Origin of the sequence: Roseovarius sp. MMSF_3359, from assembly GCF_030733385.1 — a bacterium.
In the GTDB taxonomy this organism is placed as follows: domain Bacteria; phylum Pseudomonadota; class Alphaproteobacteria; order Rhodobacterales; family Rhodobacteraceae; genus Roseovarius.
In genome coordinates this window covers 1-55,982 of sequence record NZ_JASHJC010000011.1, presented here as the reverse complement: position 1 = coordinate 55,982, position 55,982 = coordinate 1, and the positions used below count along the sequence as shown (strand labels likewise).

Here is a 55,982-nt window from a genome sequence, read left to right as displayed (position 1 = left end):
TTGTCACGATTGATCACGCTGCTGCCGTCGAGGCGCTTCGCAATGGAGACGCCGATATCTCGTTCATGGGTGCCCTGCCCTTCGTGCTGGCGGAGGCCGAGATCGGTGCGGTACCGCTCTTGTCCGAGGTTTACCGTGACCAACCGAGCTACACAGGTCGCATCTTCGTGCGCCGGGACAGCGGGATCGAGACGCTAGCGGATTTGCGGAACAAGGACATCGCGTTCGCCGATCCCATTTCGGAATCGGGCTACCTGTATCCGCTCGCTGAATTTGTGGACGCAGGCTTGTTCGCTGCACCAAGAGACGCAGACGCGTTCTTTGGCCGCGTGTTTTTTGCAGGTGGCTATCAGCAGGCCATGCAGGCGATGACCGAGGGCCTCGTCGACGCCGCAGGCGCGAGCCAGTACGCCGATCTTCTTCTCAGCCCCCAACAACAAGCCCAGGTGACCTGGATCGCAGAAAGCGATGCGATCCCCAGCCATGTGGTTATCGCGCGGCCTGGACTTGATGCGGGGCTTCAGGCGCGATTTGTCGACGCGATGTTGCGGCTCAACGCGCCGGAAAACCGCGGCCTTCTCCGCTATCTTTATGGGCCTGACGGATATGTCAGGGCGGATACGGCCAACTATGAAGGGGTGCGCGCCATGGCGCGGCGATACGGGTTGCTGGGATGAAGTCAGCCATTCAAATTGACGATCTCAGCTACACGCACCCGGGTTCAGACTTTCGTGCCTTGGAGCATGTCTCTCTTGCCGCGCCTGCAGGCCAGAGTATTGCTTTGCTGGGTCCGTCCGGTGCGGGCAAGACCACATTGCTGACATTGCTCGATGGGCGACTTCGTGGCTGGCGCGGTCGCGCTTCAGTCCTGGGGGCATCCCTTGACCCCGATCATCCGCCCGCACGCGCCCGACGGTCCGACACCGGCTTTGTGTTCCAGGAATTTGCCTTGGTAGAGCGCTCTTCGGTGCTGCGCAACGTGCTGAATGGCCGTCTTGGCCGCATGTCTCCATTGCGCGCGGTCCTTTGGTGGCCCACCTCTCAAGACTTCGAACTTGCGCGGTCCGCCCTTGCGGATTGCGGTATCGCGGATCTGGCAGAGCGTCGAGTCGACAGTCTCAGCGGGGGGCAGCGGCAACGGGTTGCCATAGCGCGCTGTCTTGCTCAGGAACCTCGCCTAGTCCTTGCTGACGAACCGATCAGCAACCTCGACCCTGCACGCGCGACAGAGATCCTGACACTGCTGACCGGAGCGGCACACGCGCGGGGTGCGACCGTGATGTTCTCTTCGCACCAGCCAGATCTCGCCCGACGCTTTGCCGATCGTATTGTAGGCATGCGGGATGGGCGGATTGCTTTTGACGTGGCGGTTGAAGACTTGAGTGAAGCCGAGACTGCCGAGCTTTATCGCGAGGCTGGGATCCCTCCCGGTACCAGCCTCAGGGCGGTCAGCTGATGAGGTCGCGCGGGTTGGGCAGTTTTGCTGCCGGCGTCCTCATTGCTGGCGTGATCCTTTGGTCCTTTCTGACGACCGACGTCGAACTGTCGCGTCTCTTGTCAGCAGGCCCCCGGATTGCCGACTTCCTCGGCCGTATGGTGCCGCCTGATCCAACCGTCATGAATGAAATCGTAAAAGGCAGCGCAGAAACATTGCGCATCGCGATCCTTGGATCTTTGGGCGCAGTGTTTCTCTCCGTACCGCTCGGGATACTCGCATCCGAAACAATGGTGTCCCCGGCGGTCTTTCGTCCCGTCCGCACCTTGCTTGCCCTCATTCGCGCGGTCCCGCTGATCCTCGTCGCTATGCTCATGGTGGGCGCTGTTGGGCTTGGCCCTCTGCCTGGCATCATCGCGGTTGCCATTCACGCGACCGGCATGCTCGCAAAGTTCTATGCCGAAGCGATCGACAGCGTATCCCGCGCACCGATTGCCGCACTGGAAAGCGCCGGCGCGGGACCATTGGCACGGCTCAGGCACGCGATCTGGCCGCAGATGGCACCCGTCGTCGCGCGTGACACGATCTTCCGGTTCGAACTGAACCTGCGGGAGTCGCTGATCCTGGGCATCGTTGGTGCAGGTGGGATTGGGTTCTACATCCAGACCTATGTTCGGTCGTTTCAGTACGACAAGGCGGCAAGCGTGACCCTTGCCGTGATCGCGATGGTAGTCACCATCGAAGCGATCAACGTAGCGCTCAGACGGCGGTTTGCGTAGAACCACCAGGCGAAGACCACTCAAAGGTCGCCGTATCAGGCATAGATCTCGATGGGTGTACCGTCATTGACCATGGCGTAGATGTCTTCGATCTCCCGGTCCGTGACTGCTCACCCTCATTGATTTTTGAGGGCAGAGTGACACTTCTGCTTTGCTCATGGGTGATATTTTAGCTTTGCGGCTACAACACTTAATCGCATAAGGTTTATAATGTTAATTTTCACACTGAAGGCTTGTTGGGTAGCTAATAAGAAAGCCAACTTTTAGATTTATCGGTTTGCGTCAATCCATTTTGACATCATCATGCGATCCTTGGAGCATTCGAGCGGAATTTCTCGGCGCTTCACTCAGCAAAACCAACTTGCTTGGAAGACAGATAGTTTGAAAACTACCCATTAGTTTAGCAACCTTATGTCTATCGATCCAGCGCGACAGTGCATAAGTGATCTCATTGCGTTTCTTGAGGTAACTCGACGCCAGTACGACGCGAAATTTGTATGGCAAATATGATCTGTTTTTTCGCCACCGGAATCCGGTGGTAATCGTTCGATTGATTTGGAGACAAAGACAACTGTTGTTGCGCTGCTGACAAAAGAGTCGCTCACTTTCCGCTTTCTAATCAGCATAGAACATTTGAAGAACAAAAGAAGAAGGTGTGGCATGAAACGAAAAGAACTCACTGTATGATATTCACTGATGCCGCTCTCCAAAACAAGGGTTTGGCGGCATACAGCGATTTAGAATCTCTTATCTCGGGTCGAGATGCGAACCGGATTGCCGGTCGAATTCTTCTGTTGCCGCCAAATTTTTAGCGATATGGCCTGCACGCTTCGGCCTTTTTGCGGTTGTTTTGAGCCACCTCGAGTTTAATAGGCCCCGGAACCAGTGAATTTCCAAGCGGACAACAATGCCACTGCCGCGCCACAATTACATTAGGCACTAGCGGAAAATTTCATAACCATCTGATTTTAATAGAATTTATTAAATTCACATTCAGTAGCTGGTTGCAAAGTGCCACTCTCGGAAAGTCACACACGCGTGAGTGCTGCGTGAGGGGATAGTTTACCGTGGAGTTTTAGCACTGTTGCCAGTACTATCCGCTACTGAACCTTGCCTGTACTAGAGCCCAACTTTTCAACGACCTAGGCATTTAACTTTGTAACCGAGTAACGGGGTACGAGACATTTTATGAGCCTTACAAGTCAGCACACACCAACTGTTCGTTCGACCGTGGGATATTTCCACAAAGGCATGTTCTGGCTGATCATCGCAACCGTAGCGGCCGGCTTCTTTTATTGGAACGGCATCGAAGAACTTCTGAAAGCGTGGAAGTTGCCGGAATACAGCCACGGGCCTTTGATCCCATTGCTGTCGGGTCTTCTTTTCCTGCGTCAATTGAAAACCGTTCCGGTTAACGAAGGTCCCGTTACTGATCGGTGGCCTGGGGTGGTATTGCTCTTTATCGCGGTGGCGCTCGGCTTTGCCGGGAACATGATCGAAATTAACGATATCGTGGCCTATGCGCTTATCCTGTGGGTTGGCGCGATACTTTTGATCAGCTTCGGATGGAAGACGGGCAAACACTTCTGGCCGCCTGTTGTACACCTGATCTATATGCTGCCGCTCCCCGGGGCGTTGTACTATGGCGTCTCAACCTACCTTCAGGGGATATCGTCGGAGCTTGGCGTTTACTTCCTGCAGATCCTGCGCGTGCCAGTTTTCCTGGAAGGGAATATCATTGATCTGGGTGTCTACAAGTTGCAAGTGGCCGAGGCATGTTCGGGTCTGCGCTATCTTTTCCCCATCCTGAGCTTCTCATACATCTTCGCGGTCCTCTACAGGGGCCCGATGTGGCACAAAGCGATCCTTCTGATCTCGGCCGCGCCGATCACGATCTTCATGAACTCGGTTCGCATCGCCATGGCTGGCACCATCGTGAATATCTACGGATTGAGCTGGCTTGAGGGCTTTACCCATTTCTTCGAAGGCTGGGTGATTTTCGTCAGTTGCATCGTGATTCTGTTCATTCTGGCCTGGGTGATGGTCAAACTGCGCCGCGATAATCTGGGCCTTATCCATGCGCTGGATCTCGACACCGAAGGGTTGGGCACCCAAGCCAAACGGATTTTCCTGGTGCAGCCGTCGCGCGCGTTAATCACCGCGGCCGTTGTTGTCACGGCCCTGTCTGTCGCGTGGTATTCGGTGCCGAAACGCGATGCGGTGACCATTGACCGTGATCCGTTTGTTCTCTTCCCGACGCAGGTTGGCGACTGGTCAACAGGCCCCCAATTCTCGCTTGATCCGGAGATTGAGCGCGTATTGAGCGCGCATGACTACCTGCTACTGAATCTGAGAAAACCGTCAGAAGCCGGAGATGTCGAATTGTTCGTGGCCTGGTACGAAAATCAGAACCAAGGGGGTGTGCATACACCCGAGGTATGCTTGCCGGGCGCGGGTTGGGAAATTGCCAAGCTGGAGCAGATCGATTCAACGCTTCCGGCGGAATACGGCGCATCCTTCAAGCTGAACCGTGCGATTATCCAGAAAGGCGTCAATCGCCAGCTGGTGTACTACTGGTATGAACAGCAGGGCCAGCGCACGGCATCAATGTTCACCGCAAAACTGCAGCTAATGGTCGGTAAACTGACCAACGGCCGTAATGACAGCGCCATCGTGCGGCTGACAACAGCCATCGCACCAGGTGAGTCGATTGCCGATGCAGAGGCACGTCTTCAGGACAGTAAGGCGGGAGTACTGAGCAAACTTCCGAGATTCATTCCCGGCCTGTAATGTCGCCAATTAGGTGATCGGATAAATAGAGCCGCTGGATTTACCGGCGGCACTATTTAAGACGGCTATCAAAACCGTTTGAAATGACTCACATACTTGACCCAGCCGGGTCAAGCGAAGCAAGGTTGTTAGCCGTCAGACTATGTCAAACACATCCTCGGGTAGCTGTTGCGCGATCCGATGTTGTGCACAACGGTTATCTTAACGAAGTTGAAGTATTTTTCTGTTGATTATGAAGCTCTAGGAGATCCCCCGGTTTTGAGTTTTCCGTCAAGATTTCGAAGTAAGCTAAACAGCTCAATCAGAACGACGGTCACCCACGCAGCAATAATCGAGATGCTATTGACCAAACGCTCCAATCCACGGCTGTAGCTTCCAAGCGCTCCACCTGGCTTTCATCTTGTTTCAAGTTGCTTACTTCCCATAAATGTTCATCTCGTCTTCTTCTCTGCTAGGCACTTCCATTTCGAGGGTGATATGCGTGATACCACAATGAAGAACTAAAACTGCTTCAATGCGGTCCCTGATTGCTTCCGCATTGGACCAATCACTGCTGTTCACAACGACATGTGCATCCATCGCCGTTTTGTGTCTGCCCACCTGCCAGAAATGGACATGATGCGTATCGACCACTCCTTCGACAGCGAGGACGCGTTTAATGACCTCGCCGGGAACAAGGGCATCTGGATGGCCATTCGTAAATGTCCGAATTGCGTGGATTTGGCTCTTAATCGACATCCAAGTTATGCAAACAACGATAATGACCCCGATCATAGGGTCTAGAATAGGGGATTGATACAACATCAGAGAAATGCCCGTTCCAAAGACTGCGATGGGGATTGCGAGGCAAATCAGACTACTTGAAGACGGCCATCTTCTGGGGCTTTTATTCTCGAATGCGAACAGCGTGATTGCGAAATTTGCAGTTGCCGACAACCCTCCGAGGATCACAATTAGGAGTCCGTTTGGCTTAACGGTACGAAAAAACCGCTCGGTTCCTTCGTAGAACAAATACGCTCCGATAAAGGTCACCGCTATATAACCAATCAAGGTAGCGGCGGTCTCAATGCGCAAATAATTTTCCGCGAACCGTTCGTCTACCTGTGGCTGGCTAATTTTCATTGCAGCAGAGAAGGCGATCTTAGGAAGCACTATGGAAAGATTGTTCAGGGCATCAGCGAGAAGTGTGATGCTGCCTGCAGCGATACCACCAATCCCAAGTAACAGGCTCAAAACGATCCGTGCAGCAATCCCCACTCGAAAACGCGAAGCAGACTGTTGAGCCTTTTCGCTTGACCCATTTGGCCATTGATCTTGAGCACTTTCCATGGACCGAAGATAATTCCTACAACGATTGTAGGTTCAAGGGTTATTTTGCCCACCGAAGTGTTCGTCAGATGACGCGCAACCGGAATACTCGCGGACGCCCGCAAGAACTTGGCAGGTTTCCACATTACTGCATTTGCATTTCATTATTAATTGTCGCAAGATCTTTTTTCGATCAAGCAGCTGCGACAAACTCCGCTCTAACGCGTTCAATTGTTGTTGCGCAACGAAAATGGCTGACCAACAGGAATCTTGCGAGCTGCTGGACAGTTCAAGCAGTTCGCGGATCGCATCCAAGGAAAACCCAAACTGTCGACTGTGACGAATGAATTCAAGCCGACCAACGTCGTCAACATGGTACCGTCGTTGACCACCCCTCGTACGCCTGGCTGGTTTGAGCAAACCTACCTGTTCATAGTACCTTATCGTTTGAACATTACTTCCTGCGCTACGCGCTAGAGCTCCAATTGTCAGTATGGTTAGTGCCAAAGTTCTTTGTTGCAAGGACGGAATGGCTCAACTGACGCTTGGAATTCTTTCATACATCAGCTTCGCCCCACCTTTGGATATCTTATCGGGCAAAGTTGAGCGAAGCTAGCTGCTGCTGCATGTGCAGAATTCCAGCGCTGCTCAAACCCCTGATTCTGCCCGGCGGGTGTGGAAGTCGGACAGAATGATGCGGCATCCGTTTCATGCCCATGTGGTAAAGTTCCGTGTGGCTGATCCGAGGTGTCCCGAGGAAACCGGATGGAAGGATGTAGCGGTCGTGACCGTTTCGCGCGATCTTCTCGTCAGCATCGAAGCTGATACAGAAGAAGATGTACAGTTCATGTTTCTCTGTTATATTTTGGAACATAATGATGCTGGGATGACGGAGCCGTTCCTCACTGGCTCACCACCTGGTGGGATTACAGAGATTGGCCAAGATCGCTCTTTATAAACACTCTCGAAAGTTTGACTTGACCCTACAGCGACTGAAGCATTCAATGTGTTCAAGCAGATTTCGGGAGTATATCTATGCTGGGCCGACAAGTCGTGTGCGGTGCAAAATCTTTGGGGTTCGAAGGAAGGGACATAGGCCAAAGATTTGGCAAACGCCCTGCCAACGGCCGATTGAGTTGCACCAGTCAACGAAAAAATTTCATACCTTACCGCGAAGGTGTGCGGGTGCTATATCAACAGATGTTCGTACACATCGTCGAGGTATTAGGTGTAAAACTCGACAATTATACCGCGGCAACATATAATTTCCCCTTCAGGCAAGAAATATCCGGGACCAAAAATCACTTGTTAAATTCCGGTGTAGTGAGGACGCTTTTTCTATCAGTGGAACACATTCAGATGGACGACGATCCAGTTGCTCGGCTGATTGATCTTAAATGGAAAGATCAACCGATCGGGGCCAGTGTATGATTATCCACAGAATCGGCGCTTTGTTTCTGATATTTGGTTTGTTTTTGCAGCCGCCAAGCTTTGCTACCGCTGCCGAGTCCGACGCATACCAGTCATCTACTCTTACGGCTCGGCTCATCACAGTTGAAGAGGGTGTCCGAACCGACGCAAGAACAATTTCGGCAGGGCTGAGCATCACACTTGAGGAAGGCTGGAAAACCTATTGGCGTTCACCCGGTGAGGTCGGGTTGCCGCCAGAGGTCGATTTGAATGCTTCATCCAACCTTGCGGCAGCGGAGTTGCTATGGCCTGCTCCTACGCGTTTCCGCGCCTTTGGTATTGAGAATTTCGGATATGCGGGCGAGTTAACCTATCCAATTCGTTTGACAATAGACAACCCCGGAGAAGCGTTGGACCTGAAGGCCGAGGTCTCACTGCTTGTCTGTTCCAACGTCTGCATACCAGAGAACTTTGAGCTCACGTTGTCGCTGCCACCCGGGACCGGAGTCGATCAAACATCCGCCGCTGAGATTGCCCTCTGGGCCGAGCGTGTGCCGGTCGACGGCGACGCGTCCGATGTCTCGCTGCTATCGGCCGCTTTGGTAGAAGGGGAAGACGCGCTCGTCGTGCAGTTGAGCCGCCCGTCAGGATGGCAGACCCCCGACGTCTTCCCCGAACTTGGCGATGGCACCGCTTTTGGAGCACCCGACATTCGGCTCTCGCCTGACAAAAGCCTACTCTGGGCGCGGCTTCCGATACTCTACTTGTCGGACCCGCCGTCACCACTTGCGCTGACGCTGACGGATGGAGAGAGCGCGGTGACCTTTGATGCAGTGACGCTTGGCACGGTTCCAGCCGAACCCCCATTCACATTGGCACCGCCTAGCCGGGAGCTTTCTGCACTGATCTGGATTGCGCTTCTCGCGTTTGGCGGGGGAGTCATCCTGAATGCCATGCCCTGTGTGCTGCCGGTTCTGTCAATCAAACTCTCCTCGGCGCTGAAAATTGCAGACGGAACGCACCACCGAATCCGCTTTGGATTCCTGGCGACTGCCTTTGGAACGCTGGCGTTCATGTGGGTGCTCGCAGCACTTGTTCTGGGGCTTCAGAGCTTGGGTTATGCCATCGGCTGGGGGACGCAGTTCCAAAACCCGTTCTTTCTCGTCTTCCTGATTCTGGTGCTCGGGCTCTTCGCCGCGGCGCTCTTCGGGGTGTTCGAGATTCGGCTGCCTGCCGGACTGGCCACGCGTCTCGCCGGTCTCGGACGAGAGGGCTATGTCGGCGATTTTGCCACCGGCGCCTTTGCAGCGATCCTGGCCACGCCCTGTTCCGCGCCGCTTCTGGGCACGGCAATCGCATTCGCCCTGACCGGGTCCAGCCTCGATGTGATGGTCGTGTTTACCGCAATGGGGATCGGCCTTGCCCTGCCCTATCTCGTTGTCGCCGCGCGGCCGCGCCTAGTCGCGGCGTTGCCACGGCCGGGGCGATGGATGCTTGTCGTTAAGGCCGGGCTTGGCCTGCTCCTTTTGATGACGGCGGCATGGCTGTTCTGGGTTCTGTCGGGTGTGACCTCGCCGACGCTTGCCCGATGGGTGGCCGCAGCCCTGATCGTTGCTACCCTGAGCTTAGCGGTCGGTAAATGGGGCCGCGCGACACGCTGGGCACCGATACTTGCGGTTCCGATGGTAGGTGCCGCCCTCGCCCTGCCAGCAGTGATGACCGTCGATGCGCGTGTTGAGCCACGCGGTGAGGTCATCGAATGGGCGGCGTTTGAACGCGCCGAAATTGCCCGGTATGTAAGCCAGGGACACGTTGTCTTCGTCGACGTGACCGCTGACTGGTGTCTGACCTGCAAGGCGAATAAAACACTGGTCCTGGACCGCGCGCCAGTGGTCGATGCATTGGCCTTGCCCACGGTCGTGGCCATGCGGGCCGACTGGACACGTCCAGACGCCCGAATCCAAGCCTATCTGGAAGCAAACGGACGCTTCGGCATTCCCTTCAACATCGTCTATGGACCTGCGGCTCCTGAGGGGTTGCCACTGTCGGAAATCCTGACTCCCGGTGCGGTTATGGACGCGATCGAAGCCGCCCTTGGCGACCCGATCGGGCTCGCAGGCAACGCGGGTGGCTAATTCATCTCTGCCTCCAGCTGTGTCAGGGCCGCGGCGCGGCGCGGGTCATTTTCGGGAAGTGCGTTGACAACGGCCAATGCCTTTTCCCGCGCGGCGACCGCCGCCTCCACTTCGCCCAGAACCGCATAGGCCCGTATCAAACGGAACCACCCATCCAGATCGTTCGAATCTTCCTCAAGCCGCGCCGCCAGCCCGTCAACCATGGAGCGGATGAAGGCCTCGCGATCCTCTTCCGGCATATCCTCGGCGGCGGCAACATCGGCTGCACTCGGACCGCGCTCGCCGCCCGGGATAGGCGCGAATGCGGTCAGGCTGACCGGTGGCTCGCCTGTCTGGTCGCCGAGACGGTTCACAGAGGCGACAAATATCTCCATCCAGGGATAGAAACTGTCGGCCGTTTCGAGCATCTCAAGCAAGAGTGCGCGGGCGCTGGTAAGTTCGCCGCCCTGCTCCATGGCCTGCGCCTTGTAGAACGTGGCCGCCGGGTTTGCCGGATCGCGCGCCATGACCTGGTCGATTACGCGTTCGGCTTGTGGTGTCACGATGCCGTTCTCCGCTGCAATGAGCGCATCGGCGTAACGCGACAGAACCGAAGCGTCGGCATCGTCGCGCGCGATGACCCGCGCGAAGGCATCGACCGCTTCGGCGTAGCGCCGCATCCTCATGTAGGTTTGTCCAAGCAGCACCCAACCCTCAGTCGGACCGCCGCTTACATCTGATTCGAGTCTGTTCTTGAGCCGGGCGGTCAGATCGGCGATCTGGGTGGCTTGCTCCTGCTCGGCCTTCCGCTCGGCAAATGGCTGACTTTCGATCGAAGGCGCGCCGATCTGGAGATAGAGCATGCCGGCGGTCAGTGGCACCAGAAGTGCTGCCACCGCGATCACCCACCGTCCGGAATTGTGCGCGACAACCTGACCTTCGCTGCGTGACACCGAGAGAATCCGGCGCTTGACCTCGACCTCTGCGGCCGTCGCCTCGTCGTCGTTGATCAGTCCGCGATCCCGGTCTGCCTCGATTTCGCGAAGCTGATCCCTGAGGATCGCAATGGCCCCATCCCTGCGTGGAAGCGCTTCCGGGTCACGACGAAATCCGACAGCCAATGCGACCGCAGTGGCCAGCGCCAGAAAAACGAGAACGATCCAGATCATGGCTATTTATGCTCCTCTTCGGACTGCAGGAACGCATTGATCTCGTGCTCTTCCTCGGCGCTCAAGGACCCGGCTGACATCCGCACTGTCTTGGCCCGGTGCCGCCTGAAGACAACCACGACGATCCCGGCCCCAATGCCAAAAAACACGAACGGACCGAACCACAACAAATAGGTCGATCCTTTCAGCGGAGGTTGAAAGAGCACGAAATCGCCATAGCGCTCGACAAAGAAGGCGCGGACCTCCTCATCGCTGTCGCCTGCCACCAGCCGCTCACGGAGCAGAATGCGCATCGTGCGCGCCACACCGGCATTGGAACTGTCAATGTCCTGGTTCAGGCAAACAACGCAGCGCAACTGCTTCGAGAGATCGCGAGCGCGTTGCTCCAGTCCACGATCACTGAGGATCTCATCAGGTTCCAAGCCCCACGCGAGGCTCGCCGCAAACGTTATGAAAAGCACGAGAATCCACCGTTTCATAGCGGTTCCTTTGCAGCATCGAGAGCGGCGCGGACTTCGGCCTGGGCCTCTGGAGCGATGATCGGGCCGACATACCGGAAAACCACGACGCCATTGGCATCGACGACGAAAGTTTCCGGCACGCCTGATATTGCCCAATCAACCCCGACACGGCCATCGAGATCGGAGCCGATGCGTTCGTAGGGATTTCCGAGATCTGCCAGCCAATCTGCCGCGTCCTCGGGCTTGTCCTGGTAGTTGATCCCCATCAAGCGAATGCCGTCCTGTTCGACGAAACGGGTGAGGACGGCGTGCTCCGCCCGGCAGGGCACACACCACGAGGCAAAAACGTTGACAAGAACTGGCTCGCCGGTCTCACGAAGATTGTCCGCAGACAGACCCGGTGTTTCAATCCCGGCGACGGCGGGCAAATCAAATTCGGGAACCGGTTTGGCGATCCGCGCCGTGGGCACCGCGTTCGGATCGCGATCTGGATTGAGCCCCCAAAGAAAGAAGCCGCCCAATATCAGGGCGACCAGCGCCGGCAAGGCGACGACCATGCGTTTCATCACGTCACTCCGCCGGTTGCGGCGCGGGACCCCGGCGCGCGCGTTTTGGCACACCGACTCGCAGTCGGCGGTCGGACATTGAAAGAGCGCCGCCCAGGATCAACATAACTGCTCCGATCCAAATCCAGGTTACAAACGGTTCGTAGAGTATGCGTACCGTCCACTTGCCTGACGCCTTATCCGCGGCTGGTTCGCCGATCGTCACATAAAGATCGCCTGCCAGCGTCGTTCGGATTGCCGATTCCGTCGTCGTACTTCCTGCGACAGGATAGCTGCGCCGCTCGGGGCGCAGCCAGGTGAGTTCGGCACCGTTTTTCAAGACGCGCAGTTGACCCTGCTGCGCGATATAGTTCGGACCCTGGACGCGTTCGATACCCTCGAAGACAACCTCGAACCCGGCGATCTCGACTCTCGTTCCAGGCTCGGCGAAGATGATCCGTTCCTCTTTCCACGCCGTGGAGCCAACAAACCCCAAGATCAAGACCGCAATACCGATATGCGCCAAGGTCATACCATGCGCGGCCCGCGGCAGATTACGGGCACGCCGCAGCGATTCTGGAAGGGGCGCATCGAACATTTTTATCCGAAGTGCCCATTCCCGAAGGCTTGCCGCAAAGACCCAAGCCGCGATTGCCAGGGAGATGACGGCCAGAAGTGGTCCGTCGGTTTGCAAATACCAGACCACAAGACCCACTCCCAAGGCGATGGCCAGAACCCAGCGGAGTCTCTGCCAGACGCCCGGCAGGTCCGCCCGCTTCCAGGAAAGAAAGGGGCCGATGCCCATCATGATCACCAGCGGGAGCATGAACGGGATGAAGGTTGTGTTGAAATAGGGCGGGCCGACGGACACCTTTTCGTCTGCGAGCGCTTCGACAAAGAGCGGATAGAGTGTGCCGAAGAGCACGGTGGCTGTTGCCGTCGCGAGAAGCAGGTTGTTGATCAGCAGGCCGGCCTCGCGGCTGATAGGCCGAAAGAGACCGCCCGGCTCAAGCTGCGGAGCACGCCACGCGTAAAGTGTCAGCGATCCGACGATGGTCACCCCAAGCAGTCCGAGAATGTAGAGCCCGCGCTCGGGGTCAACAGCGAACGCATGGACAGAGGTCAGAAGCCCCGAGCGCACGATGAAGGTGCCAAGGAGGGACAGAGAGAAGGTCAAGATGGCCAACAAAATCGTCCAGCTTTTAAATGTATCGCGTTTCTCAGTCACAATTGCCGAATGCAATAGTGCGGTTCCGAGGAGCCAGGGCATGAATGAAACGTTCTCGACCGGGTCCCAGAACCACCAGCCGCCCCATCCAAGTTCATAATAGGCCCACCACGATCCAAGGGCGATCCCGGCTGTCAGGCTGATCCAGGCGGCAAGCGCCCACGGGCGCACCCAGCGAGCCCAGGCTGGGTCGACCCGGCCTTCGATCAGCGCTGCGACAGCGAAAGAAAAAACGATCGAGAACCCCACATAGCCGAAATAGAGTAGCGGCGGATGCATCGCCAAACCGATATCCTGTAGCAGCGGATTGAGGTCCTGCCCATCGAGCGGTGGCGGAAACACCCGTTCAAACGGGTTCGAGGTGAAGAGCATAAACGTCAGGAACCCGGCACTGATCCATGCCTGGACCGACAAGGTCCTGGCCTTCAAAGCAGCCGGAATGTTGCCCCCAAGAAGCGCAACACCGGCACCAAATACGACGAGGATCAGGGTCCAGAGCAGCAACGACCCTTCGTGGCTGCCCCAGCTGCCGGCAACCTTGAATATCATCGGTTTTAGGGAATGCGAGTTCTCCAAGACGTTGCGAACTGTGAAATCACTTACCACAAACGAGCGGACGAGGGATGCGAAGGCTATGCCCACCAGAATCATCTGCAGCAACGCCGTCGTGCGAGCGCTTTCCATCAAGAGCGCGCGCCCGGTACGCGCACCAAGGATCGGCAGAACACTTTGTACCAGAGCGACGGCGAGCGCTAGAACCAGGGCAAAGTGGCCGCTTTCCGGTATCATTTTTGATACAACCTTTTTCCTAATGCCGGAACCGTGACCAAGGGCAACGGATCGCAAGCAGACGTCCTTCTGAATGTCGCCATCTCAAAACGATCCTCTGCTCTCTAACTTACAACGACAAATGTAACAATTGAGCATGCTCGAACGTTCAGAATATCCTCACTTGAGTACCAACTTCGGCGAGGTCGAAGAGTTCGGCGATATGCTCGTTATAAAGCCCGATACAACCATTGGACGACCGCCTTCCGATTTTCCGTGTGTCCCCCGTACCGTGCACCCTGTAATATTGCCAGGATAGATAGAGTGCGTGCGTTCCTAGAGGATTGTCGGGTCCAGGCGGCCAATAGTCCGGCCATTCCGGGTTTCGCAATTTCATTGATGGTGTGGGTCGCCAACTGGGACCTTCTACTTTTCTTACGACCCTTGTATAGCCGCGACGAGTTAATTCTTCCGACGCCGGAATACTCGATGGGTATAGCTTGTAGACACTCTCATCCTCTGACCAATATTGGACTGCGCGGGAATCGATGTCACATAGTATCGCACCATGTTTCAAATCGACAAAATGGTCTTGCCAAGAAACTACGCTGAATGAGGAGATATTCCTGCGTACTGCCGACGGCTCTAGTTCTTGGGCCCTAAGGAACGCTGGCGCGGAAACAAACCCAATCGCTGCCGAACAAATAAATTGGCGTCTTGTCTTAGACGAATTATTCATTGGTCCGCTCGCCTTCTCTCCGAGATTACGGTCTTCTACATCCTATAGCTGCTAGAGGTTCAATATGCCAAATTATGACATTTTTGTGAACCAACCTTCTTACAGGAACCGACGCGTTGCAGCGCAATACTCATCGAATTTCCCACCATACTGCTCGCGCAGTCACGGCTCTTCGGCAAATGGGGCAATGGCCAAAGCGGTAATTCCAACTGCCATCACGGGCCATGCCCAGATGGACGAGAACAAAAGGCCAAAACCCAAAAGGATGGCCATATCGGCAACATATTATGGGTTGCGCGAATAGCGGTAGAATTCTGTGGTGATGAGTTTGCTTTTTCTGCCGCTGATGTCAGACAGTCCCTCAAAACTTCCAGGACACGGCATTCCGAAGCACTTCCGCCGCTACATTCAAGCACCATGCGCTGTAGTTCAGTACGCAGCGCCTCCAGCCGCGCGATACGTTGCTCAACATGCTTCAACTGGCGGCGCGCGATGACATCTGCTTCATGGCAAGGCCGGTTCGGTTCGTCGGAGAGATCCAGGAGTTTGCGAATGGCCTCCAGCGAAAAACCCAGCTGGCGCGCATGCCGGATAAATGACAGTCGGTCGAGTTTGGCATTTCCATAACGCCGCTGCCCACCCTCGGTCCTTCCCGGTTCAGGCATCAGCCCAATCTGCTCGCAATAGCGGTTGGTCTGTACTTTGGTGCCTGTCTTTTTCCCGAAGGTTCCAATTGTGAGCATTTGCTGTTCTCCCAAAAAGCACAGTCACTGTAGGTTTTCAAAAATTGACATGCAAGCACTGCTTAGTATTCACAAACACGTGACACCGCGCCGCAGGATAAAAAAGAGCATTGAACCTCTAGTAGCTTGAGGATGTATGTGCGCTTGCAATGAAGATTGATGGGCGGGTGGTTTGAATTGAAATTTACAACATTTCAAGTATTTCTATGGAGTCTGGCGGGCGTTGCAACGCTGGCCTTCGTTTTGTTGCTTCTTTGGGCAGATTATCGTGCCGATCAATCGCGCAATGATGCAACAGCGTTCCGGGCTGCCTTTGAATTGACCGACCATCAGGGCATGGTCCGCACTCAAAACGATTTCTCAGGCCGTTGGATGCTGGTGTTTTTCGGCTTCACGAATTGCCCCGACGTCTGTCCCACAACACTGTCCGAGGTTGCAGCTGTGATGGAAGGGCTAGGGAGCGATGCGTCGAAGGTGCAGCCACTCTTTATTTCAATTGATCCTGAACGAGACAAGCCACTGGAATTAGCAATGTATTTGCCGCTCTTTAACGCCGGCATAATTGGACTTACTGGCACGCCCGAGCAGATCGCGGAGACATCAGAAACCTTTCCAATCTTTTTCGAGCGAATTGAAGAAGCCGCCTCACCCGACGGTTACACGATGGGGCACACTTCACATCTCTTTCTGTTCGATCCTGACGCAGGTTTTGCCGATTCCTGGCCCTATGGTACACCCGCTGAAGAAATCCTTGCAGATCTGAGAGCGAGGATCTGACGATGATGGACCGCGTATCTGGAGAAACGGCCCTTGGCTTGGCGTGGATCATCGCGCTGGTCGCATCGCTCGCCGTTCTATTTGTCGGCGAGGTGCTTGGGCAGACACCCTGTGTGCTCTGCTGGTTCCAGCGCGTCTTCATGTTCCCGTTGGCAATCGTTCTGGGCTTCGGTCTCTGGTGGCAGGATCGCCAGGCAGGCCGTTACGGGATGGTATTGGCGCTTTGTGGTGCGGCTGTGGCGCTCTGGCACATGGGGCTTTATGTCGGACTGGTTCCTGAGCGCATCCAACCATGCACCGCAACCGTCCCGTCCTGCACGGATGACAATCAACTGATCCTCGGCATTCCGATTCCTCTGATGGCGCTGGTCGCCTTTACCCTCATTGGCATGCTGTCGGCTCGCTCACTCAAGGAGACACAAAAATGAACAGACGGAGCGTCATTTTATCCGGTCTAACTCTCGGCATTGTGGGGTTTGGTGGCGCGACATGGTACGCCACCCGCCTTGCCCCGCTCGCGGAAGCCGAACCTGTTGCCCCCGAACTGGCGGAGGCGTTGATGCGGCCCTACTCCCCTATCCTCGGGCCCAAGACCGCGCCTGTAACGATCGTCGAGTTTTTCGACCCGGCCTGCGAGGCCTGCCGCGCCTTTCACCCAATCGTCAAGGACATCATGGCGGAACACGGGGACGCGGTCCGCGTCGTGATCCGGTACACTCCGTTTCATGGTGAGGGGTCCGAAACGGCGATCCGCGTGTTGGAAGCGGCCCGAATGCAGGACCTTTTTTTGCCAGTTCTTGAGGCCATTCTGCAAGAGCAGCCACGCTGGGCATCTCACGGCGGCATTCGTCCCGAGCTCATCCTTGGAATAGCCGCAAACGCGGGGCTCGATGAAGAGGCCGCGCGCACCCAAATGATGGCACCGCAAACCGTTGGGGTTCTCAATCAGGACCGCAAGGATGTTGAAGCCATGGGGGTTCGCCAGACACCAACCTTCTTCGTGAATGGCAAACCTCTCGATCCGTTCGGGGAAGCAGAGCTGCGGCGCCTTGTTGCAACCGAAGTCGCCGCCGCGCAAACCTGAGCAGAAAGAGAAGATTTCCATGAATGTGGTAATGAAGAGTTTGATCGCGACCACGGTAATCATCGCGGGGTTTGCAGCGACTGCCAAGGCTGAGGAGCTAGCCGTGGTGGTTGAAGAAGCCTGGTCCCGAGCCTCTATCGGAACAAACCGGCCGGGTGCCGCCTATATGACGATCCGCAACACCGGCGACGAGACAAAAGTCTTGGCCGGTCTGCGGACCGACCTTGCTATGATGCCCGAAATCCACCTCACGTCGACGAACGAGCAGGGTGTGAGTTCCATGTCACCAGCGGGTGAGATAGAAATCTCGCCTGGCGACGCAGTCGCGCTGGAGCCCGGCGGCCTGCACGCGATGTTGATGCGCCTGTCGCGACCGATGGTGGAGGGAGAAGCATTCTCCCTGACGCTCGTTTTCGCGGATGGTGACGAAGTCATCGTTGAGGTTCCAATTCTTGGTATTGCCGCGCGAGGCCCGGAAGGTTGATGCAGCGTCGGAAACTCCTGGGTTATGCCGCATTGGGCGTGGCAGTACTTAGCGGGACACTCTTTGCCGGTTGGTGGCAAGTGGACGGGCCGGGTGCGCTGGAGCAAACCGGTCAACGCCCCCTGCCCCTCTCCGCGATGGATTTCCGGCTAACCGACCACGAGGACAATGCAGTTGGCCCCGAAACGCTTATTGGGCGTCCCAGCATGGTATTCTTTGGATTCACCTATTGCCCGGACGTATGTCCGACGACGCTCTCGGATATCTCAGGCTGGCTTGACGACATGGAAGACGACGCCAACGACCTCGACGTCGTGTTCATTACGGTGGATCCGGAGCGGGACACAGTAAATGCGATGGCTGAATATGTCGGCTATTTTCACCCAACCGTTCGTGGTTGGACAGGTGCGCCAGAGGAGATCGAGCGTGTGACCGAGGGGTTTCGCGCCACTTACGCGAAGGTGCCGACCGACGATGGTGACTACACGATGAACCATACAGCAAGCGTCTTTCTATTCGACGCCGAGGGGCGCTTTGTCAGTACAATAGACAATCACGAGGCAAGAGAATTCGCGGTGCCGAAAATCCGGCGCGCGATGCAGAACAATACTGAGGGGACAACATGAAGTTGAGGTATTGGGCCATGGGAGTGGCCTTGGCGGTCAGCATTTCGGGCTTGGTGGTCGCATTGTTAAATAATTTGGGGGTAGACCCAGTGCCAAATGCACTAGCGACAGTCGGCGATTGGGCACCAAACGCCCTCCAGAAGCCACCTGTCGTGGCACCGAATTTGCCGGCGATAGCCTCAAAAGGCCGTGACGTGTCGCCATTCGTTCCGCGCCCGTCGGTCCCCTTTCTGGCGTCAGCAAACGAGGCTTTGTCTGCAGCGCGCCCACCGTTGACCACCTGGTCGCGCGACATCGCATCTGGCGAAACCCTTGATGCACTTCTCAAGGAGGCAGGTCTTGACGGGCCGGATCGTGTAGAGGTGGCTCTCGCCATTGGTGCGGAATACGATTTGCGGCGCTTGCGTCCGGGTCATGAGCTGACGGTTGTTCTGACACCCGGCGGCGCGCTTCGCAGCGTGGCACTTGGCGTTAACGACGGTGTGATCATCGAGGCGCTCTTTGGGGATAGCACAACGACCCGAACGCTCAATCCCGATCCGAAGAATGTTATCCTGGCCGGTGGGGCCGTTATCGACAGCTCGCTCTTTGAGGCATTGGAAGAGGCAAGTATTCCGGCGCGTTTTGCTGTCGATCTGGCGCAGATGCTGGGAGGGACAGTTGACTTTCGACGGGAGTTGAAAGGCGGCGAAACTCTTCAGGTTCTATGGCGTGAAGCGCGCCTCGGCGACGAGCGGATTGGCCAGCCTGAGATTACCTTCGCGGCGCTCAATTTCGGAGATGCGCTCTACGAGGTGGTCTGGCCGGAAGATGGAACGGGCCGGGCAACCATTTATGTCAATGGCGAAGTGTTGCGTGTCTTTGCGCAACCCGTAGACGGAGCACGGCTCAGCTCGGTGTTCGGGCAGCGCCGCCATCCGGTTTACGGGAACGTCAGGATGCATACGGGCGTCGATTTCGCCGCTGCGAAAGGCACGCCGGTCCACGCGACAGCGCCTGGCCGGATTGCCTTTACTGGTTGGCGCAGTGGATACGGGCGTGTGGTCGAGGTCGCGCATGGCGCAGAGACAAAGACTCGCTATGCCCATCTCAGCGCAGTCCCCGAAGACATATCTCAGGGTAAACGAGTGATGGCTGGGGACGTTATCGGCAAGGTCGGTGCGACTGGTACCGCGACCGGGCCCAACCTGCATTACGAAGTGCTTGTCGACGGTCGTCCAACCGACCCGCTCTCCGATGACCGGCTTGCCGCCACGACGGCCGATGAGATACAGGACGTCTTGGCTGGCGCTCGGTTGAAGGAGGCCCGCATAAGACTCAAGACCCATCTCGCAGCCCGGTTTGCGGTCAATGAAAACGAAAGGCTTTGATCCATGAAATTCAATCTTATCACTATCTCTCTTGCGTTAACCGTATTCTCGTCCGCTTCAGCGCTCGCCGAGGCAACCCCAATCGACGTGAAGAAAACCAATGGGTGTGGATGCTGCCTCAGCTGGATGAACCATCTTGAGGAGAACGGATTCGCCCCGACCGGCGAGGACATTTTCGGCGGGTTGCTTGTTCGCCTGAAGCTCGACAGTGGCGTGCCTCAGCCCATGGTCTCCTGCCATACTGCCTTCGTGGACGGCTACGTGATTGAAGGGCATGTACCGGCTTCCGATATTCGTCGACTCCTTGAAGAACGGCCGGACGCGGTCGGTCTGGCAGTGCCGGGAATGCCCTATGGTTCGCCGGGTATGGGGCCGGAAGACGATCGCGAGGCCTATGATGTGTTTTTGATAAACGAAGATGGGTCGACAGAAGTTTTCACGAACTATCCCGGTTCCTGAACTGCATTACTCGGAGGCGTCGTCGAATGAATAGCGCGGCATTTTTTACGGACGAAGGCTTTGGCCCAACTGCCGAGAGAGTTTTAATTTGTGGGGATGTCATACAGCCTGTCGCTTTGAGGTGTTTCGCATTCACGGAGCCGATTTCTTTAGGTCTTGTTGAGGTACAAAGATGAATCACCAAGTGTCACCGCTGACGATTGGCCTGATTTCCGCCATCGGAGCTTTCTTGGTTGATCAAGGGACGAAAGCGATTGTGATCGCAAATGCGGGTTTGCTTCGTGACGGCCAGCCTATATTTCCCGGTTTCAACGTCGTTTTCTTTCGCAACGACGGGGTCACGTTTGGGCTCCTGAGTGGTGCGCCCTGGTGGGGCCTCGTAGTCTTAGCGCTTGTCATCTGCGTTTGGATGATTGGTCTGCTGTTGCGCACGCAGGATCGCATAGAAGGTTTGGCTTACGGGCTGGTTATCGGTGGAGCGCTCGGCAATGTGCTCGACCGCGTGCGCTATCATGCGGTTACGGACTTTCTCGACTTTTATGCCGGGTCGCTGCATTGGCCGGCCTTCAACCTCGCTGACGCACTGCTGGTTCTCGGAATTGTGATCCTCCTTTTCCTGTCGGCCACCAAGTCACGCCGCGCTGAGGCTGAGTGATCCGTGTCAGCGGTCGTGCCAACTTTCGTACGCTCGCCGCAGATCCAGTTGTTCCGATTGCCGCTGGTAGCAGGTGCCGGTGCTCTGTCGGTACTTGTCCTGCCGCCCTTCTCCCTGCTGATTTTCCTTCCTATCAGTTATGCGACCCTCCTGCTCTGCTTGCTCGGTCTTTCAACGCGGTTGGCGTTTCTCGTTGGCTGGACCTTTGGTCTCGGGCAATTTGGCTTCGGAATATCGTGGATCGCAGAGAGCTTTTTCGTTGACGCAGACCGCTTTGGCGCCCTGGCCATTCCTGCCGTCGCCAGCCTGTCTGCCTTTCTCGCTGTTTTTCCGGGCCTGGCCGCCGCGATATTTGTCCGTCTATCGGCACGACATGCGGCGACTGGCGTGGGCTTGGCACTGCTCTTTGCAACATGCTGGACGGGCGCAGAATGGCTACGCGGTCATGTCCTGGCTGGATTCCCGTGGAATCTCGCGGGTTATGCCTTTGTTGACTATGCAGCCCTGCGTCAGCCCGCCGCTTGGTTTGGCAGCTACGGGCTGAGTTTTCTGGCCGTCTTCGCCGCCGCATTACCGGGAGTCGCCCTCGCCGTCCGAGATCTGGTACGTTGGTCCGCGCTCGCGGTTTTCGTTGCGTTGACGGTGTCTACCTATGGTTTCGGGATCCTAAGGATGGCGTCGTCATCCGCTGAGGGCCCCGGGACCGAGCTCCGAATTGTGCAAGGCAACATTCCGCAGCAGGAGAAATGGGCCGCTGGTAGCCGTGATCGGGCACTGACACGTTATCTGGGCCTGTCCACACGCCCCGGCTCATTCGATGTCTTGCTTTGGCCGGAAACGGCATTTCCTGGCTATCTGGATGAGGATGACGAGGCCCGCATTCGCATTACCGAGCAATTGCCCGACGGAACTTTCCTGTTAACCGGTGTGCCTGATCGCGTGGCATTTGAGGGTGGCGCTTCCTACTTCAATACTGTGCAAGCCTACGACCGCTACGGCAACACCCTTGCAAGCTACACCAAGCATCGCCTGGTGCCGTTCGGGGAGTATGTCCCTTTCGGAGAGTGGCTCCCTCTAAAGCGGATGACGGAAGGTCTTGGGGATTTTACACGGGGGCCAGGTCCCCGCACAATCGCGCTGCCCGGAATTCCACTGGTCGCAATCGCGGTTTGCTACGAGATCATCTTCCCCGGCGATGTTGTTGACCGGCTCTTCCGGCCGGACTGGATCTTCAATGCGACCAACGATGCATGGTTCGGGAGGAGTATCGGTCCAGAACAGCACCTCGCTGCGGCGAGAATGCGCGCCGTCGAGGAAGGGCTTCCAGTGATCCGTGCCGCAAATACGGGTATCTCGGCTGTGATTGACGCAACTGGCGCGACTGTGGCGCGGCTCGATACCGGCGTGACCGGCATCATCGACGCAAGCCTTCCCCCGGCAATGGACAAAACCCCGTATGCGCGTTTCGGCGACTGGATGCTGCTTGTATTGGTCGGCAGCGGTTGGGCGCTCTTGAGGCTACCAGGTCGACAGAACCAACAAGTCGATGCTGCAAAAAAGAAGGAACAGGACACGTGATTGTATTCCTAGCCAGTTTTGGCGGCGCCATCTGGGGTGCTCTTTTGGCCAAAAGGCGTCGCGGAAACCGCATCGACATGGCTCAGTATGCCGTAAGCAGCGCTATCACATTTGGGTTGCTTGGCATGTTTTGTTCAATCGTCCTCGCCCGCGTTCTGGGTTAGGCGCGCGTGTGATTGGACACAATGATGAGGGTGTTATTCCGATTTCTGATGAAGGTTTTTCTGGTAGTCGCCACAATCGCCGGGTTGATGGTGGCGGCGGCAGGATACTTGTTGATCGCGTCGGTGCCAGACTACTCGGAAGACTTTACAGTCACAGGTACTAGCGCGACCGTTGAAATCCTCCGAGATGCATCGGGTGTTCCACATGTTTCGGGGACTTCTCGAGAGGACATCTTCTTCGCCTTGGGTTTCGTGCACGCCCAAGACCGGCTTGGCCAGTTGCTTCGGATGCGACGTGCGGCCGGCGCACGCGGGACACAAACGACGCAAGCAGTTTTACCCCGGGAAGTTGAAACAGCCTTGTCGGCCTATTCGGGCGGGATCAACGCCTGGATCAGCGTAATCGCTGAAGGCGGACGTGGAAGAGGGACACCGGAGTTGCTTTTCTTACGGTCCTCTATCGCTCCGTGGACGCCGTCAGACAGTCTGGCAATCGCCGAGGCCTTTCTAGCCAGCTTGCGTGAAAACCCGAGTGCATCCCTATCGCGGGAAGAGGTGAAAAGCCAGATCCCCACGGACAGGCCCGATACGCCTGAACTCTATGGTGCCGCCACCGAAACATTTCTACGGGCCTGGGGGCTTCCAGCAGAGCGCACGGCGTCAAGTCAGCCCATTGTTCTTGCCGAAATTGCAGGACCCCTAAGCCTACCGCCGCAATGGTATCTAGCTGATCTCCAACTCCCGAGCGGACCCGTGATTGGCGCAACTTTGCCAGGGCTGCCGATGATACTTGTCGGACGCTCGGACAGACTTATCTGGGGCGTTCAGAGTGTTGGCTTTGCATCCGCCACGATCCCAAACACCAATGAAATCAGGACTGCTGCGGATTTTCTGAGAGCGCTCCAGCGACTCATGAACGCCGATGATGCAGTTCAGGCGTCACGCTGGTTGGATGAGATTTCTGTGCCCGGTTTCGCATTCGTGATTGCCGATCATGAAACCCTGATCGAATGGCCGACGACGCCACGCCAGCCTGGGACGCCTGAGGACTTCCGGCGCATTCGGCGCGACAGGCTCGACGCGCGTCAGCCCGTATTCTCTCTCGATGGGGCGGTGGCCGTGCTGCTGGATTCGGTGAGCGAAGCGTCCCGTATTCTCCTTCCGATTATGGCGCGGGAATTCTGGTTCGACGATCCGGCAACGGGCGAGACGCCCCCGGATTTCCAGGCACTACGAGAAGATGTGCTGGCTCGTCTGGCGCTTTGGAACGGTGATATGGATCGGATGTCCCCCGAACCTTTGGTCTACTGGGCTTGGGTTCGCGCTTTGCAGCGCAGGATTCTCCAAGACGAGTTTCCCGCGATGGAGGCTGTTTGGAATACGCCCAATCCAGAATTTCTGTACGCCGTTTTGAGGAATCGCGACGGTGCCGCCGCTTGGTGCGACGTTCGGCTCTCCGAACAGCTCGAAACCTGTCAGCAAATGGTTGGAAGAGCGCTGAAGGACGCGCTGGACTGGATCACAGATCGATACGGTGATGATCCAAGCGTCTGGTATTGGGGGGCAGAGCACAAGCTTGTCATGGAGTGGTCTGCCATCTGTGATGCCGGCCTGTTGGGAAGTCTTGTCAGTCTCATCGCGCCCATCTCAGGCGGTCCGGACACCCAAAGGGTTTCGTTCTTTGATGCCGGTGCCGATAGGCTGTTTGACACCCGATACGGGTCCAACTTTCAAGCAGTGATGTCCTTGGCGGATGCGAACAGCTCGCGCTACATCATCCCCGCGGGACAGTCCGGGCATCCGCTGTCACGCTTTTATGACAATATGCTTCTGCTTTGGACACAGGGCGACTTTCTCAACATGTCAACAGATGTTGGAGTCGCCAGAGGAGCGGCTGCAGGTGTGGCACGCCTGTTTCCCTCTACATCGGTCGACACGCAGTGATTGAACGGGCCCTTGGCTTTGACCCCTTCGGGCCCGGACTCTCGCCGGTTGCGGTTCTACTGCTACTGGGTGGGCTGTTCCTGTACCTGCTGGGTCTGTCGCGGCCAGCCCGATTGCGGCCGCCCGTCACCACCTTACACGTGAGTTTATTTCTTGCCGGTCTTGGGAGCATCGCGTTGGCGAGCAACGCGCCATTGGCTCCCCTTGGTCATAGTCTTTTTTCCGCCCATCAGGTCGAACACCTGTTGCTCAGGCTTCTCGGGCCGCTTTTGGTCGCCTTGGCACATCCCTGGCACCTGATCCATTTGGCCCTGCCCCGCCGGTGGCGTCGCCGGGTCCGCTCATACGGCAGAAATCGCCTAATACGTCGGCTTGCTCATCCCAAGCTCGCTGCAGCAATGCTGATCGCCGTTATCTTTTTTTGGCAGATCCCTATCGCCTACGGGTTTGCTCAGAGAATCCCGGCTGTGGAAGCGCTCGCTCACGGCATGATGGTAGTAACCGGACTTTGGTATTTCGCGACGCTGCTGGATCCGCGCGATCCACCTGCGGGACACGCGCGCGCTGCACGGCTTATTTCCGGCTTCATCGTGATTGTCTCCAACATTCTCCTCGGTTGTTTGACAACCCTGAAAGAAACCGTCGTCTACGCTGAATATCATACCCTTGCGTGGGAGGGTTCGCTAAGTGCATTGGCCGACGAAACAATCGGCGGATACACAATCTGGGTGCCGTCTTCCATGATCATGATTTTGGCCATCATTCTTGTGCTAAATGAATGGCATCGGGCAGAAGAGCGGAGGTGGGCCACGAGATTTGCGCACCAGCGGTCCAATTCCGCTGCTTTGGAGTTTCCCGAAACCGCCGCCGAACTGCGTTTGAAGGTTGCGAACCCCAATCGGCAGATGGCCCGGTCACTTGCTTTGGGAGCACTTGCCATGTTTTGCCTTGTTATGGTTACGGCAATCAGCGTGCTCTCTTTGGCCCGCTGAACGCATTATTTTCAAGACGACTCTGAGGTCGCTGCAAAGAACGCGGCCAGCCTCGTGATATGCATTTGGGAAGGCTCAATATCCGGTTTACGTGTCTTCATTAAGATGGCGTTCAAACGCCTGAAGAGTAGCTTCGCTGACATGATGCTCGATGCCTTCTGCATCTCGCTAGGCTGTCTCCTTGTCGATCCCAAATCCGAGGAGGAACGCCACCACGATCCGGTGCCGCCGCTTGCAGGTCTCGGCGAGTGCCTGTCCAATCTCGGTAAGGAAAATGGCGCGATATGGCTCGCGAACCAGTCCTGCAGCCTCGAGGTATTTTTGTGACTGTGGGAGGTTTGACCTCAAGACGTTCAGCAATCTCGACGAAGCGCGCTTCTTTGAACGGAAGGTCGCGAATAACCGGTCGGTTGACCATTGAATTAACGACAGCGGATCAAACCATGGTTTGAATTTTTAATAGACCTTGCGCAGGGGATTTCAGAACATTAGCGCCTTCTTTCGATCCTCAAACTCGGCAACATCGATCTCGCCTTTTGCAAGTCGCTCTTCGAGCGTTCTCAGAGCGCTCTTGTCGTCGTTATCCATGCGATGGCCTTGCTGTGACAGCCATCTCACCGCGGCGATTACCAGCACGATAACAAACACCCAAAACAGGATCATGGTGCCTGCGCCCATGATACCCCATCCCCCTCCCCACATGTGATTGTAATACCCAGTGCCGATCCGTTCGGCGTCCGCAAGCGCGGGCCCGGCAACTAGGAGGGAGCAAAGACTTGCTGCAATCCGATAAATTCGCGTTCTCGTCATTCCGACACCTTTCGAAAGTCCCAATGTAGTATTTGCACGTCCCAATTTACTAGAAGAGCGTTTTCACAAACTTGATGCAGATCAACCGAATCCAGCGACTCACGAGGCCGTGATGAAAAGTAACTTTGCGATTTACCGTTTGTTCGTGAATCCCGAAATCATCTTCCCACCGAGCACCTTCGCTCAATTTGTCGTGAGTGCGGCTATGCCGGGATAAAGCCTTCTGTCACGCTAATCGGGAATTGAGGAGGAACAGCCATGCGCAATCGTCATCTAGCAATCGTGACGACTTTTCTTCTTTTTATCGCAACAACGGTAGCTGCGAGTCCTGAAGCTTGGCGGCAAGAATGGCCGAACACCGATTTCGGGAAAACAAACGTCGCTAATTGGACCGAAATCTTGTCAGGCGGTCCGCCAAGGGACGGTATTCCGGCGCTCAGCTCACCTAAATCTGTCCGCGCCAAGAACGAGACGAGAATTGAAGACCGCGAACCCGTAGTTACCGTGGAAATCGAAGGCCAAACTCCTCGAACGTACCCAATCCGCTATCTGACCTGGCACGAAATCGTCAACGACAAAGTCGGTGGCGTGCCTTATGCTGTCACCTATTGCCCGCTCTGCAATTCCGCCCCAACATTCGACCGCCGCGTCAAGGGGCGGGTCCTAACATTTGGCGTGACAGGCAAGCTGAAGGATTCCAATCTGATCATGTACGACAGAGAGACCGAAAGCTGGTGGCAGCAGGCAACGGGCGAAGGCATCGTCGGGTATTTCACTGGGGCAGAGCTGACGTCCATACCGAGCTGGATGGAGAGCTGGGCGGAGTTCAAGACACGTAACCCGAACGGCCTGGTCATGGCACAGCCGAACTTTTCGCGTACCTATGGTCGAAATCCCTATGTCAGTTATGACAGCTCCAGCCGGCCATTCCTCTGTAATGGAGAATTGCCACCCCACGGCATCCCGCCCTTGGCCCGTGTCGTACGCGTTGGCAATCGCGCCTGGCCGGTATCACGCCTGGCTTCTGCAGGGGAGATCAGAGAGTCTGGCATAACCTTATCCTGGGCCGCCGGGCAGGCTTCCGCATTGGACTCAGCACGTATTGGCCAGGGACGAGACGTCGGCACAATCCGTGTTCGTAGGAACGGACGAAACGTTCCCCACGACGTAATGTTCGCCTTTGCTTTTCATGCCTTTTTTCCGCGCGGTGAGTGGATGCTTAGGTGACGTACATCGTCATCGTCGCGCCCAAAGTTGCAACTCTCGCCAATCCTGTAGTCTGGCAGTGCAATATCATCGCCAACCTCTCGGCGTATAGATCGGCGAAATGACAAGACCAATTGCGGGCACGCAGTACCGGATGCAGGTCTTGTCACCGGGCTGCTCCGGTCTGAACGCCATAGCGATGGCTATTGCCAATCTCTGGACCCTTCTGCGCCAATTGGCCCAGTCACGACAGGTTCGGTAGAGCCTGACATTCAAGCAACATTAAAACGCTTACTGCTCAAAATCGACGGATGGAAAACCTGACCGCATGTAAGCTATGATGCGCCAGATCTCATCTTCTTGCAGCACGTTTTTGAATGCTGGCATGTCCGTGCCGAAACGCTCGCCTCCTTCCGAGATCGCCCAAAGCAGATATTCGTCTCCTGCCATCGGCATCCGTAGCAGCTGATTCAGCAACGCTGGCGATGGCACCAATCCGCGTCCGGCTTCACCGTCGCCAAAACCACGGGCTCCATGACATGCCGCGCAATTCTCACTGTAGAGACGAGCGCCGGCGGAGACGACTTTTGATGACGCTTGAAACGGGTTTCGAGCTCCGCGATAATCTGCGGTGACGCCTTCATTCATGTAGGTCCAGTGGCGCTGCATCCGCTGGCGCTGCTCTGGTCCCATAGCCCCCCACGACCAATTTTCGTGCATCATGCCACCTGAGCGCATGTGGTCGCGGTTCATTCCATCCGAGCCCCACCAATCCATCTGATTCATACTGCCCTGTTGCGCGTCTGCTGGTTGCGCCACTAAAACTATTGCGAGCACAATCGCTAAAGTAAATTGGTCAAGAATTCTGTGCATTTCGATCTCCGTCTTACTCTGAGTCACAGTAAGAGAATAGGCCAGCGCGTCCTTGAGGTGGATCAATTCAGCACCCGGATTTGCCTCTACACCTGCCTTGGAAATAGAATAGCAACTCTCTAAGCAAATATATTGATCGGCGTCCCGTCGCGCACCATGGCGTAGACTTCCTCGATCTCGCGATCGGTGACAGAAATGCAGCCGGCCGTCCAATCGCGAACGTTAGTGGGATCAATACCGCGACGTGGCCCACCGTGAATGAAGATGTCGCCGCCGGGAGACTTGCCCTGTGCCTCTGCGAAGGCCCTGTCTTTTTCATTGGGATACGATATCCCAATCGAAAGATGGAAAAGGCTTTCGGGGTTCCGCCGATCTATCAGATAGGACCCTTCTGGTGTCCGCCCGTCCCCTTCAAACTGCTTGTGGCCTGTCGGCGCGAACCCAAGTCCAATCGGATAGGTGCGCAGGGGTCCTGCCGTGCCGTCAAGGACCAGCAGGCGTTGCGACTTGTACAATCGCAGGCGCGTAACTTCAGGTCCGCTATAGGTTCGGAATTTGCTCGCACAGCCGGACAAGATCGCTGCCAGAAAGCCTGAGAGGAAGACACGACGTTTCATTGAAAATGCTCGATTTGTTTTTTTGTTCTTTGACCGAAAGAGTATCATGAAACGTCAGTTCAACAAAGATGTGTCTGACCCTGCGAGAACTAGTTCCGGTAGCCACGTAATAAGTTGCGGCCACCACGCAAGCAACCCTATCAAAAGCACTTCAATCGCGACGAGAGGTCCAGCGCCTCTGTAAATGTCCGCGAGATTGACACCGGGGGGCGCAGCCATCTTTGCGAAAAACAGTGCATATCCAAACGGCGGTGTCAGAAATGAAGTTTGAAGCGCAAGAGCAATCAAACCAGCGAGCCATATTTGCGCGAAATATTCGGAGCCCACATGGTTGGAGAAGTCCAACTGGCCGAAGACCGGGAGTAAAATCGGCAAGAAGACCAGGAGTATTTCAATCCAGTCGAAGACGAATCCCAGAATCAGAATAATCCCGAGCAACAGCGCGAGCGTGACCCAACGCCCTAAATCGAAACTGTCAATCCACTGAAACAGTATGTTCGGACCATCCAAAAGATTGAAGCCGAGAGAAAAGACCGTCGCGCCAACGACGATGAAAAACACCATAGATGTCATGGATGCTGTTTGGACGATTGCTTTGTTGAGAAGTTTGAGGTTCATGCGTCCACGAAAGAACGCGACCAACAATCCGCCGAAGACGCCGATACCCGCGGCCTCCGAAAGTGTCGCGACACCAGCCACGATGCTGAGTGGAATGGCGGCAATAACACCAATCGCCACAATCACGGATAGCAAGTCCCGCGTCGTCGGTTTTTCTTGGTCCGACAGTGGTATCTCTGTGCGGTTTCGAAGTGTGACCGCAAAATAAATCGAGAAGAAGAGAACAAGCATGAGCACTGGTACGACCAACGCTGTATACATAAGCGCAAACCGAAGCTGAAATACATTGGCAACAAAGAAAAGCAGGATCGCTGGGGGAAAGACCACACCAAGCGCGCCAGATGCGGCGACTGCCGATCCTGCCGCTGATGCGGGATATCCCGAGCGCAACATCGGCGCATACGCCACCAGCGCGACAGTAACGACGGATGCTCCGATAACTCCGGCGGCAGGTGCTAGGATCAGACCTATCAAGAGCGTGGCGATCGCGTACCGGCCTGGAACCGTCTTCAGGAGCTGCCCGAGGAATCGGAAAAGGGTTTCGGCGATGCCGCTGGCATTCAAAACCAAACCGAGAAAGATGAGAAGTGGAACACTTGTGAATTGCACACCTTCATTGGTCAGCACACCACGTACTCGAAGGTAGATCAGACCCAGGTGGCCGAAATCAGTCACGCCAATAATGACAGCCGTGATAAAGGCGAGAAACCCAGTGGCAGTCAGGACGAGGGCAACAGGAAAACCGCTAAACACACCGAGGCCCAATAGCCCCAGCATACCGACTGCCAGGATTTCATTTTCCATGGGGCAGGTCTTCTTGTGAACTCGGTGAAATGGTGTCCCGCTGCCCACGCAAGAGAGAAACGTTTCGCGAAACAACTACTAAACCAGCAAGTGCCAGAAGAGTTGGTCCAGCTACACCGGCGATACGTCTGGCCCAAATATCAGTTTCGGCATATCTTGTTGTCCGCATCAGCCCGTCCCACCCGTAGTAGGTTAGGATGGCAGCCAACGGCAGCAGTACAAAAAGGCAGCCGGCAAGTTCGATCCAGGCCAACCTGCGCGCTGGCCAGTTTCTTCGAAAGACATCGACGCGTACGTGCCCGTCTCGAAGATAGGTAAAGCCGAATGTCATGAAAATGAGGATAAAGAGCAAGGAAGTCGAAAGATCGGGAAGGATTGCTGATACCCCGAGCTGAAGCTTGCGATCAAGCATCTGCAAGCCAGTAAAAAACGCGATGGGGACCACTGTCAGCCAAGCGGTCAAAACACCTACGGAACGAACAATCGTTTCCAGCCAGTTAAATATGCGCATTTTGTCCCCTCTCTGCCCTCTCTGGAGGCTTCCTAAAGACTTTGGGCAAGCGTTCCCCGGGCCATGTTCTTCCCGACGGATTCTCCGTCTTTCGGATCATTCTTGTCGTGTTTTGAGCGGAGCAGTCGCAAAGCGTTGGCGACAACAAGAAGCGACACGCCAACGTCTGCAGCGATTGCCCCCCACATCGTTGCCATGCCAAAGGCGGTCAGGCCCACGAACACGGCCTTGGTTGCGAGAGAGATGCCGATGTTCTGGCGGATGACCGACATCGTCCTCCGCGAGTGACCGATCAGCCAAGGCACCTTGCCGATATCATCGGTCATCAGCGCGATGTCGGCCGTTTCGATGGCCGCATCAGAGCCAACGGCCCCCATGGCGATCCCGTAATGCGCGCGCGCCATAGCAGGCGCATCGTTGACCCCGTCACCAATCATTGCGACCATGTCATGCTCTACCACCAGTTCCTCGATGGCCGTCACCTTGTCTTCGGGCAAAAGCTCTGCGCGCACCTCATCAATGCCGACTTCGGCGGCTACGGCACGTGCTGTCCGCTCATTGTCGCCTGTTAGCATTATGATCGTTTTGACGCCTTGCGCGTGCAGTTGTGCAACAATCCCCTTGGCGTCAGATCGGATACGATCGCGTAGCTCGAGAAGACCCGTCACGCTGCTTTCATTGCCAACAGCGACCAGGGTACTCCCTGCCGACTCAATCCGATCTCGAAGGTCAGATGGAATGGTTTCGCCGAAGCCTTTTTCTTCGGCAAAACGATCAGATCCGAGCCAAACCTTTTTCCCGTCTATGCGTCCTTCCAGCCCGCGACCCGGCACAGTGCGAGTGTCCTCGGCAGCATTGATCACGATCCCGTCAAGTTCGGCCTTGCCAAGGATGGCGCGCGCGAGAGGATGCGACGACCGGGCTTCCAAAGCTCCAGCGAGGGCCATGAGGTCAGACTTCGACGCGTCTCCCAGAGGATAGAGCGCGGCCACTTCCGGTTCACCCATGGTGATTGTGCCTGTTTTATCCATCGCCAGCGCGGTCGTTCGACCGGGGGCTTCGACATATGCGCCGCCTTTGATCAGCACACCTGCCCGGGCCGAAGCCGTCAGGGCTGCAACAATGGACACAGGCGTCGAGATGACCAGCGCGCAGGGACAGGCGATGACCAGCAGAACCAGAGCGTTATAGAACCAGTAGCCCCAAGCGCCGCCAGCAAGAAGTGGAGGCAGGAGTGCAATAACCACCGCGAGGACCATCACGATCGGCGTATAAATACGGGCGAACTTCGCCACCCACTGTTCGACCTCGGCGCGTTTTGAATGTGCGTCGCCGACCATTCGGATGATTTTCGACAGCACAGTATCGGTCGCTGCTTTCGTCGCGCGGACCGTGAGCGTTCCCTCACCGTTGATCGTACCCGCATAAACATCGTCCCCGGCTTCCTTTGGTACAAGCGCACTTTCGCCTGTGATAGGTGCCTGATCGACGGCCCCTGCCCCGTCGGTCACCTGACCGTCGAGCGCAATGCGGTCGCCACCCCTGACGATGAAATGCGCCCCGACCGCAACCTCGGAGGCCGGGACATCCGCCTCCGATCCATCATCGTACAGGACACGTGCTGATGGTGGCGCGAGATCCAAGAGTGCCGAGACAGCATTTCGGGCGCGACCAACACTCCAGCTTTCCATATACAGCGATAGTGAAAAGAAAAACGCCACCGTTGCGGCCTCGAAGTATTCACCGAGCGCGATTGCTCCAGCCACGGCCACAACCATGAGAAGATTCATGTCGGGAGACAGGCGGCGTGCAGACGACCAGGCCTTCGGAGCAACCAGCCAGACCCCGAAGAGGATTGCGAATCCAAAGAGTGCGACCTCAGGAATGGGCATCGTCGCCTCGCCATGGCCCGCGAACAGGCCAAGGGCGCCGCCCATACCGGTCTCGATAATGTGCCATCCGAAACCGGCGGCCCAAAACCCGCCGCTGAGAAGCGTAAACCATTTTTGCTTGGCAAGATGCGCCGCTTGTTCGGCGCTGGCGTTGTCAGCGTTCCATGGACGGGCCGTCATTCCTGTGCTTGAGACCAATTTGACAACTTGAGCTTCGGAAATCTGCTCGGCGCTCTCCAGAATCGTCATGCGCCCGTTGATCACGTCGAAGGCCAGATGTTTCATGCCGCCAACTTTAGGGCCGAGCACCTTGGAGAGGATCGACACTTCTTCGGCACAGTCCAGGCCACTGACTTGAAAGCTACGTCCCGGCTCAGCCGACAGAGCCACGGGAGGTACATCTCCATCCGACGTTGCCGTCCCACAACAGGCCGCTCCGTCCGATTTATGCGCAGTATGGGCGTCATGACGCTCGGTATTGGTACTCACCGCCATTTAATCTCTCCAGAATCACTCGATGAAAGGACTGTAGGATCTACAGTGGCTTGAGGTTCAAGGGCGAAGTGAGCGATCGACGCTTTTTCTCGCACACGCGAAATTCGAGTCATTGCAACATCGCGTCAGGAATGCGATTGATATGGGCAGGAACTGAAATTGTGTGAAGTAGCAGGGGATTGTCGTGCGAATTGGAACAGCAAAACACTTGATCAGCGTATTGCTCTTGGGAGCATGCACCGCAACGACCACCCCAGACGGATCGGCAAACATCGGAAAAGTTCCTGATGCCGTGGTAGAATTGGCTGCGCCTGGTCAGGATCTCGCTTCGGCTCGCTTCCGACCGGAAGATGGCTGCTACTGGTACGAACACAGCGGACCCGTCGAAACCACGCTGCTTCCCTTGCGAACAACCGGCGGCAACCCGATTTGCGTGGCCCGAGAAAGCTGATCACCGCCGCAGTCAACTCGACTGCGTTTCACTGTCACCTTCTGCCACCTGATATGCGCGCAATTTCCACGAGGATCTAACCTTGCGCGACGGAACTCACTTCGGCAGAATAAAGATATGCCGTAGATCCGATCGTGACTTTTGGGTAGAGATCATTGATATGCGCCATGACCATGCGAACGCAACCTGAGCTGGCTCGGCCACCGATGGAACGTGGGTGGGGTGTTCCATGTATCCGTAAGTAGGTGTCGCGATTGCCGACAAACAGGTAGAGCGCCCGTGATCCAAGCGCATTTGTCGGCCCCGGTTCCACCCCGTCTGCGTATTGTGCATACTCCGGGTTCCGCTCGATCATCGAGGTGGTCGGTGTCCAATGCGGCCACTCCACCTTGCGCCGGATCGTGTACGTACCTGGCTCGTAGAGTCTGCCGCGCGCAATCGCCACGCCGTAGCGCATTGCCGTCCCCCCCTCTTCGATGTGATAGAGGTAACGCGCAACTGCATCCACGTGGATATCACCTGGTTTCAAGCCATCATTTGCCACCACTCGCTGCGGCAAAAAGCGAGGATGCAGACCCCAGGGATTAGATGTCGCTGGATCATAGCCCACCGGGGTAATTTGTGCGTCCCACGCGGCCTTCTCACCCGCTGTTGGCCAGGTTTTTGCCAGCACAGGGTTCGCCAATGGCGCAGAAAACATGGCTGCGGTTGTCGAGATGAAATGACGTCGTGTCAGCATTAATTGTACTCCGGCAATTGTTTTCGGGCACACTGGTCGCGTTCGCCAATGTATCCTGATGCCCTGTGTTTAAAACCTCAAGCAGCTATAGGTTCAAGTCTTGGCTTCACTTCTGCGAACAAGTTTTCTTGAACGAGGCGTCTCAGCGCATGCGCGATTGTTCAGAACGACTCAGACCCGGCACCGCCGATCTCTTGATTGCGTCTGTCCCATTATGTGGATCGGCATGTAACATTGACCACAATATTGGGGCAGTCTTCCCCAAGGTCCGCAAAGTTCCGCATTTCCGCCGTGAACCCTGAATTGCCCGGCTGTTTGCGTCAGATGTCTGCTGTGAGCCCGCTCTATGAAATATCGCCTTGCAGCCAGGGCCGGCTATCCCAAAGACAGCCTGAAAGACCGCGATACACGTGGCCCTGCGCTATGCGGACAGCGCTGAAACACGATGACTATTCTGCGTGGGGGCGGTCCGGCAAAGCTCTGGCCTCATCTGGCCGTTGGTCGTCTGCAGCCTGATCTGCGCTAAAACCGCCTGACATGAGCTCCTCCATAAACAGGCTGACGAACTGCGCGCGGCCATGGGTATCTGATTTCGAGTAGATGCTGGTGGCCTGGGCGCGAACCGTTCCGGTCGCTGTATTTCTGACCTGTGCAATGGTCTCATTATCCAGACCTTTGAGGATCATTATGGCGACATCGCGTTCTGCTTCTGTCAGTTTCCACTCTTCAAAGAAGCCATACGTTACGTCTAGCATCTTTCCACGCGCAATCTTCAATCCCGATTCCATTTCGTTCATGCGTTCCAGCACACGCCGCAACTCCAACATCAGGAAAAAGACACCCCCGATGAGGGCAACCGCCGCCAGAGTTTCGAGCCCAAGATGCAGGTCTTGAAGATGTCCTCCGCGGCTAAGGTCGACAATCACATCGCCGATAAAAAACAGCGCGCAGAGAGCCTGCAGCATAATGATGCCTGCAAGTGCAAAAGCACGCCGTTTCTTTGTGGTTGCCGCTGATCTATGGCGCTTCATTCCATCTTGGCTTCCTGAGGGATACGCTTTCGCCCATTTACCATGGCGCGCAGCAAATTGACACCCGAGTGCCAGCTGTCAAACGCTACGCCAGCGACATGAAGCGCAACCGACAGGATCAGCCAATTGAAAGCCAACTCATGGACCTCTTCCACCCAATCGACACCAAAGAACTGGATCGTCGTCATCATATAACCGGTCACCCCAAGCATGATCACGGTTAGCCAGAGGTTGTAGGCCATCAGTGCCCCCAACGGATTGTGCGACAGGTGAACCGATCGCTCTCCTTGCAGGATCGCCCGCGTATGGCGGATTGCCCCTAGCGGGCTTGGCGGGAAGGCTGAAAACCGAGCGTGTTTCGGGCCGATCACGGCCCAGAGCAGGCGAAGGGCGACTAGCCCCAACGCGACATAGCCGACCCATTCGTGTAGTTTGCTCTCGTCATCGATAACCGCCCCGTTCAGAAGAATTGTCAGAGCAAGAGACCAATGTATCAATCGAACAAGAGGGTCCCATACAGCCAGATCGCGGGCGCTTTCGCGCCCGCTTGAGTAATCCGAAGCTTTCATCATCATCGTGTTACTTCGTTTCAAGTTTGGTGATCTTGCCGGTCTCAGGACTCACATAGGCTTCTCCCATTTTGCCGTCCTTGATGAAGTAAACCTCAATCTCTCCATCTTCCATCTCCGCCTTGCGGACTTCGTACCCCATCTCGACCAGCTTGGCCTGTACATCCACCAATGTGGTGCCGAGTGTGGTGTCCATGGTGAGGTCGCCAGCAAGTGCAGGTGTGGTCATGGCGAACAGTGTGATCAGTGTAAGTGTGCGCATATCTTCCTCGATTCAGTTATGGCTAGAGCTTCAACTTTTGTTTTGGTCGCACCAAGGAATTGGGACGCCTCAACCGGTCGCGCCATTGGCGAACCGCTTAGACACACTCAAATAAGCTGGCGCTTAGAGCGGAAATCAGCCCATTCTCAAAATAAACCCCGAAACAAATACCTGCCTGTCTGAAAATTGACGCTCATCAAGGGCGATCACCTCGAAATCATCTATTCTGATTGCTGGTTGTCTTTCGCAATACATGGATGCATTGAACATGAAACAGCTTGTGAAAACTGGCTTAGTAATCTGTGTTGTAGTCTGGGCAGTTTCCTCTAACGCCCAGCAGTCAGATCCGCACCTTATCTACGAGCAAAGATGCGCAGGCTGCCACGCACCGCATGCCGGAGATTTTGTTACCGAGCAACTGATTGCGACAGAGAATGGCCTTGTCGGAAAAGCCTCTGATCGCCCCGTCATTGATTATCTTAAGGCAGGACACGGCAAGTTATCGGACCAGGAAATCGACGTGCTAGTAGAGCAGTTCGAGTTCATTCAAGGCACTGGACGCCTGTTTAAAGAAAAGTGCATTATTTGCCACGATAACGCTGCCGAATTCGCGCGCCTCAAGCTAATTTTGCGCGACGACATACTTACTGGGCGTTACACGGATAGAGACGTCGCCGAATTTCTCTTGAACCATGGACGGCTTGATGCATCGGAGGCCAAAAAGATGGTTGAGGTTCTTACGCGCCAACTTCAGGTACGGTAGTCGAGTATCAAAAATGTCGCTTGCGATGTGAGTCGGCTCTAACCCGTAGTTCGGATCTTTGACCTTATCCACTTAGAGGCTGGATATTCCCGCCCTGCGGTCACGGCAGCGCCTTACAGCTTAGGTTTGCTTCGAGCCCAACTTTCCGACTTTCTGCGATGTGTCGAAAGTCCGCTATGCGCAGCACGACTTGCCTTCTTGGATTGGTGGACAAGGCACTGTTGCGTATGAACAATACACGCAACAGTCACCTTCGAGCGGTTTCAAAACTGTCTGGCAGGACTTGCATTCATAGAACCACTGACAGGCGTCGGTAGGCATGGTTTCAGTCTCCACATGCCCGCATGATGGACAGGTCAGCGTGGATTCCAAAACTACTTTTGTTGCTTCTGTCGCCATAGCGCGTACCCCGTCAGTATGAGAAAACCTGCCAAGATCGGCAGCAAAACAGCATCGTTGTAGAGAACGCCAAGCAGGCCAGTCAGACCAAGTGCTGTTAGCACAATCGGCAACAACGGCGTGAAGCAGCAGAGGATCGCAAGAATTGTGCCGCCTAGACCAAGCGCCGGTAATTTGTCCTTCATCGGGTCGATCTCCACAAATCCCACATGAACCGTTGCGCTAAGGCTTCCCAATATGGCGATGACAGCGCAACCAAAAAGGCAATGGTGGCGAAGGATGCCCAGACTATCGCGGATCGCCTACGCCTTGCGCATGTTCCGGGCGATATCACCCGATACCACGCCCAGATGAGTGCGACGGCGACAGCAACAAGGATGAAACCGCGGTACGCAATGAATGGCCCAAGCACGGTGAGCCATGTGCCACCAAGGCCCATGATCGACAGTCCGATTGGCAACACACAGCATGAGGCTGACAACAGTGCGAGAAGTGCCGCGATTGGCATGACCAGCCGCGCAGCTATGCCGGGTTCGGTCGCCGTTTGTTGATTTGCATTCAGGTCCATTCTGCGGTTCTAATTCCTGTAGTGGCTACAGGAGCAAGCAAAATGTTCACGATTGGCAAGGCATCAGAAAAAAGCGGCGTGAACATCGAAACGATCCGCTATTATGAGCGCGAAGGCATTGTTTCTAAGCCGGGCCGCTCGCCGGGAGGGCGCAGGTTATACTCACCCGATGAAATTGCGAAGTTGAGGTTTGTGCGGCGTTGTCGAGACTTGGGTTTCCCGATCTCGATCATTCAGACGTTCTTGTCGCTGACGGAACAGGGTGGTCGAAGTTGCGGTGAAGTGAAGACCTTGGCCGAAAACCATCTGGATGACATCAGCGCCAAGATCGAAAACCTGACACGCCTCCGCGAAGCACTTCTGAGCTTGTCCGCAAATTGTGACGACGGGACTGCGGCCTGTCCGATGCTGAACTCTCTTATGAAAGGTGGTCTTGGCGAAGACAGATCAGAGCAAAGCAGACATTGAGTTGGCTCCAGTGAGCGGCAGCAAAGTCCGCATTGCGGCCATCCAATGAGGCTATGACCAATGTCAGCATAGAAGATCGTCGTCCAAATTTGTTTTCCAGTACTGTCTTCATTCATTTCGCTAGCTGCTAACTAGTGCTTTTTCATATTGCGCCGATTGGCCTGTTGACCGCAGGCCGCTGCGACGCACACGAAATTCGGCTGATGCAATACTCCTCTGCATTTCGGGGTGTTGGGGTGCATGGCATTCAGCGCGATCCTGGATAGTTCGGTTGATCCAGAACCACCCAAGCCGGCTTGGGTAACGTAGTATCTTCGGCAAGTATCAGCTACTAGATGTAGAAAATCCTTGCGCGAATCTGCCTCTTGAGACAATAGTCACGGAAAAGAGGCGATAAACGTCAGTTTCCGTGAACACGACACGGAGATGAGAGGGCAGATGAACAAGGTATTCGCGCAGGACGACCTGAATGCTGTGATCCGGCAGCATTCGGAATGGCTGGCAAGCCAGCTGCATACGCAGCGTGAAAGCCTATTTCCCCCCGATGCCGAAAAGACCATGCGCACATTCACCTCCGGTGAGGCAGCGGCGCTTCTGGGCGTAAACGATTCCTATCTGCGCAAACTGCATCTCGATGGCAAGGGCCCCTCCCCCGAACTGACGCCGGGCAACCGCCGCCATTATTCGGCGCAGGACATCCTGGCCCTGCGCGAGCTCCTGGAGAAAACCGCTCGCAAACCCGGCGATTACCTGCCGGGACGGCGTGAAGGCGACCACCTTCAGGTCATCGGCGTGATGAACTTCAAGGGCGGCTCCGGCAAAACCACGACCTCCGCCCATCTGGCGCAACGCCTGGCGCTCGGCGGCTACAGAGTCCTGGCCATCGACCTTGATCCGCAGGCCTCGCTTACCGCGCTTCACGGCGTCCAGCCCGAGTTTGATCTTGAGGATGGCGGCACGCTCTATGATGCAATTCGCTACGACGACCCCGATCCGATCCGCTCAGTCATCCGCAAGACCTATATCCCTAATCTCGACCTGATCCCCGGCAATCTCGAACTGATGGAGTTTGAACACGACACCCCCCGCGCTCTGGCGCAAGGCAATGCTGGGCTGTTCTTTTTTCGGGTGAAAGAGGCTCTAACACAGGTGGAAATGGACTATGACGTGGTGGTGATCGACTGCCCGCCGCAGCTCGGCTTCCTCACCATGTCGGCGCTTTCGGCCGCCACCGGCGTGCTGGTCACCATTCACCCCGAAATGCTCGACGTGATGTCGATGTCGCAATTCCTGCGCATGACGGCTGATCTGATGGACGTTATCGCCGAAAGCGGCGCCGACATGTCCCATGACTGGATGCGCTACGTCCTCACCCGATACGAGCCCGCCGACGCGCCGCAAAACCGCATCGTCGCCTTCCTGCGCACCATGTATGGCGACGCGGTGCTGAACGCGCCGATGCTCAAATCCACCGCTATCTCCGACGCCGGCCTGACCAAGCAGACGCTTTACGAGGTCGAACGCAGCGCCTTCACCCGCACCACCTATGACCGGGCCATCGAAAGCCTGAACGCCGTCAATGACGAAATCGCCGGATTGATTCAGCAGACCTGGGGGCGCCCATGACCAGCAGCAAGAAAAAACGCATGTCGATGCTCGACAGCCTCGCAGGTGCCGGGGCTCCCTCCCCTGCCCCGCCTTCCACGGTGACGACGCCGATGATGTCCTCGAACCGCGCGCTGCGTTCGGCCCGCGATGCGGTTGATGCCCACCACGTCTGGGAGTTGGACCCGGCCACAATCACTGATGACCGAATGGCCGACCGGCTGAATCCAGCGGACGTGCGCGATTTGCGCGATGCGATCGAGGCAAACGGCCAGACCGTGCCGATCCTGGTGCGCCGTCACCCAAGTGACGCCGACCAATACCTGTTGGTCTATGGACGGCGCCGACTCGAAGCAATCCGTGGCTCCGATAAGGTGGCAAAGGTCCGCGCGCTTGTCGCCAATCTCGACGAAGACGCGGCCCTCAGGGCGCAGATTTCCGAAAACATGGCGCGGCGCGATCTGTCCTATATCGAAAAGGCTCTGTTCGCGCAGGAACTGGTCAAATCGGGCTTCGGAACACAATCACAGGTTGCAGAGGTGCTGACCGTCACCAAATCCGCGATCTCCATGGCCCTTGCGGTCGTAGACATGGTTGGTACCGACCTGGCGCGCGCCATTGGCCCGGCCCATGGCATCGGCCGTCCGAAATGGGAGGCTCTAGGCAAGGCGATCGAGGAAACCAGCGCGGATCAGGGCAAACTCACCCGCCTCGCGAACGAGGCGCACGACAAAGCCGCCGTCGCGATGGTGGTCGAGGAAAGCGGACCGTTCGAAGATCCCTCCGTGCTGGCCTTCGAGGCCGTCGCCAAAGCCGTGGGGAAAAGTGCTCGAACCGAGGCAAAACCCCCCTCCCCTGCCCGCTCAAGCAGTTTCGCACTCAAGCTTGCAGGTCGTCGCGGCGGATCGGTCAAACGCACCGCCAAAGGCCTGTCCATCAGCCTTGAGAATGGCGCCTTTGCTGACTGGGTCGAGGCGGAGGCACAGGAGTTGATAGAAGAGCTTCACGGGCGCTGGCTACAGCGCTCGGAAGACTGAGGAAGAGCAGAAACTAAAAAAAGGAGGCACGATCAGGCCAAAGAAAAGGTCCCGCAAAGACACCGCTCCACGAGACCCTGACTTGTTTCTCACACTCTCAAGCTAGTGCCCGGAGCCTTTTTTCGCAAGTCCAAAGTGATTCGCGGGCCGTATTTTCTTTGTCTTCGTGATGCAAAAATGGACTACACCCCCGTAACGCCGTTCAGGCGAACAGTGGATGCTGCCATTCTGAAACATCAGGCGGCAGCTCAGCAGGACCTGCCGCCCACCGGCGCCAACAAGTGGGAGGCGCTGCGCGAGCTGGCTGCTGCCCGCGTGGCCTTTGGCCTCTCGGATCGGGATATGTCGGTGCTTCAGGCGCTTGTCAGTTTTCATCCCGGCACGATCCTCGGCGGCAATGAAGACAATCTGATTGTGCATCCGTCGAACAAGGCGATCTGTGAGCGTTTGAACGGCATGCCCTGCTCGACCATGCGCCGGCATCTCGGCAACCTGGTGCAGATCGGCTTTGTCGTGCGCCGCGACAGCCCCAACGGCAAACGCTATGCCCGGCGCTATGGCGACGACAAGATTGCCTTCGGCTTCGACCTCTCACCGCTCGTCCGGCGCTTTCAGGAGGTCTGTGAGGCCGCCGAGGCCGTCCGGGCCGCCGAGGAGCGCTACAAGCGCCTGCGCGCCACTGTGAGCCTGATGAGGCGTGATCTGGCCGGCCTAGCGGAATATGGCCGTGCGCAGCGCCCTGATCTGGGGGTATGGGACCGTTTTTCAGACATTGCGGTGCTCGTGGCCCGCGATCTTCGGCGCAAACTGGATATGGCCGAGCTAAAACGGATCGAGGGAGATCTCAGTCTCGCCCTGAACGAGGCCCGCGACCGCATTGATCCATCTGAAACAGAAGAAATGAGCACCAGTGATGATGATATCGAGCAGCACTATCAGAATTCAAATAAAGACTCTTATGATTTTGAACCTTGCTTAGAAAAAGCAAAGGACGCTGGCGATGCGTTGGTCCCTACCCCATCAGCTACAAAAGATACCGAAAGGGATGATGAGGAAGATTTGGAGCCGCCTGACATTGGCGATGATAAGTTACCGAACATCCCGCTCGGTCTTGTCCTTGCGGCGTGCCGGGAATTCCGAACCTATTGTGAAAGCCCCGTGCGCCACTGGCACGATTTGGTAAGAGTTGCCGATATTCTCCGCCCGATGATGGGTATTTCTCCGTCGGCTTGGGACGACGCCAAGCGCCACATGGGTCCTGAGGAAGCAGCGGTTGTCGTGGTGGCGATGCTCGAAAGGTTTGCGGAGATCCAGTCGCCCGGTGGTTATTTACGATCGCTTACGGACAAAGCTGCCGTTGGAGCGTTTTCCTGCGGACCGATGGTCATGGCACTGATGCGACGCGATGCGGCCTGAGATGTTCACAGTTGTGAACTGCTTTGGTGATGGCGCTTTCAAGTGGTGAATTGCTTGGTTCACAGCTGTGAACTCATGGCAGAAGTTCTAGGTCTGACCCAACCCGGAATACCATTCACCGTGATTGCCGCCATGGTTTTCCATGCCCGGCTTGGTCAGGCACCCTCTGGGCGCGATGAAACTGTCGATCCGGCGCCTCGGTTCTTCGCTCCAGTGAATGTTGAAGGCGCAGAGCTTGGGATAGAATTCCAGGTGGGAGTACGGCAGGTGATCATGGATCCACCAGGCCAGGGAACGCCAGTCGGCGCCTTTGGCATAGCGATCGGCGAACCAGGGAATGACGATGCAGGCGGCAGCGCCCTTGTGGCTGCTGCAATCGAGCATGTCCCAGATGTGATACCCCGCGTTATACTTGACGCTCGCCCCATGTCGGCGTTCGTTGCCGAAAGCCGTGACCTTGGCGGACCGATATCCGGACCGGATCGCAAGTCGTCCGAATGTATCCTGAAGGGGCTCCAACAGGTCATTGCACAGTCGTGTGCCTGTCTCAATCGTAAGATCCGGGTTCTCGGGGATGTTCGGAATGCCGTAGAAATTAGCGATCTCCGACATCAGGAAATCCCGCAGGTAGAAATTCGGACTCAGCCGAACGCGGCCAAGCTCCTCAAGACCTTTCATGGAACCGGGTTTGCGCATCGTCTTAGAGCCCCGCGGCCTTGGTCAGGTTCACCCGGAACCGGTCCCGGCGGCGCTGATAGCGGCGGGTCATCTCAGCAGAGGCGTGGCCGAGCTGCTTCTGGACATATCGCTCATCCACCTCGGCCGAACTGGCAAGCCCCGCGCGCAGGCTGTGGCCAGAGAACAGGGAGAGTCGGTCTTTCTCGGGGAGTTCAGACCGGATGCCGGATTTCAGGACAGTGGTCTTGATGAGGCGGGCGACATGTTTGTCCGACAGGCGGGCCTCCAAGGCCTTCTTTCCGTCGCGCGAGGTGCGCACAAAGACCGGCCCAAAATCGATTCTGGCAAAATGCAGCCACTCACTCAACGCATGCACTGGGCAGGTCTGGTCACTGGATCCACGGCCAATCTCGACCTCGCGCCAGCCGGTCTTGGCGTTGAGGGTGAGCAGGGCGCCGCCGTTTTTGCCCTCGATTATCTCAATCCAGCCGCCGCTATCGGGGGTGTCGTCCTTGCCGACGTCCAGGCTGACAATCTCTGACCGCCTGAGGCCGCCAGCAAAGCCCAGAAGCAGGATTGCCCGGTCGCGCAACCCGCGCAGATCGAAACCCAGGGTGGCGACCATGGCGAGGATGTCTTCGGGCAGGATCGCTTCCTTCTGCATCGGTGGCCGCGCGTGCTTGCGTTTGATGCCGGCCAGGACGGTGGCGATGTGGCGATCCTTGCGGTCTAGCGCGAACCCGCGCTGCGCGTAGTTCCAGGCAAGACCGGACAGCCGCCGGTCAATCGTCGAAACTGAGAGGGGTCGGGACGCCAACTGCGATCGGAACCCACTTGTCGGCGCGGCCAGGTCGGTCAGATAAAGACCGATCATTTCCGGCGACGGGGGCAGGGGATCGGTTCCCTTGCGCCGGCACCAGCGGGCGAAGTGCTTCCAATCGGCTGCATAAGCCTTGTTGGTGTTTTCGGCCGTCGAGGCCTTGGCATAATCACGCGCAGCGTCCACCAGCCGATCAAGGGTGCCGGAACCGGCCACATGAGAGGGGAGGGCGATCGAGGCCCCGCCTGCAGCGACTCTCTCGTCGCGTTCGTCACCGTTCGCCGCGTCGGAGGTCGCTGAGCTCGAGATCTCAGCCTCAGGCGCGTTGGAAACCTCAATTTTGGTGCCGTTATTTGTGAGACTACCCATGTTTCCGAGCCTATCCCATTTATGTCCGATAAGGCAAACTTATTGGACATGAGTGAGATCAGAAAGGCGGGGCGGTTTATACACTATATTGTGGCCAAAAGCGCCGCGAGAGACTAGTGTTGTGGTATGACATACCAGCCTGCAACCATCTCGAACGGTCTAACCAACCTACCGCACCTGCCGGATTGGGTCACTTCGGGCCGTGCGGAAACCCCTGAAACTGTGGCGTTTTTGTCAGGGGCGGCACTCAGCCACCTGCATCTTGTGGTGGCACGGCAAGACGTGCCCCAGAGCTTGTTCCGGGAGCGTCTGGCGTTGCGTGCCGCAGATGCTTGTGTGACGCGGTTAGGACGCCCGGAACGGGCAGGGGATCTGCGCGATACGGTTGCGTTCCTGCAGCCCGGCGATAATCCCGGCCCGGCAGGGGAGGTATATCTGTCCTGGCGGCGCGCGGTCGAACGGCCGATCTCGGTTGGGGCGCTTCACCGGGCATTGCCGAGCCTGGCACCCGAGCAGATCGCGGAATGGCTAGATGTTGGGCAGCGGTCGCCGGTGACCCGCTCAGCCGCAGTGTTAAAGACTGTTCTGGCTGAATGTCCCCGAGAGGAGGGTTCCGCGCTGATTCTGGCGGAAGCGGCGCTGGCGCAGGCCCTGGGCTGGAAACACATGGTGCCGCTCCTGGCGGCTGGTCTGAAACGCGGCGATCTGCGCAAGCGCGGCGATGACCTGCGGCAGGCCTGCCATCGGGCGGTGATTGTGTCGGCGGGCGAGGCCACACGAACGGCTGCCGACCTGGCGCGCCGGGCCTCTCAGCTGCACGCCGTGGCGCCGAAGCTGCGGGCCAAAGGGGCAGGGGAGGCGGTGGCGCTGTTCCTGAACCGTGATGCTGTTGCTCCTTCTGCGCTCACGTCGCTGGCCTCGGACCGGGCCGCCCGCCGGTTCTGCGATCGGCTGGTGGAACTGGGTGTCGCGCGTGAGTTGACGGGTCGGGATACGTTCCGGATCTATGGGGTGTAGCGTTGGCCAAGGATCATCCCGATATCGGCTTTGACCGCGAGCTGGAGGACCTGCCGCAAAACCTGCGCTGGCGCGAGTGGATGCGCCGGATCGAGGCGGTGCTTTTTGCCAGTGCATCGCCGGTGCCGGCAGGCGATCTGGCCAGGGTGGTGGGGCAGGGGGCTTCGGTGGATCTGCTGATCGAGGACCTGGCGGTTGAACTGTCTGAGCGCCCCTACGAGATTGCCCGCGTGACAGAGGGCTGGATGTTGCGGACGCGCACCGCCTATGCACCCGCCATCCGGGCGGCGGCGGATCTCGGGGAACAAGAGCTGGATCTGCGCGAGTTCGATGTCGCGGTGCTCGCGGCCATCGCCTATCACCAGCCGATCACCCGTGAAGGTTTGAAAGAGATCTTCGGCAAGGAGATCAGCCGTGACCTTATTGGCCGGCTGCATGCGCGCGATCTCATCACCACCGGCCCCCGCGCCCCCCGCCGTGGCGCGCCCTACACCTTCGTCACCACCGAACAGTTCCTGGTGGCGTTCGGGTTGGAGAGCCTGGGAGACTTGCCGGACCGTGAACAACTCGAAGATGCGGGGATAGCCACGACAGCCCAATCTTGACAAACTTTGCCATAAAGCCCACCTTAGCCCTATGGCTACGATGAATGTCTCCCTTCCCGATCCGATGAAATCCTGGGTCGAGGCGCAAACCAAAGACGGGCGCTACAGCAATGTCAGCGATTACGTTCGCGATCTGATCCGCAAGGAACAGGTGCGCCATCAGGCCGTCGGTGAAATCCAGACTCTTGTCGACGAAGGCTTGGAAAGTGGCGAACCCCGCGATTTCGAGATGGGCGCGTTCATCGAACGCAAGAAATCCGGAACGTCGTAAGGTGATCCGCCCGGTGAAGCTGCGTCCGCGCGCCGAAGCGGATCTCGATGGCATCTGGGACTACACGGTGGATACTTGGTCGGAGGCGCAGGCCGTTGACTACCTGTCCGGAATGGACGCAGCCCTGAAACTTCTGGCTGAATTCCCCGAGATGGCGCGGTTACGGCAGGAATTTACACCACCAGTACGGATTCATCCCTACCGAAAGCATCTGATCATCTACATTGCGGACGATGGTTTCATCGATGTCGTGAGAGTCGTTCATGCGCAAGCGAATTGGTCAGTCTTTTTGACAGAGTAAATGCGATACATCCAATTGCAGCAGATTCATCTGCAGCCGTGGCCGAGTAGTTCCTCGTCGCCTTTGGATTACAGAGTCTGCGCGACCTGCCGGACCGCGAGCAGCTGGAGGATGCGGGGATGTCAAATTCATAGCTTGCCAATACCGAGGCACCACGGAAGGTGGCTTTCATACAATGCTAAGAAATTTCGAATATTTCGACTATTGCGATTATTTCGAATAATCCCTATGTTGAAAACAAGCTAAGAAAACACTGGAGAGAAATCATGTCCGCCCTGAAAAACGAGGCGTTTTTTGATCGTTTGCCAGATGAGGTTGAGATCAAGAACGCGGAACAACTCAGAACAATTGTTGCCTCCCAGATCAAGGAGGGCGAACCAACGACGCTGTCACTCGCGCTCGAAAGTGGGGAGATGCAAACCGTTACCCTTGCCCCTGCGCTGACCGCATCTCTCCTGGAGGTGTTGCGTTTGGTGTCGAGCGGGCGAGGCTTCCGTATGATCCCGGTCGAAGCAGAATTGACGACGCAACAAGCCGCAGATCTGCTGAATGTTTCGCGACCGTTCCTTGTCAATCTTCTGGAGAACGGGGACGTTCCCTTCACGAAGACGGGCCGCCACAGGCGCGTACGTGCGGATGATCTGTTCGCTTACAAGGAAAGGCGAGATGCGCAACGGTCAGATGCTCTCGGTGATTTGGCGAGAGCGGACGCTGGGGACGATCTTATATGAGCCGATACGCGGACCGGTTCACGGCCCTTCTGGATGCCTGTGTCCTGGGCGGAGCACTACGACGCAACATACTCTTGAGTCTCGCCGAGGCCGGCTTGTTCCGGCCTCGGTGGAGCGCTCGTATTCTTGACGAAACCCAGAAGGCCATCTCAGAGATCACGAAGGGCGCCACAGATGGATACCGGCAGCGCGCGGCAATCGAAGCCGCGTTTCCCGAGTCTCTTGTCTCGGGTTATGAGGTGTTCGAAGGCAAGCTTGACCTGCCGGACCCGAACGACAATCACGTCCTGGCGGCTGCGATTTCAACATCGGCCTCTGTGATCGTGACAGATAACCTCGCGGATTTCCCGGCGGATGCCCTGGCTCCTCACGCCATCGACGCAATCTCAGCAGACGATTTCATTGCCGATACGATCGAACTTGACCCATCGGAGGCCATATTGGCGCTGCGACGAATGCGCGAGAGATTCGAAAATCCGGCGCTCGATGTTCCTGCTCTCATCCACAAGTCTGAAGCACAAGGCCTTCTGCAGGTCGCAACACTCATGGATGAATACAAATCGCTTTTGTGATATGGGCGGAAAGCCTGCGCGGCCCGCCGGACAGCGAGGGGCTGGAGGATGCGGGCATCGGTGGGTCAGGGGAAAACAACCCGATCTGGCGGTCTGCTGATGGGGCGGCTAATGAGCAAATGGAGGCGTCTCTATCCAACAAATGGTCGAGAACCCGCAGTCAGCTGAGCAAGGTGCTTGAGGTATAGGATTGACTTCTATAACTCAAAATTGCCTTATACGTGAGTTATAGAAAGGATTTCTATCGCTCATGCCGTGGAATTGGCAGATAAAAGATTGGCCGGATTTCCGGTATGATGCGTCGATGATCGCGTCGTTCGAGGAGAGTTTCTTGCTCTCCTCTGGTGAGATTCTTGGCGCAGTCCACCATGTCAACCCGTCCGAGCGCGATCAACTTCGCATCGATTTGCTGAGCGACGAGGCCATGAAAACCAGTGCCATCGAAGGCGAGATGCTGGACCGACTGAGTGTGCAGTCCTCGCTGCGTCGCCATCTTGGCCTGGAGCCCGACAACTATCCGGCAAAACCGCGAGAGCAGGGGGTCGCGGAAATGATGGTCGATGTCTATTCCACCTATGCCGAGCCGCTGACGCATGAGACCTTGTTCCGGTGGCACGCGATGCTGCTGTCTCGCGATCGGCGTTTGGAGACAATTGGTGCCTACAGGCGGCATGAAGATGCAATGCAGATTGTTTCCGGCCGCCACGACCGCCCGACAGTGCATTTCGAGGCGCCGCCGTCGGATCAGGTCCCGGTTGAGATGGACCGCTATGTTGAATGGTTCAACGGAACGGCGCCTGATGCTGCAAATGCGTTGCCGGCGCTGACCCGGGCTGGCCTCAGCCATCTTTATTTCGAAAGCATCCATCCATTTGAGGACGGGAACGGTCGGTTAGGGCGCGCCCTGGCCGAAAAATCCCTGGCGCAGAATATCGGGCAACCCAGTCTCATCGCGCTTGCCTTCACGATCGAGCGCGACCGCAAGGCGTATTATGACCAGTTGGAACGCCACCAGAAGACACTCGATGTCACGCCCTGGCTGGAGTGGTTCGCCGAGACCGTCCTGACAGCTCAGCGAGTGACCTTGGATCGCGTGGGGTTCTTCATTGCGAAGGCGCATTTCTATGACCGTTATCGCGCGCAATTCAATGACCGGCAGGCCAAGGCGATCGAGCGAATGTTCAGGGAGGGACCCGACGGGTTCGGAGGCGGGCTTAGCGCTGAAAACTATATTTCGATCACGAGTACGTCGCGGGCGACCGCAACCCGGGATCTTCAGGAACTCGTTGAAATGGGTGCCCTGTCTCGTACCGGGGAGCGCCGGTACACGCGTTATTGGTTGAACTTGGAACGCGCAGAGAGTTGATCGAACCCTTGAAGGCATTGGCGAGCGAGTTCTTTGAGAACGTCCTCTTTGCGGCGTTGTGGACACCGAACTTGGGTTGCGATCAAAGAGTCGGCTGAAACCGGCGGTTCTAGTGCTCCAACTGCAGTGCAGCGATCTACACGAAGGGCGGGAAGCGGTCATTCGCTGCGGTGCCAATCGAAGTCGAGCAGCATACCAAAGCTGACATTCATCCATGTACGGTAAAAAAGTAGAGCGCGGCTGCTACTGTGGACCGTTCACTGAGTAGCGTATTTCTTCATCTCTTCGAGGTAGAGGGTTTCGCTCTCATCCTTAAACCTGCTTTTTTCATCGACAAGCTGCGATAGTTTATCAAAGATACCACGATAAATGATTGCATGTGCCTGATTGCTCACGCTCTGATCATCTGGGGAGTCCATCTCCACATCGTTTTCCAAATACAGGTCCAAAAGCTTAAGCAATGCAGTTTTGTCAATCGCGTCGATGGGCTGCCACTCGCTGTCATGCTGAAGGAAAAAGTAGCCATTTCCGTTTTCAATTTTTAAGATTTTCATAACTCTGCCTTCTTTCGTCATAGGCTTCTGAACCCGCTTCCAGGCTTCCAAGCAATATATCAAGAGTATTTACCTGCTTGCCGTCGGGAGATGTCAGGCTTTTGCTGGTAGGATAGCCTGAGTATGTGCGCCAAACGACCTCACCCTCTTCAATGGCCTTCCGAGTAAACAGCAAATAGTCTGGCTTAATAGTCATGCCGACAGTGTTGTTATGCGTCACCACCACAACCGGCATCTTCTTTGCCATTTCTTTGATGAGCGCGTTCACGTCGTCTTTCAGGAACGAGTTGTCAAACGACGATTCAGGTTCATCGATCAACAGCATTTCGTGTTCCGCAGCACCCTCGATCTCGTCGAGTAGGAAGAACTCCGATCTTTCGCCACCGGACGCATCAAATCCATCCTTGTTCAGGATGCGATAGTCGATTTTAACGAAGTACTTTGAGAAATCAGGAGGTTTCACATCTCCGCCAATTGCTTTTAACTCCTGCAAGAACTTATAGGGCTCATCGTATGCCTTGAATGCATTCGCGAACGATGCCGGACGTCGCCTAAGCACGTTCCACATCTCTTGGGCACCCCTGAAGGGCCCGACTTCGGCCACGACGGAGAAGCCGCGCATACTCTTGCGGAGCGGTGTCTTCGGCGTCCCCGCCAGCTTTGATATGTCTTCAAATCTGCTGATCTTCCTCTTGTTCAAAGCAACATCATATAAGTCGACGTCGGATATCCTCGGGGCCGCCGACCGCAGTTCGAGCTTCGACTTAATGTTTTGGACAAGGTCGTTGACCCAAGCCCTTTTCAGTCTCAGCTCTTCTTGGCCAGCATATTGCTCCATAAGGTCGATATAGAGAGCGATAAGGTTATCACGAGCAACATGCTTGGCTATCGTCTCCTTGAACTCAACATTGCTGATAAGGTTCTTCGTCGAAGCGATCAGGTCTTGGAGGCCCTTAAGGTTCCGATCAGGAAATGGGTCTTCACTGTAAATTTTGGCTTTTGAGAAAGCGTCGTGTCTTTCCCGCTCACGGGCAAAGTCCAACAGCGAAGAGAGATACGCCTCGACCTGACGCTCATCCTCTTCTAGGTCGATGTTCATTACATCCTCAATGACCTGTTGTAGAGCAGTGAGATAGTCTTTCGAAAAGAGACCCTGCTTGCGGGTCAGGTACGAATTGAACTTCTTCTCATCTTCTTCTGTATCTCTGGCGACCAAAGCAAATTGTCGGATGTGGTACGCTTCCGGGAACTGTTTCTTCAGCGACTCTAGTGTATGTGACTTTCCGGATGACCTGTCTCCCAAGATCACATTCAGACCAGTTGAAAGCTGTTGGCCGTTCTCGAATACTTGAAACAATCGGTTGCCGTCTGCTCTTGAGAGCGCGACCTTAGATTTGTCGCGAAGGCACTCCTTTATCGCGCTAAAGGTCGGTTCGCTGCATTCCAAGTAGGTTTGCCGCGTGGGCAATGGATCAAGATCGTCCCGTACACGACAGTCACTAAAGTACACCGGGACCAACCTCTCGGCACTGTTCATGCAGTAAATGAACTTCTTTGCGCTGCTCACCTCCCCTGACGTCACATGTGGGACAAGATGGGCAAGCGTCGCCTCATCTATGGCTGGCTTTTTGTCATAGTGGGGAATCAAGATGTATTGGCTCAAATCGCCAAAAATGTCTTTGAACTCTTCAATGGAGACCGAGGCTCCTATTTCTGTACACCTAGCCGAGACGCGACTGCACGTTGCTTCAAATCCATCGAGGTCTTGCCCGTCGGCAAACACAAGGATTTGTGCCTTGCAAAGATCAACCTCAATGCCCGGAAAGACTGGTACAGAGATGGAATTCTTGATCGATACATACTGCTCCTTGTCGAACAGATTGTGATTGGTGATTGCAATGCAATCGAGGCCTGCACTCGCAATATATTCGTCCAGCCTTGCTTGGGAAAACTCGAATGCTGCATCGAGGATGCTCGGTTTGGTGTGAATATGAAAATCTATCTTGATCAAATGTGAGCACCCGTATTCGACGAAACACTGCCAAGAATTACCCGCGTCAGGCTGTAGTTGAAACCCCTGCTGGGAACTCGCGGGCAGCGAAAGCCCAGTTCATCGGCCTGCGCCGCAGCGTCGGATCCAACGCCTGCAGGCACACATTTGCCTCTCCGATGCAACTGGGTCATAGACCAGCAGGCTGATCATGGTTGAACCGTCCCCTTCAACTTGGCCAGCCTGTCGCGCAGGAAGGCCTCCGCGTCCCAATCATCGTTCAAGTCAGTTCGCCCTTTCGCATTTATTTTGTAATGCTGGCGCAGCTCTTTCGCTGTTTCCAAAGCTTCAAGGCCGAGGTGAGCGTAACCTTTCTGGCGAGCTTCGAAAGCCTCCTCGTAGTGTGGTGGGAAAGCATGTTCAGCGGCGATGTCGATGTAGCGATCAGTACTCCTAGCCATGTTCGGCAGGGCCAATACACGGTGCATCAAAGGTTCATTGAGGCTTCGCCATTCGATATCGTCTGGGTAATCTGGGGGCGCAGGAAGCTTCACTTGATCTGCATGATACTCTTGTCCGTCGTCTGTTCGCCCAGCCGGTTGTCCATAGGCGGTGCCATCATCAAGTACCACGTCGATACATTTATCTGCGTATTCTTCCAAAGTGCTGGTGAGCCGGATCGCTGCATAGGATCCGCTGCGCCGTCGTTCGATCCAAGACAACCATGTGTCTTTAGAGATCGTTATGAAGCTCCCGACTATGACACCTGCAAGTCCTATCCAAGCTTCCATCATCTGGCACCCTCCGAGTCATTTCGGCATAGCTCGAGAAGAATACTTCATTCGAGCAATTTCTGAAAAGGCCAGACCCGTCCGCCAGGTCAATGCTCTCTGCTAATAGAGCACTGTAGCGCAGCCCGTGTCTCCTATGGCGAGCCGCGTCGCAGCATCGAGTGACGTACTGGATGTTGGCTTCGGGACCAAGGGCCTTGAAACCCATCTTGTGAGAGCGTATCTCTGCAGAGAGCTGACGCCCCAGCCTCCCCCCTCCGACGGGAAAGTATTTAGCATGCAGGGTTTGAATTAGAGCTTTTTCTGTTCGAGCGCACATAAGGAGGGATTGTGCATTTTGCTCGCAATAGGAGAAACTCAAATGAACCTATCTGCACCGATCAATGAACTGAAACGCAAAGCAAAGCTGTTGCGCCGTTCCAAAGACATTCCCCTTAATCAAGCGTATTCGCTAATCGCCAAAGAAGAAGGCTATGCGAGCTGGGGTCCCTTGATCCGGGATCATGAAGCACAGCGGCCTACGCCCAATGTGCAATCTCGGACAGGATATCAGATCACATCTCTGCCCGTAGATGATGCCTACCGCAAAGAAGCGATTGAGTTGGCCAACAGCACGTTCGAAATGGTAGTGCGTCGAATTGAGCCTGATAACCCAGTTGAAACGCGGCGGCTCTGGGATGCGGCAGAGTACGTCGACAATCACCATCTGAGCTCTGATATGCTTCCAATTGATAGCGAGTACGCGCTTTCTTTAATCGAGGCGTTTCTGGTACATTACGTCATCGATCTCGCCGTTCAAGCAGATCGTAAAGCGGAAGCTTAAGTTAGACGAACCCTTTTGGTGGGGGCTATGTTCCCCCACCAATGACAGCTTTTGGAAAGCCGCCATGTGGCAACGGCTCATGCAATGAACGGCAGGTATGGGCCGTTTATGAGGAGTGCTAAGGCGGCATCCGGTGGGATGCTGCGTTTGCCCCAACGGCGGCAGAGAGCCCTTAAGTACTGGATGCTGCGCTTTGCACAGACGTCCGTATTGAAATTTGGTCACGCGGGTGCGAGGAGCGCCGTCGCGATCTTGTCGACATGGACGAAGTCCGTTCCGCAGCATCCGCCGAAGACATTCATGTTTGGGAAGCGCCTGCGAATATCTGCATACTGTGCGGCGAGTTCGTCCGGGTTGCCTTCCTCAAGGTGCCCGAGCTGGCAGAGCGTGCCGTGATCCAATGTTGATGCGTTCGCCCGCAATCCGCGAATGCGATCCGACCAGGAGCCGCGCGTCAGCGCTGGTCCGAAATCGACCGGGTGCGCGCAGTTGATCATGTAGTATGCAGGCGCGCCGCCGGTTCGGGCGTCCACGGTCTCAATCGCCTCCTGCAAGGTCTCACCACTTCGGAGGCAGCGGTTCTTTTCCAAGGTGAAAGAGATAACGGACGGTAGACCCGCCGACTGCGCCGCGCGAGCAATCCCGATTGCTTCGGCTGTCGTGTTGAGTGTCAAGGCTGTGACGATGTGTGCGCCTCCGGCCTTGAAGGTAGCGATTTGCTCGCTGTGGTAGCTTTCTGCGCCTTCGGCAGTCAGCGCCTGATCCAGTTTGTACGCATCGCCTTTTGGCCCGATGCACCCGCTGATCACCGTCTTTTCGTTAGGCATACCGGCGGCTCGGGCCGCGTCTCGATAAAGCTCGAAACAGGCGTGGTTCATCTCTGCCAAGCGGGCATCATCATAACCGAGTAGCCGCCCCCAGTCGCGGCTGGCGCGGTAGGTCAGGCTATCAAAGACGAAGCTTGCGCCATGCCGCACTGCAACCTCGGCAAAGGTTTGATAATACTCATGCAGGGCTACATTGGCTTTTCGATTGTGCAGCAAGTGGAAGGCCGCGAATTCTTCCAGCTCAAAGCCGCGTTTGTACATCAACCATGTTTCGGTGCCACCGTCTGTCAGAAACAGATCGGTTGTTTGATGCGGTAGGGTCGTGATCGCCATTGGCCTGTCCTCTCTCAAAATACGCATTGATGCAGGCAGGCTAGGTGGCACTGGCTATTTCGCACAAACGATCATACTTTGTAGTATGAGTTAGATTTGCTACGGTGTAATCAGACCATGTCCAGACGTTTGCCGTCCCTCAATCAACTTCGCGCGTTTGAGGCTGCTGCGCGACATCAGAGCATCAAGGATGGCGCTGATGAGTTGTGCGTCACACCCGCCGCCGTGGGTCATCAAATCCGCGCGCTAGAAAGCTTTCTTGAGGTGCCCCTTTTTCACCGCGGCGTGCGGCAGATCACACTGACCGAGCAGGGGCGGCAGTTGGCCGAAGATGTCGGAGATGCTTTGGATCGGATCGAGGCTGCCGTTGCCCCTGCCTTGAACAACAGCCTGTCAGGGACACTAAAAATCTCGGTGGCCCCTTTCTTTGGGAACCGATGGCTGTTGCCACGGCTGGAACAATTCAGCGCGCAGCATCCAGAGATCGACGTGCAGCCGGTCTTGTCGTTCGACTATGTCGATTTGGCGAAGGACGGATTTGACGCGGCGGTTCGGTACGGGGATGGGACGTGGGACGGCACAACGGCAGAGCTTGTTTTCCGCGACACGCTTCGGCCGGTTTGCGCACCACAACTGGTCGAAGGGTGCACCTTGCCGCTTGCACCCGATGACATCCTGAGCCTTCCGTTGGCCTCTGCGAAGAACTGGCCAGATGATTGGACTGCCTGGGCAGAGGCAACCGGAAGCGCATTGGCGCAGGACCTGGCCCCCCATCAGTATGAAAGCCGCGCGTTCATGTTTGATAGCGCTCTTTCCGGTCAGGCCGTCATCCTTGCCGATCCGCGCATGACCAGTGCGGACGAAAGGGCTGGTCGTCTGGTTTGCCTGACGGAGCGCAGCGTGCAACGCTCGCAAGGTATCCATATCGTGACGGCTACATCTGAAATGGGGCGCAAGGTGCGGGCATTTGCAGATTGGATGAGGGCTGAAGCACAAGTGGTTCAATGATAGCGGCCATTGGCGCACCTGCAGCGAAAGCTCACTCTTCCCGCGCTGTGTGAATCCGCCACCTCTGAGATTTTGCGGATGCAGCGAAAGTCCTGTGTGGATGGCTCCTGCATTGCAAGACAATTTTTGAGCTGATTTGAGCGCTTGTCAGATGCAGTCGTGTGTCCGGC

At 56.3% G+C, this 55,982-nt stretch carries 59 protein-coding genes and 2 pseudogenes (1 of these 61 running past the window's edge); 35 read left to right on the top strand and 26 right to left on the bottom strand.

Translation table 11 applies throughout. The features are described from left to right. From RBB29_RS15695 to xrtD, 4 genes are all read left to right on the top strand, one after another. Window positions 1–677: the 3' portion of a phosphate/phosphite/phosphonate ABC transporter substrate-binding protein gene (locus tag RBB29_RS15695; RefSeq protein ID WP_306114981.1), read on the top strand. Its footprint begins 199 nt before the window's first position; 677 of the gene's 876 nt are visible here — the last part of the coding sequence; its start codon lies beyond the left edge, outside the window; the stop codon is at window positions 675–677. Beyond that, window positions 674–1,456: a phosphonate ABC transporter ATP-binding protein gene (locus RBB29_RS15690; protein WP_306114980.1), complete on the top strand. Its 783-nt coding sequence runs from the start codon at window positions 674–676 to the stop codon at window positions 1,454–1,456. The genes RBB29_RS15695 and RBB29_RS15690 overlap by 4 nt, the downstream gene beginning before the upstream one ends. Continuing rightward, on the top strand, window positions 1,456–2,214 hold the full coding sequence (phnE, locus tag RBB29_RS15685; RefSeq protein WP_306114979.1) for a phosphonate ABC transporter, permease protein PhnE: 759 nt from the start codon (window positions 1,456–1,458) through the stop codon (window positions 2,212–2,214). Before RBB29_RS15690 ends, phnE begins: the two co-directional genes overlap by 1 nt. A gap of 1,188 nt (window positions 2,215–3,402) precedes the next feature. Next, window positions 3,403–5,004 (top strand): VPLPA-CTERM-specific exosortase XrtD, encoded by a 1,602-nt coding sequence (gene xrtD / locus RBB29_RS15680; protein ID WP_306121179.1) that lies wholly within the window; start codon window positions 3,403–3,405, stop codon window positions 5,002–5,004. A 414-nt stretch (window positions 5,005–5,418) separates the two neighbouring features. On the opposite strand, the gene RBB29_RS15675 is transcribed toward xrtD, so the two are convergent. Further along, window positions 5,419–6,333, bottom strand: coding sequence for a cation diffusion facilitator family transporter (locus RBB29_RS15675; RefSeq protein WP_306114977.1), 915 nt, complete (start codon window positions 6,331–6,333; stop codon window positions 5,419–5,421). Between the two features lie 33 nt (window positions 6,334–6,366). After that, window positions 6,367–6,819 (bottom strand): MerR family transcriptional regulator, encoded by a 453-nt coding sequence (locus RBB29_RS15670; RefSeq protein WP_306114976.1) that lies wholly within the window; start codon window positions 6,817–6,819, stop codon window positions 6,367–6,369. Window positions 6,820–6,940: 121 nt separating this feature from the next. Between RBB29_RS15670 and RBB29_RS15665 the strand changes: the two genes are divergently transcribed. Both RBB29_RS15665 and RBB29_RS15660 read left to right on the top strand, forming a co-directional pair. Continuing rightward, window positions 6,941–7,270 (top strand): multicopper oxidase domain-containing protein, encoded by a 330-nt coding sequence (locus RBB29_RS15665; protein WP_371931512.1) that lies wholly within the window; start codon window positions 6,941–6,943, stop codon window positions 7,268–7,270. 469 nt (window positions 7,271–7,739) lie between these two features. Beyond that, window positions 7,740–9,857 (top strand): protein-disulfide reductase DsbD, encoded by a 2,118-nt coding sequence (locus RBB29_RS15660; protein ID WP_306114975.1) that lies wholly within the window; start codon window positions 7,740–7,742, stop codon window positions 9,855–9,857. On the opposite strand, the gene ccmI is transcribed toward RBB29_RS15660, so the two are convergent. The 6 genes and pseudogenes from ccmI to RBB29_RS15630 form a co-directional block, all read right to left on the bottom strand. Then, entirely contained in the window at window positions 9,854–11,005 is a 1,152-nt protein-coding gene (gene ccmI, locus RBB29_RS15655; RefSeq protein WP_306114974.1) for a c-type cytochrome biogenesis protein CcmI, read from the bottom strand. The two genes, RBB29_RS15660 and ccmI, sit on opposite strands and share 4 nt — an antisense overlap. A 2-nt stretch (window positions 11,006–11,007) precedes the next feature. Further along, on the bottom strand, window positions 11,008–11,484 hold the full coding sequence (locus RBB29_RS15650; protein WP_306114973.1) for a cytochrome c-type biogenesis protein: 477 nt from the start codon (window positions 11,482–11,484) through the stop codon (window positions 11,008–11,010). Further along, window positions 11,481–12,032 carry a DsbE family thiol:disulfide interchange protein gene (locus tag RBB29_RS15645; RefSeq protein ID WP_306114972.1) on the bottom strand — a complete coding sequence of 184 codons (552 nt, stop codon included), beginning with the start codon at window positions 12,030–12,032 and terminating at the stop codon, window positions 11,481–11,483. Before RBB29_RS15645 ends, RBB29_RS15650 begins: the two co-directional genes overlap by 4 nt. 4 nt (window positions 12,033–12,036) lie before the next feature. Next, window positions 12,037–14,028 (bottom strand): heme lyase CcmF/NrfE family subunit, encoded by a 1,992-nt coding sequence (locus RBB29_RS15640; RefSeq protein WP_306114971.1) that lies wholly within the window; start codon window positions 14,026–14,028, stop codon window positions 12,037–12,039. 148 nt (window positions 14,029–14,176) lie between these two features. Beyond that, window positions 14,177–14,746, bottom strand: a complete 570-nt coding sequence (locus RBB29_RS15635) for a L,D-transpeptidase (RefSeq protein ID WP_306114970.1) — start codon at window positions 14,744–14,746, stop codon at window positions 14,177–14,179. Between the two features lie 335 nt (window positions 14,747–15,081). Continuing rightward, window positions 15,082–15,489 (bottom strand): annotated as a pseudogene (locus tag RBB29_RS15630) (helix-turn-helix domain-containing protein); the annotation flags it as partial. Between the two features lie 159 nt (window positions 15,490–15,648). Between RBB29_RS15630 and RBB29_RS15625 the strand changes: the two are divergent. The 12 genes from RBB29_RS15625 to RBB29_RS22300 all read left to right on the top strand — a co-directional run bounded on the left by RBB29_RS15625 (window position 15,649) and on the right by RBB29_RS22300 (window position 25,949). Then, entirely contained in the window at window positions 15,649–16,266 is a 618-nt protein-coding gene (locus tag RBB29_RS15625; protein ID WP_306114969.1) for an SCO family protein, read from the top strand. A gap of 5 nt (window positions 16,267–16,271) precedes the next feature. Next, window positions 16,272–16,694: a disulfide bond formation protein B gene (locus tag RBB29_RS15620; protein WP_306115094.1), complete on the top strand. Its 423-nt coding sequence runs from the start codon at window positions 16,272–16,274 to the stop codon at window positions 16,692–16,694. Continuing rightward, window positions 16,691–17,350 carry a thioredoxin domain-containing protein gene (locus RBB29_RS15615; protein WP_306114968.1) on the top strand — a complete coding sequence of 220 codons (660 nt, stop codon included), beginning with the start codon at window positions 16,691–16,693 and terminating at the stop codon, window positions 17,348–17,350. The genes RBB29_RS15620 and RBB29_RS15615 overlap by 4 nt, the downstream gene beginning before the upstream one ends. 31 nt (window positions 17,351–17,381) lie before the next feature. Further along, window positions 17,382–17,834, top strand: coding sequence for a copper chaperone PCu(A)C (locus tag RBB29_RS15610; RefSeq protein WP_306121178.1), 453 nt, complete (start codon window positions 17,382–17,384; stop codon window positions 17,832–17,834). Then, a complete protein-coding gene (locus RBB29_RS15605) occupies window positions 17,834–18,460 on the top strand; it encodes an SCO family protein (protein WP_306114966.1) in 627 nt (208 codons plus the stop codon). The genes RBB29_RS15610 and RBB29_RS15605 overlap by 1 nt, the downstream gene beginning before the upstream one ends. After that, window positions 18,457–19,830: a M23 family metallopeptidase gene (locus RBB29_RS15600; protein WP_306114965.1), complete on the top strand. Its 1,374-nt coding sequence runs from the start codon at window positions 18,457–18,459 to the stop codon at window positions 19,828–19,830. The genes RBB29_RS15605 and RBB29_RS15600 overlap by 4 nt, the downstream gene beginning before the upstream one ends. 3 nt (window positions 19,831–19,833) lie before the next feature. Then, window positions 19,834–20,289: a DUF411 domain-containing protein gene (locus RBB29_RS15595; protein WP_306114964.1), complete on the top strand. Its 456-nt coding sequence runs from the start codon at window positions 19,834–19,836 to the stop codon at window positions 20,287–20,289. Window positions 20,290–20,461: 172 nt separating this feature from the next. After that, window positions 20,462–20,944, top strand: a complete 483-nt coding sequence (gene lspA, locus RBB29_RS15590) for a signal peptidase II (RefSeq protein ID WP_306114963.1) — start codon at window positions 20,462–20,464, stop codon at window positions 20,942–20,944. A 3-nt stretch (window positions 20,945–20,947) separates the two neighbouring features. Continuing rightward, window positions 20,948–22,522, top strand: a complete 1,575-nt coding sequence (gene lnt, locus RBB29_RS15585) for an apolipoprotein N-acyltransferase (RefSeq protein ID WP_306114962.1) — start codon at window positions 20,948–20,950, stop codon at window positions 22,520–22,522. 212 nt (window positions 22,523–22,734) lie between these two features. After that, entirely contained in the window at window positions 22,735–24,630 is a 1,896-nt protein-coding gene (locus tag RBB29_RS15580; RefSeq protein WP_306114961.1) for a penicillin acylase family protein, read from the top strand. Continuing rightward, window positions 24,627–25,622, top strand: coding sequence for a cytochrome c oxidase assembly protein (locus RBB29_RS15575; protein WP_306114960.1), 996 nt, complete (start codon window positions 24,627–24,629; stop codon window positions 25,620–25,622). The genes RBB29_RS15580 and RBB29_RS15575 overlap by 4 nt, the downstream gene beginning before the upstream one ends. Before the next feature lie 141 nt (window positions 25,623–25,763). Continuing rightward, window positions 25,764–25,949, top strand: a complete 186-nt coding sequence (locus tag RBB29_RS22300; protein WP_371931511.1) for a hypothetical protein — start codon at window positions 25,764–25,766, stop codon at window positions 25,947–25,949. 153 nt (window positions 25,950–26,102) lie between these two features. Here RBB29_RS22300 and RBB29_RS15565 read toward each other — a convergent pair whose 3' ends face one another. Next, on the bottom strand, window positions 26,103–26,300 hold the full coding sequence (locus RBB29_RS15565; protein ID WP_306114959.1) for an SHOCT domain-containing protein: 198 nt from the start codon (window positions 26,298–26,300) through the stop codon (window positions 26,103–26,105). A gap of 390 nt (window positions 26,301–26,690) precedes the next feature. On the opposite strand from RBB29_RS15565, the gene RBB29_RS15560 reads away from it, so the two are divergent. Next, window positions 26,691–27,659, top strand: a complete 969-nt coding sequence (locus RBB29_RS15560) for a DUF3179 domain-containing protein (RefSeq protein ID WP_306114958.1) — start codon at window positions 26,691–26,693, stop codon at window positions 27,657–27,659. A 270-nt stretch (window positions 27,660–27,929) separates the two neighbouring features. Here RBB29_RS15560 and RBB29_RS15555 read toward each other — a convergent pair whose 3' ends face one another. The 5 genes from RBB29_RS15555 to RBB29_RS15535 are packed head-to-tail and all read right to left on the bottom strand — an operon-like array spanning window position 27,930 to window position 33,280. Next, on the bottom strand, window positions 27,930–28,577 hold the full coding sequence (locus tag RBB29_RS15555) for a cytochrome c (RefSeq protein WP_306114957.1): 648 nt from the start codon (window positions 28,575–28,577) through the stop codon (window positions 27,930–27,932). Between the two features lie 53 nt (window positions 28,578–28,630). Beyond that, a complete protein-coding gene (locus RBB29_RS15550) occupies window positions 28,631–29,128 on the bottom strand; it encodes a murein L,D-transpeptidase family protein (RefSeq protein ID WP_306114956.1) in 498 nt (165 codons plus the stop codon). A 54-nt stretch (window positions 29,129–29,182) separates the two neighbouring features. After that, entirely contained in the window at window positions 29,183–30,550 is a 1,368-nt protein-coding gene (locus RBB29_RS15545; RefSeq protein ID WP_306114955.1) for a TRAP transporter large permease subunit, read from the bottom strand. Continuing rightward, window positions 30,540–31,061: a TRAP transporter small permease subunit gene (locus RBB29_RS15540; RefSeq protein WP_306114954.1), complete on the bottom strand. Its 522-nt coding sequence runs from the start codon at window positions 31,059–31,061 to the stop codon at window positions 30,540–30,542. The genes RBB29_RS15545 and RBB29_RS15540 overlap by 11 nt, the downstream gene beginning before the upstream one ends. Before the next feature lie 32 nt (window positions 31,062–31,093). Continuing rightward, complete coding sequence (locus tag RBB29_RS15535) at window positions 31,094–33,280, bottom strand: cation-translocating P-type ATPase (protein ID WP_306115093.1); 2,187 nt, start codon at window positions 33,278–33,280, stop codon at window positions 31,094–31,096. Window positions 33,281–33,668: 388 nt separating this feature from the next. Between RBB29_RS15535 and RBB29_RS15530 the strand changes: the two genes are divergently transcribed. Then, the gene (locus tag RBB29_RS15530; protein WP_306115092.1) at window positions 33,669–33,899 is read left to right on the top strand and encodes a hypothetical protein; all 231 of its coding nucleotides are present in this window, start codon (window positions 33,669–33,671) and stop codon (window positions 33,897–33,899) included. A 76-nt stretch (window positions 33,900–33,975) separates the two neighbouring features. Here the strand turns inward: RBB29_RS15530 and RBB29_RS15525 are convergent, their stop codons facing one another. From RBB29_RS15525 to RBB29_RS15510, 4 genes are all read right to left on the bottom strand, one after another. Continuing rightward, the gene (locus RBB29_RS15525; protein ID WP_306114953.1) at window positions 33,976–34,638 is read right to left on the bottom strand and encodes a L,D-transpeptidase; all 663 of its coding nucleotides are present in this window, start codon (window positions 34,636–34,638) and stop codon (window positions 33,976–33,978) included. Between the two features lie 449 nt (window positions 34,639–35,087). Next, window positions 35,088–35,669 carry a helix-turn-helix transcriptional regulator gene (locus tag RBB29_RS15520; protein WP_306114952.1) on the bottom strand — a complete coding sequence of 194 codons (582 nt, stop codon included), beginning with the start codon at window positions 35,667–35,669 and terminating at the stop codon, window positions 35,088–35,090. Continuing rightward, entirely contained in the window at window positions 35,666–36,244 is a 579-nt protein-coding gene (locus tag RBB29_RS15515) for a cytochrome b/b6 domain-containing protein (protein WP_306114951.1), read from the bottom strand. The genes RBB29_RS15520 and RBB29_RS15515 overlap by 4 nt, the downstream gene beginning before the upstream one ends. Window positions 36,245–36,248: 4 nt before the next feature. Then, window positions 36,249–36,500: a PepSY domain-containing protein gene (locus RBB29_RS15510; protein ID WP_306114950.1), complete on the bottom strand. Its 252-nt coding sequence runs from the start codon at window positions 36,498–36,500 to the stop codon at window positions 36,249–36,251. Between the two features lie 268 nt (window positions 36,501–36,768). Between RBB29_RS15510 and RBB29_RS15505 the strand changes: the two genes are divergently transcribed. Next, on the top strand, window positions 36,769–37,263 hold the full coding sequence (locus tag RBB29_RS15505; RefSeq protein WP_306114949.1) for a hypothetical protein: 495 nt from the start codon (window positions 36,769–36,771) through the stop codon (window positions 37,261–37,263). Window positions 37,264–37,437: 174 nt separating this feature from the next. On the opposite strand, the gene RBB29_RS15500 is transcribed toward RBB29_RS15505, so the two are convergent. Further along, complete coding sequence (locus tag RBB29_RS15500; RefSeq protein WP_229884518.1) at window positions 37,438–37,662, bottom strand: GDCCVxC domain-containing (seleno)protein; 225 nt, start codon at window positions 37,660–37,662, stop codon at window positions 37,438–37,440. Next, window positions 37,638–37,847: a mercury resistance system transport protein MerF gene (merF, locus tag RBB29_RS15495; RefSeq protein ID WP_306114948.1), complete on the bottom strand. Its 210-nt coding sequence runs from the start codon at window positions 37,845–37,847 to the stop codon at window positions 37,638–37,640. The genes RBB29_RS15500 and merF overlap by 25 nt, the downstream gene beginning before the upstream one ends. Window positions 37,848–38,272: 425 nt before the next feature. On the opposite strand from merF, the gene RBB29_RS15490 reads away from it, so the two are divergent. From RBB29_RS15490 to repC, 4 genes are all read left to right on the top strand, one after another. Continuing rightward, on the top strand, window positions 38,273–38,698 hold the full coding sequence (locus tag RBB29_RS15490; protein ID WP_306114947.1) for a helix-turn-helix domain-containing protein: 426 nt from the start codon (window positions 38,273–38,275) through the stop codon (window positions 38,696–38,698). Between the two features lie 438 nt (window positions 38,699–39,136). Beyond that, entirely contained in the window at window positions 39,137–40,324 is a 1,188-nt protein-coding gene (gene repA / locus RBB29_RS15485) for a plasmid partitioning protein RepA (RefSeq protein WP_299851127.1), read from the top strand. Beyond that, the gene (gene repB / locus RBB29_RS15480; RefSeq protein WP_306114946.1) at window positions 40,321–41,340 is read left to right on the top strand and encodes a plasmid partitioning protein RepB; all 1,020 of its coding nucleotides are present in this window, start codon (window positions 40,321–40,323) and stop codon (window positions 41,338–41,340) included. The genes repA and repB overlap by 4 nt, the downstream gene beginning before the upstream one ends. A 177-nt stretch (window positions 41,341–41,517) precedes the next feature. Then, entirely contained in the window at window positions 41,518–42,756 is a 1,239-nt protein-coding gene (gene repC, locus RBB29_RS15475; RefSeq protein WP_306114945.1) for a plasmid replication protein RepC, read from the top strand. Window positions 42,757–42,843: 87 nt separating this feature from the next. Here repC and RBB29_RS15470 read toward each other — a convergent pair whose 3' ends face one another. Together RBB29_RS15470 and RBB29_RS15465 are read right to left on the bottom strand one after the other, a co-directional pair. Continuing rightward, window positions 42,844–43,452, bottom strand: coding sequence for a hypothetical protein (locus tag RBB29_RS15470; RefSeq protein ID WP_306121177.1), 609 nt, complete (start codon window positions 43,450–43,452; stop codon window positions 42,844–42,846). Between the two features lie 4 nt (window positions 43,453–43,456). Next, window positions 43,457–44,623, bottom strand: a complete 1,167-nt coding sequence (locus tag RBB29_RS15465) for a tyrosine-type recombinase/integrase (RefSeq protein ID WP_306114943.1) — start codon at window positions 44,621–44,623, stop codon at window positions 43,457–43,459. Between the two features lie 126 nt (window positions 44,624–44,749). Here RBB29_RS15465 and RBB29_RS15460 point away from each other — a divergent pair, with 126 nt between their 5' ends. The 8 genes and pseudogenes from RBB29_RS15460 to RBB29_RS15425 all read left to right on the top strand — a co-directional run bounded on the left by RBB29_RS15460 (window position 44,750) and on the right by RBB29_RS15425 (window position 49,486). After that, window positions 44,750–45,640, top strand: coding sequence for a DUF1403 family protein (locus tag RBB29_RS15460; protein WP_306114942.1), 891 nt, complete (start codon window positions 44,750–44,752; stop codon window positions 45,638–45,640). A 2-nt stretch (window positions 45,641–45,642) separates the two neighbouring features. Then, window positions 45,643–46,245 (top strand): SMC-Scp complex subunit ScpB, encoded by a 603-nt coding sequence (locus RBB29_RS15455; RefSeq protein WP_306114941.1) that lies wholly within the window; start codon window positions 45,643–45,645, stop codon window positions 46,243–46,245. Between the two features lie 40 nt (window positions 46,246–46,285). Beyond that, window positions 46,286–46,516, top strand: coding sequence for a type II toxin-antitoxin system ParD family antitoxin (locus tag RBB29_RS15450; protein ID WP_371931510.1), 231 nt, complete (start codon window positions 46,286–46,288; stop codon window positions 46,514–46,516). A gap of 1 nt (window position 46,517) precedes the next feature. Then, the gene (locus RBB29_RS15445; RefSeq protein ID WP_306114939.1) at window positions 46,518–46,817 is read left to right on the top strand and encodes a type II toxin-antitoxin system RelE/ParE family toxin; all 300 of its coding nucleotides are present in this window, start codon (window positions 46,518–46,520) and stop codon (window positions 46,815–46,817) included. Between the two features lie 50 nt (window positions 46,818–46,867). Continuing rightward, window positions 46,868–46,951, top strand: a pseudogene (locus tag RBB29_RS15440) (SMC-Scp complex subunit ScpB); the annotation flags it as partial. Window positions 46,952–47,083: 132 nt separating this feature from the next. After that, the gene (locus RBB29_RS15435) at window positions 47,084–47,548 is read left to right on the top strand and encodes a helix-turn-helix domain-containing protein (RefSeq protein WP_306114938.1); all 465 of its coding nucleotides are present in this window, start codon (window positions 47,084–47,086) and stop codon (window positions 47,546–47,548) included. Continuing rightward, window positions 47,545–48,120, top strand: coding sequence for a PIN domain-containing protein (locus RBB29_RS15430; protein WP_306114937.1), 576 nt, complete (start codon window positions 47,545–47,547; stop codon window positions 48,118–48,120). Before RBB29_RS15435 ends, RBB29_RS15430 begins: the two co-directional genes overlap by 4 nt. Before the next feature lie 250 nt (window positions 48,121–48,370). Then, entirely contained in the window at window positions 48,371–49,486 is a 1,116-nt protein-coding gene (locus RBB29_RS15425; protein WP_306114936.1) for a Fic family protein, read from the top strand. 257 nt (window positions 49,487–49,743) lie between these two features. Here the strand turns inward: RBB29_RS15425 and RBB29_RS15420 are convergent, their stop codons facing one another. The 3 genes from RBB29_RS15420 to RBB29_RS15410 all read right to left on the bottom strand — a co-directional run bounded on the left by RBB29_RS15420 (window position 49,744) and on the right by RBB29_RS15410 (window position 52,824). Beyond that, window positions 49,744–50,040 (bottom strand): hypothetical protein, encoded by a 297-nt coding sequence (locus RBB29_RS15420; RefSeq protein ID WP_306114935.1) that lies wholly within the window; start codon window positions 50,038–50,040, stop codon window positions 49,744–49,746. Beyond that, entirely contained in the window at window positions 50,021–52,051 is a 2,031-nt protein-coding gene (locus RBB29_RS15415; protein WP_306114934.1) for a PHP domain-containing protein, read from the bottom strand. Before RBB29_RS15415 ends, RBB29_RS15420 begins: the two co-directional genes overlap by 20 nt. Window positions 52,052–52,239: 188 nt before the next feature. After that, on the bottom strand, window positions 52,240–52,824 hold the full coding sequence (locus RBB29_RS15410) for a hypothetical protein (RefSeq protein ID WP_306114933.1): 585 nt from the start codon (window positions 52,822–52,824) through the stop codon (window positions 52,240–52,242). Between the two features lie 358 nt (window positions 52,825–53,182). On the opposite strand from RBB29_RS15410, the gene RBB29_RS15405 reads away from it, so the two are divergent. Continuing rightward, a complete protein-coding gene (locus RBB29_RS15405) occupies window positions 53,183–53,644 on the top strand; it encodes a hypothetical protein (RefSeq protein ID WP_306114932.1) in 462 nt (153 codons plus the stop codon). Window positions 53,645–53,865: 221 nt separating this feature from the next. On the opposite strand, the gene RBB29_RS15400 is transcribed toward RBB29_RS15405, so the two are convergent. After that, window positions 53,866–54,804: a homocysteine S-methyltransferase family protein gene (locus RBB29_RS15400; RefSeq protein WP_306114931.1), complete on the bottom strand. Its 939-nt coding sequence runs from the start codon at window positions 54,802–54,804 to the stop codon at window positions 53,866–53,868. Window positions 54,805–54,921: 117 nt separating this feature from the next. On the opposite strand from RBB29_RS15400, the gene RBB29_RS15395 reads away from it, so the two are divergent. Next, entirely contained in the window at window positions 54,922–55,812 is an 891-nt protein-coding gene (locus RBB29_RS15395) for a LysR substrate-binding domain-containing protein (RefSeq protein ID WP_306114930.1), read from the top strand. The last annotated feature ends 170 nt before the right edge of the window (window positions 55,813–55,982 follow it).

Coding starts and splice junctions, on each gene's coding strand:
- RBB29_RS15510 (WP_306114950.1), bottom strand. CDS start 36,500: ATGCGCACACTTACACTGATCACACTGTTCGCCATGACCACACCTGCA.
- RBB29_RS15600 (WP_306114965.1), top strand. CDS start 18,457: ATGAAGTTGAGGTATTGGGCCATGGGAGTGGCCTTGGCGGTCAGCATT.
- RBB29_RS15540 (WP_306114954.1), bottom strand. CDS start 31,061: ATGCGCATATTTAACTGGCTGGAAACGATTGTTCGTTCCGTAGGTGTT.
- RBB29_RS15645 (WP_306114972.1), bottom strand. CDS start 12,032: ATGAAACGCATGGTCGTCGCCTTGCCGGCGCTGGTCGCCCTGATATTG.
- RBB29_RS15400 (WP_306114931.1), bottom strand. CDS start 54,804: ATGGCGATCACGACCCTACCGCATCAAACAACCGATCTGTTTCTGACA.
- merF (WP_306114948.1), bottom strand. CDS start 37,847: ATGAAGGACAAATTACCGGCGCTTGGTCTAGGCGGCACAATTCTTGCG.
- RBB29_RS15525 (WP_306114953.1), bottom strand. CDS start 34,638: ATGCTGACACGACGTCATTTCATCTCGACAACCGCAGCCATGTTTTCT.
- RBB29_RS15500 (WP_229884518.1), bottom strand. CDS start 37,662: ATGGCGACAGAAGCAACAAAAGTAGTTTTGGAATCCACGCTGACCTGT.
- RBB29_RS15515 (WP_306114951.1), bottom strand. CDS start 36,244: ATGATGATGAAAGCTTCGGATTACTCAAGCGGGCGCGAAAGCGCCCGC.
- RBB29_RS15650 (WP_306114973.1), bottom strand. CDS start 11,484: ATGAAACGGTGGATTCTCGTGCTTTTCATAACGTTTGCGGCGAGCCTC.
- RBB29_RS15545 (WP_306114955.1), bottom strand. CDS start 30,550: ATGGAAAATGAAATCCTGGCAGTCGGTATGCTGGGGCTATTGGGCCTC.
- RBB29_RS15690 (WP_306114980.1), top strand. CDS start 674: ATGAAGTCAGCCATTCAAATTGACGATCTCAGCTACACGCACCCGGGT.
- RBB29_RS15580 (WP_306114961.1), top strand. CDS start 22,735: ATGAAGGTTTTTCTGGTAGTCGCCACAATCGCCGGGTTGATGGTGGCG.
- RBB29_RS15620 (WP_306115094.1), top strand. CDS start 16,272: ATGGACCGCGTATCTGGAGAAACGGCCCTTGGCTTGGCGTGGATCATC.
- RBB29_RS15520 (WP_306114952.1), bottom strand. CDS start 35,669: ATGAAGCGCCATAGATCAGCGGCAACCACAAAGAAACGGCGTGCTTTT.
- repC (WP_306114945.1), top strand. CDS start 41,518: ATGGACTACACCCCCGTAACGCCGTTCAGGCGAACAGTGGATGCTGCC.
- RBB29_RS15405 (WP_306114932.1), top strand. CDS start 53,183: ATGAACCTATCTGCACCGATCAATGAACTGAAACGCAAAGCAAAGCTG.
- RBB29_RS15550 (WP_306114956.1), bottom strand. CDS start 29,128: ATGAAACGTCGTGTCTTCCTCTCAGGCTTTCTGGCAGCGATCTTGTCC.
- RBB29_RS15610 (WP_306121178.1), top strand. CDS start 17,382: ATGAAGAGTTTGATCGCGACCACGGTAATCATCGCGGGGTTTGCAGCG.
- RBB29_RS15425 (WP_306114936.1), top strand. CDS start 48,371: ATGCCGTGGAATTGGCAGATAAAAGATTGGCCGGATTTCCGGTATGAT.
- RBB29_RS15640 (WP_306114971.1), bottom strand. CDS start 14,028: ATGATACCGGAAAGCGGCCACTTTGCCCTGGTTCTAGCGCTCGCCGTC.
- RBB29_RS15595 (WP_306114964.1), top strand. CDS start 19,834: ATGAAATTCAATCTTATCACTATCTCTCTTGCGTTAACCGTATTCTCG.
- RBB29_RS15435 (WP_306114938.1), top strand. CDS start 47,084: ATGTCCGCCCTGAAAAACGAGGCGTTTTTTGATCGTTTGCCAGATGAG.
- repA (WP_299851127.1), top strand. CDS start 39,137: ATGAACAAGGTATTCGCGCAGGACGACCTGAATGCTGTGATCCGGCAG.
- RBB29_RS15565 (WP_306114959.1), bottom strand. CDS start 26,300: ATGGGCGCAGGCACCATGATCCTGTTTTGGGTGTTTGTTATCGTGCTG.
- RBB29_RS15420 (WP_306114935.1), bottom strand. CDS start 50,040: ATGAAAATCTTAAAAATTGAAAACGGAAATGGCTACTTTTTCCTTCAG.
- RBB29_RS15625 (WP_306114969.1), top strand. CDS start 15,649: ATGGGCGGGTGGTTTGAATTGAAATTTACAACATTTCAAGTATTTCTA.
- lspA (WP_306114963.1), top strand. CDS start 20,462: ATGAATCACCAAGTGTCACCGCTGACGATTGGCCTGATTTCCGCCATC.
- RBB29_RS15410 (WP_306114933.1), bottom strand. CDS start 52,824: ATGATGGAAGCTTGGATAGGACTTGCAGGTGTCATAGTCGGGAGCTTC.
- RBB29_RS15615 (WP_306114968.1), top strand. CDS start 16,691: ATGAACAGACGGAGCGTCATTTTATCCGGTCTAACTCTCGGCATTGTG.
- RBB29_RS15635 (WP_306114970.1), bottom strand. CDS start 14,746: ATGAATAATTCGTCTAAGACAAGACGCCAATTTATTTGTTCGGCAGCG.
- RBB29_RS15490 (WP_306114947.1), top strand. CDS start 38,273: ATGTTCACGATTGGCAAGGCATCAGAAAAAAGCGGCGTGAACATCGAA.
- RBB29_RS15605 (WP_306114966.1), top strand. CDS start 17,834: ATGCAGCGTCGGAAACTCCTGGGTTATGCCGCATTGGGCGTGGCAGTA.
- RBB29_RS15450 (WP_371931510.1), top strand. CDS start 46,286: ATGAATGTCTCCCTTCCCGATCCGATGAAATCCTGGGTCGAGGCGCAA.
- RBB29_RS15675 (WP_306114977.1), bottom strand. CDS start 6,333: ATGGAAAGTGCTCAAGATCAATGGCCAAATGGGTCAAGCGAAAAGGCT.
- RBB29_RS15505 (WP_306114949.1), top strand. CDS start 36,769: ATGAAACAGCTTGTGAAAACTGGCTTAGTAATCTGTGTTGTAGTCTGG.
- RBB29_RS15560 (WP_306114958.1), top strand. CDS start 26,691: ATGCGCAATCGTCATCTAGCAATCGTGACGACTTTTCTTCTTTTTATC.
- RBB29_RS22300 (WP_371931511.1), top strand. CDS start 25,764: ATGATGCTCGATGCCTTCTGCATCTCGCTAGGCTGTCTCCTTGTCGAT.
- RBB29_RS15465 (WP_306114943.1), bottom strand. CDS start 44,623: ATGGGTAGTCTCACAAATAACGGCACCAAAATTGAGGTTTCCAACGCG.
- repB (WP_306114946.1), top strand. CDS start 40,321: ATGACCAGCAGCAAGAAAAAACGCATGTCGATGCTCGACAGCCTCGCA.
- xrtD (WP_306121179.1), top strand. CDS start 3,403: ATGAGCCTTACAAGTCAGCACACACCAACTGTTCGTTCGACCGTGGGA.
- phnE (WP_306114979.1), top strand. CDS start 1,456: ATGAGGTCGCGCGGGTTGGGCAGTTTTGCTGCCGGCGTCCTCATTGCT.
- RBB29_RS15660 (WP_306114975.1), top strand. CDS start 7,740: ATGATTATCCACAGAATCGGCGCTTTGTTTCTGATATTTGGTTTGTTT.
- RBB29_RS15460 (WP_306114942.1), top strand. CDS start 44,750: ATGACATACCAGCCTGCAACCATCTCGAACGGTCTAACCAACCTACCG.
- ccmI (WP_306114974.1), bottom strand. CDS start 11,005: ATGATCTGGATCGTTCTCGTTTTTCTGGCGCTGGCCACTGCGGTCGCA.
- RBB29_RS15430 (WP_306114937.1), top strand. CDS start 47,545: ATGAGCCGATACGCGGACCGGTTCACGGCCCTTCTGGATGCCTGTGTC.
- RBB29_RS15395 (WP_306114930.1), top strand. CDS start 54,922: ATGTCCAGACGTTTGCCGTCCCTCAATCAACTTCGCGCGTTTGAGGCT.
- RBB29_RS15470 (WP_306121177.1), bottom strand. CDS start 43,452: ATGCGCAAACCCGGTTCCATGAAAGGTCTTGAGGAGCTTGGCCGCGTT.